The 43,156-nt window shown below is 60.5% G+C and carries 30 protein-coding genes, 1 tRNA gene and 2 pseudogenes; 19 read left to right on the forward strand and 14 right to left on the reverse strand.

The features are described 5' to 3' along the window. Positions 1-1,143 precede the first annotated feature (1,143 nt). A complete protein-coding gene (locus tag FJ398_05065; protein MBM3837327.1) occupies positions 1,144-2,355 on the reverse strand; it encodes a hypothetical protein in 1,212 nt (403 codons plus the stop codon). A gap of 46 nt (positions 2,356-2,401) precedes the next feature. After that, positions 2,402-2,767: a hypothetical protein gene (locus FJ398_05070; GenBank protein MBM3837328.1), complete on the reverse strand. Its 366-nt coding sequence runs from the start codon at positions 2,765-2,767 to the stop codon at positions 2,402-2,404. Positions 2,768-2,876: 109 nt separating this feature from the next. On the opposite strand from FJ398_05070, the gene FJ398_05075 reads away from it, so the two are divergent. Next, on the forward strand, positions 2,877-3,110 hold the full coding sequence (locus FJ398_05075; GenBank protein MBM3837329.1) for a hypothetical protein: 234 nt from the start codon (positions 2,877-2,879) through the stop codon (positions 3,108-3,110). A gap of 146 nt (positions 3,111-3,256) precedes the next feature. On the opposite strand, the gene FJ398_05080 is transcribed toward FJ398_05075, so the two are convergent. Then, the gene (locus FJ398_05080; protein ID MBM3837330.1) at positions 3,257-4,354 is read right to left on the reverse strand and encodes an immunoglobulin domain-containing protein; all 1,098 of its coding nucleotides are present in this window, start codon (positions 4,352-4,354) and stop codon (positions 3,257-3,259) included. A 410-nt stretch (positions 4,355-4,764) separates the two neighbouring features. On the opposite strand from FJ398_05080, the pseudogene FJ398_05085 reads away from it, so the two are divergent. The 3 genes and pseudogenes from FJ398_05085 (at position 4,765) to FJ398_05095 (ending at position 9,569) form a co-directional block, all read left to right on the forward strand. After that, positions 4,765-6,000 (forward strand): annotated as a pseudogene (locus FJ398_05085) (hypothetical protein). 84 nt (positions 6,001-6,084) lie between these two features. Next, positions 6,085-9,021: a methionine synthase gene (gene metH, locus FJ398_05090; GenBank protein MBM3837331.1), complete on the forward strand. Its 2,937-nt coding sequence runs from the start codon at positions 6,085-6,087 to the stop codon at positions 9,019-9,021. Positions 9,022-9,481: 460 nt separating this feature from the next. Beyond that, positions 9,482-9,569 (forward strand) — tRNA-Leu (locus FJ398_05095). A gap of 28 nt (positions 9,570-9,597) precedes the next feature. Here the strand turns inward: FJ398_05095 and FJ398_05100 are convergent. From FJ398_05100 to FJ398_05110, 3 genes are read right to left on the reverse strand one after another with little or no spacing between them, the layout of a single operon-like run. After that, the gene (locus tag FJ398_05100; GenBank protein ID MBM3837332.1) at positions 9,598-11,088 is read right to left on the reverse strand and encodes a DUF1501 domain-containing protein; all 1,491 of its coding nucleotides are present in this window, start codon (positions 11,086-11,088) and stop codon (positions 9,598-9,600) included. Positions 11,089-11,094: 6 nt separating this feature from the next. Beyond that, entirely contained in the window at positions 11,095-14,034 is a 2,940-nt protein-coding gene (locus FJ398_05105) for a DUF1553 domain-containing protein (protein MBM3837333.1), read from the reverse strand. Positions 14,035-14,055: 21 nt separating this feature from the next. Beyond that, entirely contained in the window at positions 14,056-15,447 is a 1,392-nt protein-coding gene (locus FJ398_05110; protein MBM3837334.1) for a hypothetical protein, read from the reverse strand. Positions 15,448-15,565: 118 nt separating this feature from the next. Between FJ398_05110 and amrA the strand changes: the two genes are divergently transcribed. Then, a complete protein-coding gene (amrA, locus tag FJ398_05115) occupies positions 15,566-16,291 on the forward strand; it encodes an AmmeMemoRadiSam system protein A (GenBank protein MBM3837335.1) in 726 nt (241 codons plus the stop codon). On the opposite strand, the gene FJ398_05120 is transcribed toward amrA, so the two are convergent. Both FJ398_05120 and FJ398_05125 read right to left on the reverse strand, forming a co-directional pair. Continuing rightward, positions 16,288-16,917, reverse strand: coding sequence for a sel1 repeat family protein (locus FJ398_05120; protein ID MBM3837336.1), 630 nt, complete (start codon positions 16,915-16,917; stop codon positions 16,288-16,290). The two genes, amrA and FJ398_05120, sit on opposite strands and share 4 nt — an antisense overlap. Positions 16,918-17,682: 765 nt before the next feature. Further along, complete coding sequence (locus tag FJ398_05125; GenBank protein ID MBM3837337.1) at positions 17,683-19,416, reverse strand: glycosyltransferase; 1,734 nt, start codon at positions 19,414-19,416, stop codon at positions 17,683-17,685. A 104-nt stretch (positions 19,417-19,520) separates the two neighbouring features. On the opposite strand from FJ398_05125, the gene FJ398_05130 reads away from it, so the two are divergent. From FJ398_05130 to tkt, 4 genes and pseudogenes are all read left to right on the forward strand, one after another. Beyond that, the gene (locus FJ398_05130; protein MBM3837338.1) at positions 19,521-20,993 is read left to right on the forward strand and encodes a nicotinate phosphoribosyltransferase; all 1,473 of its coding nucleotides are present in this window, start codon (positions 19,521-19,523) and stop codon (positions 20,991-20,993) included. Positions 20,994-21,027: 34 nt separating this feature from the next. Then, positions 21,028-21,648 (forward strand): bifunctional nicotinamidase/pyrazinamidase, encoded by a 621-nt coding sequence (pncA, locus tag FJ398_05135; GenBank protein ID MBM3837339.1) that lies wholly within the window; start codon positions 21,028-21,030, stop codon positions 21,646-21,648. Positions 21,649-21,834: 186 nt separating this feature from the next. Continuing rightward, positions 21,835-22,355: pseudogene (locus tag FJ398_05140) on the forward strand (NUDIX hydrolase). 122 nt (positions 22,356-22,477) lie between these two features. Further along, on the forward strand, positions 22,478-24,538 hold the full coding sequence (gene tkt / locus FJ398_05145; GenBank protein ID MBM3837340.1) for a transketolase: 2,061 nt from the start codon (positions 22,478-22,480) through the stop codon (positions 24,536-24,538). Between the two features lie 262 nt (positions 24,539-24,800). On the opposite strand, the gene FJ398_05150 is transcribed toward tkt, so the two are convergent. Further along, positions 24,801-25,775 (reverse strand): glycosyltransferase family 9 protein, encoded by a 975-nt coding sequence (locus tag FJ398_05150; protein MBM3837341.1) that lies wholly within the window; start codon positions 25,773-25,775, stop codon positions 24,801-24,803. 235 nt (positions 25,776-26,010) lie between these two features. Here FJ398_05150 and FJ398_05155 point away from each other — a divergent pair, with 235 nt between their 5' ends. After that, positions 26,011-29,085, forward strand: coding sequence for a c-type cytochrome (locus tag FJ398_05155; GenBank protein MBM3837342.1), 3,075 nt, complete (start codon positions 26,011-26,013; stop codon positions 29,083-29,085). A gap of 149 nt (positions 29,086-29,234) precedes the next feature. On the opposite strand, the gene FJ398_05160 is transcribed toward FJ398_05155, so the two are convergent. From FJ398_05160 to FJ398_05170, 3 genes are read right to left on the reverse strand one after another with little or no spacing between them, the layout of a single operon-like run. Continuing rightward, on the reverse strand, positions 29,235-29,774 hold the full coding sequence (locus FJ398_05160; GenBank protein ID MBM3837343.1) for an STAS domain-containing protein: 540 nt from the start codon (positions 29,772-29,774) through the stop codon (positions 29,235-29,237). 9 nt (positions 29,775-29,783) lie between these two features. Further along, on the reverse strand, positions 29,784-30,935 hold the full coding sequence (gene holA / locus FJ398_05165) for a DNA polymerase III subunit delta (GenBank protein ID MBM3837344.1): 1,152 nt from the start codon (positions 30,933-30,935) through the stop codon (positions 29,784-29,786). 3 nt (positions 30,936-30,938) lie between these two features. Then, the gene (locus tag FJ398_05170; GenBank protein MBM3837345.1) at positions 30,939-31,391 is read right to left on the reverse strand and encodes a bifunctional nuclease family protein; all 453 of its coding nucleotides are present in this window, start codon (positions 31,389-31,391) and stop codon (positions 30,939-30,941) included. A 227-nt stretch (positions 31,392-31,618) separates the two neighbouring features. Between FJ398_05170 and FJ398_05175 the strand changes: the two genes are divergently transcribed. The 3 genes from FJ398_05175 to FJ398_05185 all read left to right on the forward strand — a co-directional run bounded on the left by FJ398_05175 (position 31,619) and on the right by FJ398_05185 (position 35,178). Further along, entirely contained in the window at positions 31,619-32,113 is a 495-nt protein-coding gene (locus FJ398_05175) for an adenylyltransferase/cytidyltransferase family protein (GenBank protein MBM3837346.1), read from the forward strand. A gap of 91 nt (positions 32,114-32,204) precedes the next feature. Then, positions 32,205-33,938 (forward strand): beta-lactamase family protein, encoded by a 1,734-nt coding sequence (locus tag FJ398_05180; GenBank protein ID MBM3837347.1) that lies wholly within the window; start codon positions 32,205-32,207, stop codon positions 33,936-33,938. A 7-nt stretch (positions 33,939-33,945) separates the two neighbouring features. After that, positions 33,946-35,178, forward strand: coding sequence for a DUF819 family protein (locus tag FJ398_05185; protein ID MBM3837348.1), 1,233 nt, complete (start codon positions 33,946-33,948; stop codon positions 35,176-35,178). 299 nt (positions 35,179-35,477) lie between these two features. Here the strand turns inward: FJ398_05185 and glk are convergent, their stop codons facing one another. Further along, positions 35,478-36,470 (reverse strand): glucokinase, encoded by a 993-nt coding sequence (gene glk / locus FJ398_05190; GenBank protein MBM3837349.1) that lies wholly within the window; start codon positions 36,468-36,470, stop codon positions 35,478-35,480. A 113-nt stretch (positions 36,471-36,583) separates the two neighbouring features. Here glk and FJ398_05195 point away from each other — a divergent pair, with 113 nt between their 5' ends. Continuing rightward, the gene (locus FJ398_05195; protein MBM3837350.1) at positions 36,584-37,975 is read left to right on the forward strand and encodes a Gfo/Idh/MocA family oxidoreductase; all 1,392 of its coding nucleotides are present in this window, start codon (positions 36,584-36,586) and stop codon (positions 37,973-37,975) included. Between the two features lie 4 nt (positions 37,976-37,979). Here FJ398_05195 and FJ398_05200 read toward each other — a convergent pair whose 3' ends face one another. Continuing rightward, the gene (locus tag FJ398_05200) at positions 37,980-38,159 is read right to left on the reverse strand and encodes a hypothetical protein (protein ID MBM3837351.1); all 180 of its coding nucleotides are present in this window, start codon (positions 38,157-38,159) and stop codon (positions 37,980-37,982) included. Between the two features lie 24 nt (positions 38,160-38,183). Between FJ398_05200 and FJ398_05205 the strand changes: the two genes are divergently transcribed. The 5 genes from FJ398_05205 to FJ398_05225 all read left to right on the forward strand — a co-directional run. Further along, positions 38,184-39,023, forward strand: a complete 840-nt coding sequence (locus FJ398_05205; GenBank protein ID MBM3837352.1) for a hypothetical protein — start codon at positions 38,184-38,186, stop codon at positions 39,021-39,023. A gap of 38 nt (positions 39,024-39,061) precedes the next feature. After that, the gene (locus FJ398_05210) at positions 39,062-39,961 is read left to right on the forward strand and encodes a homocysteine S-methyltransferase family protein (GenBank protein ID MBM3837353.1); all 900 of its coding nucleotides are present in this window, start codon (positions 39,062-39,064) and stop codon (positions 39,959-39,961) included. Positions 39,962-40,156: 195 nt separating this feature from the next. Then, a complete protein-coding gene (locus tag FJ398_05215) occupies positions 40,157-41,521 on the forward strand; it encodes a Gfo/Idh/MocA family oxidoreductase (GenBank protein MBM3837354.1) in 1,365 nt (454 codons plus the stop codon). Positions 41,522-41,789: 268 nt separating this feature from the next. Next, positions 41,790-42,785 (forward strand): DUF1080 domain-containing protein, encoded by a 996-nt coding sequence (locus FJ398_05220; GenBank protein MBM3837355.1) that lies wholly within the window; start codon positions 41,790-41,792, stop codon positions 42,783-42,785. Between the two features lie 34 nt (positions 42,786-42,819). Further along, positions 42,820-43,156: acetylesterase (locus tag FJ398_05225; protein MBM3837356.1), on the forward strand; the 337-nt coding region annotated here is incomplete at its 3' end.

Raw genomic sequence — 43,156 nt, forward strand, 5'->3', positions numbered from 1 at the left:
CGGCGCAACCCGAAGGGCGGCAGTTCTTTTTCGCCAGACTTCGTTGCTTGCTCCTTACAGATCCACTTCGGGATATGCTCGTCGCTCGCGCCTCGTCTGGCCGAAAAATCCCTTGCCGCGAACGTGAGCGTATTTATGAAATGGACCCCTAAGGGTCTGTGCAAAAATAACTTCCAGTTTTGCCGGTTTGTCGGATTGAGTTCCGCTATTCGCGTCGCGGAAGGCAGCCGCCAAACATGGAATGGACCGATTGGAAGGGGAAGTTTGCTTCCCGACCGAACCAAAACCCCGAGTGCTGAGGGCGCTATTGATCCTTGGTTGGCGCCCGCTGCTCGGGCGAGGAGCCCCACTGCCAAGAGCCGTGCTCAATGGCCTGTGAGTTCGCCCCTAGTCCCTGTGACCCGCCGATGCGATCTTTGTCCGGCACCCCCGTGCCGAACCCTGCTTCCGAGATCGCCCGGTTTTGCCCCGCCCGCTCCTCGCCCTGAGCTTCGTGCAGTCCTTCCAGTTCCACGAATACCGGCCGACTCACCATGCTCCCATGATGTGGGGCGAATCAGTTGCCTTCTATGGGGCGCTAACCCGATTTCAAGCGGGGTGAATATCTCCAAGTGGATGAGGTTTTCCCTGATGGTTTCGTGTCCGCGCGTTGCTTGCATCTGCAGACGACTCGTGGAGATGGCTGTCCGCGCTCCTTCGGTTACGGTTTCGCTGCGCTGGGGCATATCGCAGATTTGGAATCTGCGGCACGCAGGTCAATCCGCTGCGGCCGGGTGAGTTTGTCGCGCAGCCGACTACAAGTCGGCGATACGGCAGATTGAAAATCTGCGCTACGCACACCGGCAACTTGTGGATGCACCGGTCCGCGCTCAACCCGTCTTTTTTGACTTGCCGGTGTTTCGCGCGCCATCCCTTTTTCGAAACGTCGTCGTGTCCTTGGCTCCCGCTCCACTCTCGCCCAGCGATTCCGCATGGTGGGATAGATTCCTGGTTAAAGTGCGGACTTCAATTTTTTGGCGGGCGCTGGCTTCCGCTGGGCCGGGGTCCGCTCTCCGAGGGTTGACGTCGCTCCGCCCCAGGGCGAGCGTTGGGCGCAGCCCTTGAACTGGAGCTTCCGTGTTGGAAATTTTTTGGGTTCAGCCGCTAAAGAACGGCGCGACCTCTCCGCATAGAAGTGAACGATAGATTTGTTTGCGCAATTCCTGCAACGTGACCTTCCCCAGCCGGAGCAGCTTGCCATGCAATATGGCATAGGCGTGAAAGAGCGTGAAGGCGATGATTTTGATCCAGAGCAGGACTTGGAGAGAGACCGGGTGATGGTGAGCGCAATGGGTCAGCCGCCAGGCCTGGGTCAGTTCGTTTGAAAGCATTGTTTTCAATTTTCCAACGCAGGTGGCCCCAATCCCGGATGACCGAGCCGGCGTAACCATCCAGGTCGCCGGCCACGATCCAGATCCAGTTCTGTTCTTTTTCCTTGAGGACCCATTGGTCGCCGATGCGCTCGCGTTGCTTCCAGCTTTCCCGCACGCGCACCACGCGCACCGGCTCCGTGTACGTCTCGGTGAAGGTCATCTGACGCAGGTCCCAAATCTCCACTTGGCGTCCGTCGCGCTCGACGGTTTCGTCCGGGGACCGGCCGTTGGTCAGAGCCAGGGCCTCCTGGTAAATGTCGTAGCGGTCCTGCTTCAGGACGGCGATCACCGGCCAGCCCATCTCCACCACCGCCTTGAGAAACGGTCCGTTGGTGTACCAGGCGTCCACCAACACGACATCGAAAAAGCGCGGACCGTGGCTTTCCCGCAGGCGCGCCAGCAGGCGCAAAGCCGCCGCACACTCTTCTTCACCCTGGCGCATCGGTTCCACATCCAAAATCACACTCAGCTTGGGACCGCTCAACTGGGCATACACCTGTTTGTGATAATACTGAATGTGTTGGACCGGCTGCCCCTGGGCATCTTTGCTCGTGATCTGGCGCGTTAAACAATCTTCGCAACAACGATGATCGCTGCAGAATTGCTCGTTGGCATCCAGACTGATGACCAGCAATCCGTTGACTTTGTTTTCTGCAAAGGCTTTCCCGCGTTTGAGCTTGCGATTGATCCAAGCGGCTCCCCGCCGCAATTTGCCGGGATCCATCCGCTCGCTCACATAATCCAGGGCGTCGTCACTGATGCGCTCTGGATACCCCACCCATTGCTGCCACTGCGGCAGTTGGGTTTCCGCTTGAAGCTGGAGCAGGCTGGGGATTTGGGCCACCTCGCCCAGCAGCAGAGTTAAGGAAATGGCGCGCCCCGGAATTTCCGGGTGGAGCCGGGAATCGGTGAAGGCTCCGGCCAGGAAATTGAGATGGAACATCTTTTGGGCATAGCGCACGAAGCGCGGCAATTCGCCGAAATCGGTTTTAGGATTCAGGCAGAAGCCTTTCCCCGCGCCGGAGCAGTTCGGCGTTGATCTGGGATAACTCCTCCAAGCCTTCCCAGAGTTGCTGGTAAGCGGTGACCCCGTGCTGGGCGGACCCTTGTTGGGCGGGTGTTTTGAGCAGAAACTTCAGGACATGGCCTTGAGCCAAACCGGAAGCCAGGTAGTAAAAGGGGCCGTGTTTTTGGCCTTGGGCGCACACGCAGTTGGATTTGCCACACGTGGTGAACCGTTGGACATAAGAAGCGCGCAGGAAATCGGCGGGCACGTCCAGGCCGCGCCAAAGCGCGGCTTTGCGCTGGCGCAGCGCCAGCGTGGAGGTGCGGCGGAAATTGAATATCTTAGCCATTTACTAGGCGAAGATAGCCGCGCCGAACCGTTTTGGCAAGAAAAAGAGAATACTCCGAGGCGACCCGCCCACGCTTGCAGGAGAGAGGAACGGCAGTTAGCATTGCGTCATGAACGCGACGGACATTTCACAGGCCCTCAGCCAGCGGCCATTCAAGCCTTTTCGCCTGACCTTGAGCAGCGGCCGCGAAATCCCCGTCCTGAATCATGATGCGATCTTGTTCAATGAGCCAAGAACCACGCTGCTGGTGGTCGAGGGAGAACGATTCCACGTCGTGGACCTCGAACACATCGTCGCGTTGACCTTTGGCGGCCGGCCCACGGCGGAACAATTGGCGAGTTGAAGAGCGTTCTTGAGGTCCATTCGCAGCAAGCCTTCTCAGTAATTATAACAACGGTGGAGCGACGCTCCTGTGGAGCTTTGCTTCGATGGCATTGGCTCGGCAGGAGCCCCCGCCCACCTTGACTGGAACGCTCTGGCTTTTCCTCTTCACGGCGCGTGAACGCGCGAGAGAGAAAACGCGCCCAGCGTGATGCCGCTAAAACTGTACGTCCCGGCGAATTGATGGGTGGTGGAATTCAACGTGCCTGCAATCAGGATCAGACTCGGCGCGGTGGTCCCAGGAATCGTGTACGAGACAACCGCCGAGAAAGCGTTGGAGGCGTCGATTTTTCCGAACGTGCCGCCGGAGATAATCGGCGAGGACAAGAAAGTAAAAGCCGTGCCGTCGTCCGCGAGAATGAAACTGGCATCGCCGGAGAGAAGCCCGCTAAAAACGCCTGCGTAATAGCCCGCGTTGTCTTGTTGGAGTCCGCTCGTGGACTTCAGCGCCCCGCTGAAAGTCCCGGTCGAGGCGTTCGTGCCTACAAGTGTCCCGCTCACGGTATCCGTCAGGAACGTGCCGCTGATTGACGCGCCCGGCGCGAGACGATTGGAAAAACTGCCGTCCATCGCGACCCACACGTTGGTCAGGAACACGCTTTGGGTTTGCCCCGGATTGTACGCCAGAATCACCCCGAGCCGATTGGAAGTCACGAGTCCGGCGAACCCGCCGTTGGTTTGTCCGGGGAACGTGCCCATGTAGATGCCGCGTGGCGGACCCGCCGACGCCGCGAACGTCAGCGTCGCAACGGCGCTGGTCACCGCGCCCGCGCGATTGGAGACCAACACGGCATAATCGCCGGCCGCCGTCAGAGCGAGATTGGTCAGTTCCAGCAAAGCCGAGTTTTGGCCAGGCAAGTTGGTATTGCTTCGGCGCCATTGATACGCGATAGGCGCGGTGCCGGCAGCCGCGACCGTGAAAGCCGCCTTGCCGCCCAGTGCGGCGCTCTGGCCCTGCGGTTGCGTGACAATATTCGGCGCCGGGAAGCGCAGCCGATAGAACGCGGACCCGGCGCTGGTGGAATCGCTGACGCTGGTTGCAGTGGTGGCCGCACCAAAATCCTGCCAAAGACCCAAAGCCACGTTCGTGGACTTTTGTGGCTGCACGAGATCCAGCCCGCTCGCCCACGAAACGGCCACTTGCTGATTGGCAGGCTTAATCGAGAGGGAGACAGTTTGGGCGAGCGCATTGCTAAGAAAACACAAGGTCAGGATGCCAAGCGAGCCCGCGACCAAGTATGACTGAAGACCGGCTGCGCGGCAACTCAGCCCTACCAGGTTCAACGCGAAGCTTCCTTGGTCTGATGACCATGCTCACCCGCCATGAACCCGGCAGGGCGAGTCCGTCCCGACGAGCCGATCGACGTGCCGGGAACAGGTCCGACTCGGCTCGTTGGGGACAGGCTCGCCCTACCATCAGGTTGATGGGAAGCAATCTCGCCACGCTTAGTCGTGCCATTCGGGGAATCCGCGCTTCCACACCAATCTCGGCAGGCGTTTTCGTCATAAGGAATTCATCGATTCAATAATTCGCAATTCCTTGTTGGCTTGAGATTTCTCATGCGGTCATATCAACCGATCAAGATTCGTTGATTTTTAATTTGAATTCCCCGGCCATGCCGCGTAAGTTCGCTCCGTTTTTGGCCCCGCGGCCGGAAACGGAGTTGAGATTAGGGCCGACAACTGAACTGCATTCAGTGGATCGAAACGAACAACTGGAACGTCTCGTCAGCGAGCGCATCGTCGTCATCGATGGCGCGATGGGCACGACGATTCAGGAGCGGAAGCTCTCGGAGTCCGACTATCGAGGGCAACACTTCAGGAACCCGGCCAAAGACCTGAAGGGTTGCCACGACGTCTTGAACCTCACCCAGCCTCGTGTGGTTGAGGAAATCCATCGGCAATACCTCGAAGCGGGCGCGGATATCATCGAGACCAACACGTTCAATTCGCAGGCCATTTCCCTGGCGGATTATCATCTGGAGGCCCAGGCCTACGACCTCGCGCGAGCCGGGGCGGAATGCGCGCGCCGCGCCGCCGACAACGTCATGCGCGAACCACGCGGACGCGTCTGCTGGGTCGCGGGCGCCATCGGTCCCACGACCAAGACGGCTTCAATCTCGACCGATGTCAATAATCCCGGTGCGCGCGGGACGAACTACGACGAATTGGCCGCCGCTTACTATGACCAGGCGCGCGGCTTGATTGACGGCGGCGCGGACCTGCTGCTGGTCGAGACGATCTTCGACACGCTGAACGCAAAGGCGGCGTTCTTCGGGATTCTGAAGCTGTTCGAGGAACGGGGAATTGAGCCCTTTCCATTCGGCGGGCAGGGACGGCCAAGCCAACTCGCCGATCACGCGATGCCGGGCGTCTTAACCCAATCGCCAATCGCCAATCGCCAATCCGCAATCCCCTTGATGGCTTCGGTGACTTTCATTCAAGCGGGCAGCAACCGGGGCGTCACCGGCCAGACCGTGGAGGCATTTTGGACATCGGTGTCGCACGTGCCGCTTTTCAGCATCGGCATGAATTGTGCCCTTGGCCCCAAAGAGATGAGGCCGCTCATCGAGGAACTGGCGCGCATCGCGCCGATTTACACCAGCGCGCACCCGAACGCCGGGCTGCCCAATCCGCTTTTGCCCACCGGGTTTCCAGAGACGCCTGAAACGTTGTCGCCCCAGTTGCGCGAATGGGCTGAGAACGGCTGGCTCAACTTTGTCGGCGGCTGTTGCGGAACAACGCCGGCGCACATCCGCGCTCTCGCCGAAGCGGTTCGCGGGATTCGCCCGCGCACTCCCGCGCCAGCGGAACACTGTCTGCGCTTGAGCGGTCTCGACGCGCTGACGATTCCGGGAAATTCGGCTGCCCGGCGTCGCGCGGGCTTCCAGCCTGCGCAGTCAGTTTCCGGCTCCCAGGCAGGGTTGGCGAAGACGATGAGCAAAATCGAACAGGAGAAACCAGAGGCAACAGAGGCCCAAACTCCGTTCTCTCCGTTGCCTCATGCTAACAGAAGTGACCGGGTACTCGGTGAGTGCATTACTCAATCCCCGAGGGGCGAACAAACATCCGGGGCAGGCGAGATGCCTGCCCTACCTTCGAACGTTTCCATTAATTTCATCAACATTGGCGAGCGCACCAACGTCGCGGGCTCGCCGAAGTTCGCCCAGTTGGTCAAGGCCGGCGACTTCGAGGCCGCGCTCAGCATTGCCCGCCAGCAAGTCGAGAACGGCGCGCAGATCATCGACGTTTGCATGGATGAAGGCATGATCGACGGCGCCGCCGCGATGACGCATTTCTTGAATTTGATTTCCGGAGAGCCGGACATCGCGCGCGTGCCCATCATGATCGACTCCTCCAAATGGTCCGTGATCGAAGCCGGCCTGAAATGCGTCCAGGGCAAAGGCATCGTCAACTCGATCAGCCTTAAGGAGGGCGAAGCGAAGTTCGTCGAGCAAGCCAAGCTCGTCCGGCGCTACGGTGCGGCGGTGGTGGTGATGGCGTTTGACGAAAAGGGCCAGGCCGATTCGTTGCCGCGCCGGACGGAAGTTTGCGCGCGCGCTTACAAAATTCTCACGGAGCAAGTCGGTTTTCCGCCGGAGGACATCATTTTCGATCCGAACATTCTCACGGTCGGCACGGGCATGGAGGAGCACGCGAATTACGCCGTCGATTTCATTGAGGCGACGCGTTGGATCAAACAGAATCTGCCGTTCGCCAAAGTCAGCGGCGGCGTGAGCAACATTTCCTTCAGCTTCCGCGGCAACAACACGGTCCGGGAAGCGATGCACTCCGCCTTTCTCTATCACGCGGTCAAGGCCGGGCTCGACATGGGCATCGTCAATGCGGGCCAGCTTGCCGTGTACGACGAAGTCCCGAAGGACTTGCTGGAATTGGTCGAGGACGTCTTGCTCAACCGGCGGCCGGACGCGACCGAACGCCTCATCAAATTCGCCGAATCGGTCAAGCAGAAGGACAAAACCGAAGCCGTCGAGGACGCCTGGCGGCAAGGGTCCGTTGAAGAGCGGCTCGCGCACGCGCTCGTCAAAGGCATCGTGGATTTCATCGAAGCGGACGTGGAGGAAGCTCGCCAGAAATACGGCAAACCTCTCGCCGTCATCGAAGGCCCGCTCATGGATGGGATGAACGTGGTGGGCGATCTGTTCGGGGTCGGCAAGATGTTCTTGCCGCAAGTCGTGAAGTCCGCCCGGGTCATGAAGAAGGCCGTCGCGTATTTGCAGCCTTTCATGGAAGCGGAGAAAGCGCGCACGGGAGCGAAACACCAGGGCAAAATCCTGCTCGCCACCGTGAAGGGTGACGTCCACGACATCGGCAAGAACATTGTCGGCGTCGTGCTCCGTTGCAACAACTACGAGGTTCTTGATCTGGGCGTGATGGCGCCGTGCGAAAAGATTCTTCGGACGGCCATTGAGGAAAAAGTCGATCTCGTCGGCCTGAGCGGCTTGATCACGCCGTCCCTGGATGAAATGGTGCACGTGGCCAGCGAGATGGACCGGCAGGGATTCAAGTTGCCGCTCCTGATCGGCGGGGCCACGACCAGCAAAGCGCACACGGCGGTGAAAATCGCTCCGGCGTATCGGCAGCCCGTCATTCACGTTTTGGACGCCTCCCGCGCCGTGCCCGTGGCCGGTTCCCTCCTGAGCCTTGACCAGCGTCCGAAGTTCGCCGAATCCGTCCGGCTGGAATACGAGAAAGTCCGAGCGCAGCACGGCGCTCAACAAGCAAAACTGCTCTCCCTCGAAGAAGCGCGCGCGCGCGCGCCGCAGTTGGATTGGTTGAACTATCAACCGGCCAGGCCGGAGTTCATTGGAACCGTTACGCTGGGTTCGGATCTGAAATCGCCAGTCGCCGATCGCCGATCGCCCATCGCGCTCGCCTCCACCTGCAAATCCCAAATCTCAAATCTCAACTTTGAAATCTCTCTTGCCGATCTTGTTCCATTCATCGACTGGTCCCCGTTCTTCCACACGTGGGAACTGCGCGGGCGTTACCCGGCCATACTAAATCATCCCAGGCACGGCGAAGAAGCGCGCAAACTTTTCGCGGAGGCGCAGGCGTTGCTGGAGAAGATCGTTTCCGAACGATGGCTGAGCGCGCGCGGCGTTTATGGCTTTTTCCCGGCCAGCCGCGTCGGCGACGACGTCGAGCTTTACCGGGACGAATCGCGAAACCAGATTCTCACGACGTTCCACTTCCTGCGCCAGCAGATCGAGAAGCCCGACCGGCAGCCAAGCTATTGCCTGGCCAACTTTGTCGCTCCAAAAAATCCGCAATCGATAGATTTCCTCGGTGCGTTCGCGGTCAGCGCCGGCTTCGGCGTGGAGGAACTGGTGAAGCAGTTCAAAGCCGAGCACGACGACTACAACGCCATCATGACTGAGGCCCTGGCGGATCGACTGGCGGAGGCGTTTGCCGAGTATCTCCACGCGCGAGTCCGCAAGCAATGGGGCTATGGGCGAGACGAGAACCTTACGACCGAACAGCTCATCGAGGAGCAGTATCGCGGAATTCGTCCGGCGGCAGGCTATCCGGCGTGTCCGGACCACACGGAGAAACGGCTGCTGTGGGAATTGCTCGACGTCGAGCGGCGCGCCGGCATCAAGCTGACCGAAAGCTGCGCCATGTGGCCGGCCAGCAGCGTGAGCGGGCTCTATTTCTCGCATCCGGACTCAAAGTATTTCGCCGTGGGCAAACTCGGACGCGACCAGTTGCTCGATTATCACCGGCGGAAGGGAATGAGTTTGCAGGAAGTGGAGAAGTGGCTGGGGCCTTACTTGAATTATGATCCGGCCAGAAGCGCGCCGGCCAGCGCGGATTCCGTCGGATGCGCTTGCGGAACGCGGCACAGCTAAAAGTATCTCTGCCTTGCGCTCTGTCCACGAAATAGTTTCATGAAACCGGAGGTTGACGGAGGTTGACGATTGGAAGAGGAAAGGCTGCAAGCGCCGCGGCCTCTGCGTGGCCCAGTTACCCCGATGAGCCGTGATTGGAAGCAGACGGACCGCCGCGCTTGAAGCCCCCGTGCTCTTTACCACGGAGTTCGCGGATTTCACGGATGTAGAAGCGGCGGATTCGTGCAAATCCGTGCCCCCAATCCCAGAGACCGTTGGGAACGTTGCGCCGGGCGTTGTGTTTACAGAGGCCACGAATGGGGTGCTTGCGGTTATCGAGGACCTTGGTGTAGGAATGGCGTTGCTTGACTGGCTTTGCGATAGATTGCAGCGCGTCTCTTAAGGCAAAAGTGTCACAAATACTGTCACAAAGTCATTTCGGATTCCTGAACTACACGTAAGTAATTGCAGGTGCGAGAACGCCGGTGTGGCGAAATGGCAGACGCACAGGACTTAAAATCCTGGGACCGTAAAAAGTCGTGCGGGTTCAAGTCCCGCCACCGGCACCATACGCGTGGTCAGTGATCAGTAGTCAGTTCAGGAGAGAATCGCCTCGACGACGCGCGCGTCCGTGACTCCTGTCAATCGATCCTTGAGGCCGTTGCGCTCGAAGAAGAGCTCCTCGTGGTTCATCCCCAGCAGATGGAGGATCGTCGCGTGCCAGTCAGGGACGCTCACGCGGTTCTCCACCGCGGCCAGGCCCAACTCGTCCGTCGCACCGAACACTGTTCCGCCTTTGATCCCCGCACCCGCCATCCACGTCGTGAAGGCGTTCTTGTTGTGATCGCGCCCGGCGTTCTGCTCGCTCTTGTCATCGGGTAATTGCGCGATCGGCAGGCGGCCAAACTCGCCGCCCCACAGCACCAGAGTGCTCTCCAATAGCCCGCGCTGTTTCAAATCCCGCAACAAGGCCGCGACCGGCTGGTCCGTCCGTTCGGAAGCGGACTTCAGCCCAGCCGCAATCCCGGTGTGATGGTCCCAGATCTGGCCGTTGATAAAAATTTGCACGAATCGGACGCCGCGCTCGACCAACCGCCGCGCGATCAAACAGCGACGGCCATAGGAATCGGTCGGTTGCCGGCCGACTCCGTAGAGCTGCAACGTGCCGGAGCTTTCCTTGGAGAGATCCAGCGCCTCGTCGGCGGCCAACTGCATTCGCGCCGCCAGTTCGTAACTGGCGATGCGGGCCGCGAGTCTCGGTTGGAAGGGCCGCGCGCTTTCGTGGGTTCGGTCCAGCCGCGCCAAGAAATCGCGCGCGAATTGCGAGACCGCAGGCGCGTCTTGCTTGGCCGGATGCAAATTCAGAATCGGCGCTCCGGTCGGCCGGAAGGGTGTTCCCTGGAAAATCGGTGGCAAAAAACCGGCGTTCCAATTCTCCACCCCGTTCACGGGCAATCCCGCCGGATCGGCCAACACCACATAGGCGGGAAGGTTCTGATTCTCAGTGCCCAATCCATAAATCACCCAGGAACCCAGGCACGGATACCCCGCACGCATTTGGCCGCTGTGGATCAGATACAAGGCCGGCTCGTGGGTGATGTTGGTCGTGAACATCGAGCGAATCACAGCCAGATTATCGGCCTGCTTCGCCAGGTGCGGGAGCAGTTCGCTCAGCCACATCCCGGATTTGCCGTGCTGCGCGAACTTAAACGGGCTGCGCAAAATCGAACCTGCCGCGTTCACGTTCTCCACCTCGCCCGCGATCTTGTCGAAGTAGGATTCTCCATGATGCTTGTCGAGCATCGGCTTGGGGTCGAACAGATCAACTTGGCTCGGGCCGCCGTTCATGAAGAGCTGAATGACCGCTTTGGCTTTCGCGGCGAAATGCGGCGCGCGCGGCTTGAGATCATAGGTGGGTCCGACGCCGGGCATCGGCTCGCGCGGCTCCGCGGCGAACGCGGCGAAGCGCGCTCCAAACTCATTCCGGAACAAATAGGCGAGCGCGGTTCCACATAAGCCGCCGGTCATGCGTTCAAACCAGCCGCGGCGGGTGAGTGAGCAATCGTCTCTGGAGTTGCTTGAGTCCATAGGCATTTAGTCGATGTGGAGAAACTCAGCCGCATTCATCAGCGTGTGACAAAAAATCGCCAATGCTTGTTGTTCGGGCGGTCGCTCGGTATCGCTGGCCAACGATGAACCGGCGTTCTCGCGCTTCCTTTGATCCTGGTCAACCGCCAAAAGGCGCCGCACAAACTCGACGCCCGCCTCGCGCTCGGCCAGCGACGGTCGCCTGGAATACGCGATCAGGTAGGCCCGCTCGATCTGCCGCGCCAATTCCGGTCCTGCCTCGCGAACGACACGGTCGGCAAAGCGCATCGCCAAATCGCGCACCACACTCTCATTCAGCAAGTGCAGCGATTGCGACGCGACGATCGATTCGCTGCGTTCGAGGCAGTTGGGATTCATCAGGGGCAGATCGAACACTTCCAGCACCGTCGGGATATCCTTGCGGAGTTGCTGCCCGTAAATGCTCCGGCGCCAGCCGTCGGCCGTTTTGCCGGGAACAACCACTCCGTCACCGCGCGAGTGGACAGGAACCGGAGGCCCAAAACCAGCTTCACCCAGGCAACCCGCGACAAAGACCAGGCTATCCCAGACGGCCTCGGCTTCGAGACGCCGCAGAGGCATGCGCGAAAGCAATGTGTTTTCCGGGTCGCCCGCGAGTTGCCTGCGGGAAATCACGGAGCTCTGTCGATACGCGCGCGAGGTGAGGATTAACCGGTGCAAGGGTTTCATGCGCCAACCCAGGCGCACGAATTCGTTGGCCAACCAGTCGAGCAATTCCGGATGCGTCGGGGGCGAGCCGGTCTTGCCGAAGTTGCCCGCGCTTTTGACGAGTCCTTGCCCGAAGTGTTGCTGCCAGATGCGATTCGCCATCACTCGACTCGTCAGCGGATGCTGTGGATTCGCCAGCCAACGGGCCAAGGCCAACCGGCGTCCAGTTTTCTTAGCGCCCGGCCAGGGCGTCTGGATCTCGAACGGCGTTCGCCCATCGGTCAACACGGCTGGCACGCCCGCTTTCACCAACGCTCCGGCGCGATCCGGCTCCCCGCGGCGATACAGGTACGTGGGCGACGGTTCGCCTCGATCCCAGAGCGCGGCGAGGCGCGGCTCCGGCGATTTCTTGCTCGCCAATGCGGCGAGTTGATCGACGCGCTTCTTGAAATCCGGATCGAACTTCTTCAGCTCGTTCTGATCGGGCGTGAGCTTTTTCTCGTAGCGCTCGGCCAATTGAGTTTGAGCCGGCGTGCGGTCCGCAACCGGTGTCTCCAGCATCTTCTCAACTTCCTGGCGGAGCGGCGCTGCGAGTTCGGCCAATTGCGCGGCGCGGAACTTTCTTCTCACTCGGTTTTCCTCGTCACGCAGATCGGAGGTTTGGGCGTCGATCTCGCGCTGGATTTTTTCGTTGTGTTCGCGCCAGGCTTTTCGTTCCTCCGGCAGGACAAACGGGAGCGAACGTTCGCCCAGCTTTCCGATGTTCACCGCGCCGCCGAAGGCCCGCTGATCCGGCTTGAGCCAGTCGTATTCGTCGTACGCGCCTTTGAAGAGATCGATCAAGCGATAGTAATCGCGCTGCGGGATCGGATCGAACTTGTGATCGTGGCAGCGCGCGCATTTCAGCGTCAATCCGAGCACACCGGAACCGAACACGTCCATGGCGTCGGAAATAACCTCCAGCCGGTCCGGCACAAAGCCGGTGATGTTCGCCCAGGTCGGGTCAGGCCCCATGCGCAAAAATCCGGTCGCGACCAAATTGTCGTAGAGCTCCTGAGTCAGGACCGGCGCGCCTTCGTAATCGGCCAGTTCATCCCCGGCGATTTGTTCGAGCAGGAAACGGTCGTATGGTTTGTCCGCGTTAAAAGATTGGATGACGTAATCGCGGTAGCGGTAAGCGAAACGCCTCGGCAAATGTTGTTCGCGCCGGCCTTCCACATCCGAGTAGCCGGCCACGTCCAGCCAGTGACGTCCCCAGCGCTCGCCGTAGCGCGGCGACGCAAGCAAGCGGTCGATCAGCTTTTCGTAGGCGGCGGGATCGGTGTCGGAAAGAAACGTTTGCGTCTCCTCCGGCGTGGGCGGCAATCCGGTCAAATCGTAATAGACGCGCCGCAGCAAAACGCTCTTTGCGGCTTCGGCGGCGAAGCTCAGGCCTTCGGCTTCGAGCTTGCTCAAGACGAAAGAGTCGATCGGATTGCGAACCAGCTCGGGCTGACGCACGGGCGGTTGGACGACTGGCTTCACTGGACGGAACGACCAGAACTGGCGATCGGCGTCACGGACCAACGGGTCCTCCGGCGTGCCGGCGCGGTCGGGTTCATCGGGCGCTTCGCGCGCTCCGGACGCGATCCATTCCATCAGTCGCGCCAGGTCGGACGGCGGGACAGGTTTCACGTTGGCTTCCACCAGGCGTTTGCCGGGAGGACATTCGCCCGATTGGATGCGCTGGATGACGCGGCTTGCGCTCGGATCGTTCGGAACGATCGCGGGACCGGAGTTGCCTCCTTGAAGCATGGACGCCTTCGTGCGCAGGTCCAGGTTCCCTTCGCGCTGGCGCGTTCCGTGACAGGGCGAACAATGCCTCAGCAAGATCGGGACAATGTCGTGTTGGGTCAGGGCGGACGTGCGCTTGCCGGAAGGGCCGGTTTGTTCGACGGCCTGTGTTCGATTCTCCGCGAATAAGTTGAGCAGCCCACACATGAACCCAATCAACACGGACACCAAAGCCCGGATTCTTCCGCGCATCTGCAGGCTGCCGCCCCCAATCCCAAGGGGATTGCGCCCTGCAGCCCAGGGTTGCGAGGAACGAGCTACCCTAGCTACCCTGGGCTTTGAGGCAGAATCCCCCTGGGATTCTAGAGCGGAGAATTGCCTATGAGGAGCAGAGCGGACTGCCACACCGCAAGAGGCAGGCGCCTGAATTGAGAAGGCATCATTCGTGGTCCGCCCTGAATTCGCGGGGAATAAATCGAAGTTCATGACCACAGCGCGCTTGATTTCTCAGCCCAGCTTAACGGCCGACGCACCCTTCGGCAAAGGGAAGCAGACGATGACGGACTTGCCGTCACGGCACCAGGCGCCGGAAACGAGCTTCAAAGGCCCGCTCACTTCTCGCAACGGCTTCAGCCCTCCGTCCACGTGCAGCGCAGGCACAAGGTTTTCAGCAGCGTTGAAGCGCACCGTGAAATCCGGACACGCAAACGGCGCGCGCAACTGAATGGCGCCGCCGATGCGCTCCACGCGCGTCAATTCCTTCGCCGCCCAGTACCGCGCGACTTCGCTGAGTTTCATCCACAAGAGATTGTCGAAGCGGGCGTGCAAACGGCGCACGACTTCTTGAAAGACTTTGAAGCCGAGCTCCTGGCCGTTCCAATAAATGCCCGTCCAATGCGCGAGCATCAGAGCCGGTTCGCCACGCTGAATGACTTCGACCATCCGGCCGCGCTGAAGATCCTCCGTGATGAATCGATCCGTCCCTGCGGGAGGCGTGCAATCCCAGCCACCTGTCCAGTCGCCGGTGCATCCGAGCACGTGCACGACGCAACGCGGGTCGCTCGTCTCCAGGCCGCTCGCGTATTCGACGCGGGGCGCGACGCTTTGCTCGCCGCGATCGAACAAGTCGCGGAAGTAATGCGGAATCGCCGCGCCGAACACGTCGCGCACGGATTGCAGCGTGGCCTGGGCGAGTTGCGGACGGGCGCGAGTTCCAAAGCCGCCCGGCGTCGTGATGCCTTCGCATGGCAAACCGACGTTTTTCAGAATGCGCAACGCGTAAGCCATGTAGTCCGCAATTTCGTCCACGGAGCGCCCCGTGGTCCACTCCCAGTTCTCCATGAATTTGGGCGAAGGATCGGGATACGGATGGCCGGTCTTGGTGTCGATGACGCGCGTGTGCGTGACCATTTCGGGGTGAATGTCCCAGTTCGGCATCATGAGCGTGCGCACCAATTCCAGGCTGGCCTGCAATTCCTGATGCGACCATTCCGGCAAAAGACGATCGAGCCGTCCGACACAGGCCGGATACGGGACGATGCTGTATTTGCCCTTCACGCCGTGCTCGGCGCACCATTCGCCGAACTTGCGGACGAACGCGTCGGGAATCTCCGCCGGCCATTCGCGCCAGTTCTTTTTGTAGGTGGGATTGGCGCCGGCAAACGTGAGGTCGAACTGCGACATGGAAAAGCGGTTCAAGTTCACCAGACACGTCGAATCATCAATGATCAGTCCGACCGGGACGCGGGCGCGCGAGTTCAGCACGGTGATTCCATCTGCGCGAGGCGGGCGCTGTCCAACCGATTGAGCAACGAGAGGCACGGACTGGGCCATTGCCGTCAAAACGCCGAGCGAACGAGCCGTGGTGCCGAGAAACTGGCGTCGGGTGTGTGGCTTCATGCGTTTGACTATAGGCGATTTGCCTGATGGTTGCATTGGCAATTTGCGGTCTTGGCAACCTGCGGACGCAAGACGTTTCATTGCATGCAGTCTCGTCCTACACTAGGCTGCATTAGCTGTGAAAACCTCGGAAGGTTCGGACGCTGGCCCGGGAAGCTGGTCCTGGCTCAAAGGGTGGAAAGCGCGCCTGTTCGGGCGGAGCGACGGGCCCGACAGTTCAGGCGCCTCCGGTCAGCCCGATGTCTCCGCCGCGGCGGCGGCGGGTTCTGCGCTGACGGCAGGATTAAGCCCGGAAGAGCGGCACGTGCTGCTGGACCTGGCCAGGAGATCCCTGCAAGCCGCGGTCAAAGACGAGGTTCTTCCGCAAATCGAGCCTCCCGGCGCCTCCGCCAAATTGCTTGAACCCACCGGATGCTTTGTCACGTTGCGCAACAAGGGCAAACTGCGCGGATGTCTGGGACAGATCTTCCCGCGGTCCGCGCTTTACAAAGCCGTCATGCACAACGCGCGGTCAGCCGCCAGGAGCGACCCGCGCTTCGCGCACGTGGAGCTCGACGAGCTGGAGCAGATCGAAATCGAGATCAGCATTCTCGCCGAACCGCAGCCGTTGAGTTTCCACTCCCCGGAGGAGTTGCTGGACCAGCTCCATCCTCTGGCCGACGGGGTGGTGCTGCAGATCGGCGATCGAACGGCGACCTTTCTCCCGCAGGTGTGGGCAAACATCCCGGATCGAGTCACCTTCATGAATTCGCTCGCGAGAAAAGCAGACTGCGACGAGGACGCCTGGCGCAGACCCGGCGTGAGCGTCTCTGTCTATCGGGCGGAATCATTTAAGGAAGATTAGGAATCCGATTTCCTCCGGGTTGGTTTAACCGCGCTGACGCGCTTTCTGGTCAAGAATTCCGAGACCTGCCGCTCGGCCTCCTCCCGTTGTTCGCGCGACAATTTCCCGAGTACGACTTCTTGTGTTTTCTTGGCGCCTTCATTGCCATGGGCGGCCGCCAGACTTACCCATTTGAACGCCTCGAGGTAGTCCTGCCGCACGCCGCGCCCCAGCGCGTAGAGCATGCCGACGTTCGCTTGCGCCTGCGTGTGGCCTTGCTCCGCGGCTTTGAGAAACCACCTGAGCGCTTCCGCGTAATCTTGCGGCGCCGTGCGCCCGAAATAATAATCCTCGCCGGTATCGTATTGGGCGGAGGCGCTGCCTTGTTCGGCCTGGCGCAGACTTTCGTGAAAGCTCGCCGTTTCGTAATTCTCAACCGTCTGCTTCACCTGCGCCGCAACCGTCTGCGCCTTCTGAATCCCGGCGCGAATCGATTTGGCCGAGCCCACCAGCGAAACGAGACGAGCAAGAAAATGCATGACCCGACCAATGTAGAGAACCCAGCGGACAAAGACAACGGCGTTGCACGCCGGGCCGCACTTGCTAGAGTGCTTCCATGCAAACCCTGCAGGAAAGGACAAACCCATGAAAAGAACAGTTAGCCTCTGGCTGGTGATTGGATCGCTTGGCCTGGTTTTGGCGACGGCGTCGTACGCCGCGGAAACCGCCGACAAGAAACCGACTCCAGTCGCGCCCGCGAAGGAAAAAAAGCCCAACAGTTCTCATTTCGGGGAAAGTTGAGCGCGTTGGACAGAGCCGCGATGACGATTGCGGTGGAAGGCAAGAGCAAGCCCCGGATCATCCATATCACCTCCCACACGCGAACCGCCAAGGCGGGTAAGCCCGCGACTTTGAAATGATGCGGTGATCGGCGAGGAGGTGGCGGGCCAAGTCATTAAGAATGCGGCAGGGGAAGAGGAAGCTGTTTTGTTGCGCCTTGGGGAAAAACCCTCGGCCAAGCCCGGCGAGAAGAAAGCCAAAAAGCCGGAGGGTGAAAAGAAACCGTGAGGGCGACCTGTGCCTTGCCTGGCTAACTCCACCGCGCGCTAAAACAGGGTTCCGGGAATTCAGGGACGAACGGAAGGCCGTGGAATGCGTCCCTACGCTTCGTTGCGGCTCGGCCGCGATGGGCTTACTGATCAGACCGTGGGATAGAATACACTTTGCCAGGAGGGATTTTGGCCAGCGACGAAGCGGCTGGCCAAAAGACCCCTGGCCCTGCGGGTTGCGCCGCATTTGGGATCTGGCTTCGTTGCTCCTCAGTCGAAGATCCACCAGGGATATTCTCCTTCGTCGCGCCTCGCCGGAGCCCAAATGCGACGCAACAAAGTGTATTTTATCCCACGGTCTGATCAGTAGGAAGGAGGACGCAGCGCCTTCTCGAGCAACGCCAGTTCGTGAGAGGCGATGGCCGCGCCAAAGGAATCGCCCAGGGCATTCAGCAGTCCAACCAGTCTCCTTCGTACCGCGAGATCCCAGGGCTGACGTTCCAGGGCTTCTTGATAGGCCGCGCACGCCAGCGCTGTCTGGCCGATTTGCTCCAGCGCTCGCCCCAGCCCTGCATAGGCATATTCCAGTTCACGGCGTGCCGCGATCGCACGCGCGTACAAGTCTTTGGCCTCCTCCGCTCGACCGAGACCGAGCAAGGCGTCGCCCAGCCGCCGGGCGCATTGCCAGCGCAGCAAAACCGTCAATTCGTAGGACAGCCGCACGGGATCGGACGCGCAGGTTGAGACGAGCCTCTCCCACTCGACCCTGAAAATATTGAAATCCGTTTTGTTCTCCTGGGAGGAATCCACGAAGAAGCAACAGCCTTCCCGAAAAACCATCTGCTCCGGATTGGAAGAGAGTAAGTCGAGGGCTCTGCGGAGCGCCTCCACGCCGGTTTCGCGCAGGCCGAATTCGAGTCGAGCAAAGCCAAGATTCGCCCAGCCCAACAAATGACCGGGGCAAAGCTCGACCAGTTTCAGCCAGTGGCGCTCGGCATAGGCGTTGAAGACGCGCGTTCGCTCCGCTGAATCCGGGATTTTCGCGGCGGCGATGGCTTCGGCCACGGCCACCGCATTCCAATGCTCCGGCTCGGTCGGGTCGGCTTTGACCGCCTTGACGAGTTCGTCGTGTCCCAGATGAACTTTTGGGCCGGCGCACGCGAGCCAACGTCCGTAAAGATAGAATCGCTCCGCCTCTTTGAGATGCGGCCAACGCCGCGGGCGCCCGCGAAGTTTGCCCCAATCCAACGATTCTAGATGAGTGACCAAGCTCGCCACGTGCGCTTTGAATGTCTCCGATTGAATGCGCCTCCAGCCTGCTTCGGCGATTCGCGCGCGCAACGGTTCATTCTCGAGGTAATGATGCAGGAGTTCCTCGATGTTGTCCTCCCGATACAACACGCACTCGCGGCCCTCGATCAAAAAATCGCGGACCTCCAGGTTGCTCGCTTCCATGAAAAGCAGCGCGCCGCATGCGGGCGTTTCGTAGCCGCGCAAATTCATTTCGCGGCGCACGGAGTAATTCACCACGATCCGACTTTGCCTCAGCAGTTCCGCGTACTCGTTTCCCCAAATGCCGGTGCGGATGGCGACGCGATACCGGTCGCCCAGCTTTCCGATTCGAGCCAGAATTTGCGCGCGCGCGCGATGGATGTCGTGATTATGATTGCCTACAAAGGCTATGTCGCAGAGGTGCGTGCGATCGGGCACGCGGTAAAAAACCTCCGGATAAAGGCCGTATCCAGGCCAGTAGCTCGCGTGGGAGATCCCGATCGAGCGCAGTCGCTCCAGTCCGAGTTTGTCCGTGACGAGGTAATCACAGCGGTCGAGCGCCTCGCGGAACGCGCTGAAGTAAAGGCTCCAATCGTTCAGAATCGCGACCAGCGGCGCCGGACAATCGTGATGGATCGGCCAGGGGTTCGAGTCCGGATATCGCCACACCACTGCGTCCGGGTAGAAGCCTCCCGGCAAGCGCTGGAAGATGTCATTCCAGGTCTCCCCAATCTGATACGGCAGACCGCTTTCGCCGAACTCGACGACTTGGTGCGGCGGATCGATGGGAGCATAAATCGGCAGAGGTCCCCAAAGAAGTTTCACTGGCGCTACCGACTACCGGCGAGCCGGGGCAATGTCAACGCCGCGCTCCATTCGAATTTCGGATTTCAAATTCACCCCGGCTGATTTTAGAGTCCTCGCGATCTATGTCCGTTCGCCATCCGCCTTCCGCCCTTCTGACCGATCTGTATCAACTGACCATGGCGTATGCCTATTGGAAATCGGGCACGCACACGAAGGAAGCAGTCTTTCATCTGTTCTTCCGGAAGAATCCCTTCCAGTCCGGGTTCAGCATCAACTGCGGATTGCAGGACGTGGTCGATTACCTGAGGGCTTTCCGCTTCGACCGGAGCGACCTGGATTATCTGGCCGGTTTGTCCGGGAGCGATGGGAAGCCCTTGTTCGATGCCGGTTTTCTGCAGTACCTGAACGAGCTTCGCCTGAGCGTGGACCTGGATGGGATTCCCGAAGGCACGATCGTTTTTCCGAACGAGCCGCTCTTGCGGATTCAGGGGCCGATCATCGAAGGCCAGCTTCTGGAAACTGCGTTGCTGAACATCGTCAACTTCCAAACCTTGATCGCCACGAAAGCCGCGCGCATCTGTGTCGCCACCAAAGGCGATCCGGTGCTGGAGTTCGGACTGCGCCGCGCCCAGGGCATCGATGGCGCGCTCGCGGCGAGCCGCGCGGCTTACATCGGCGGCTGTGCGGCGACGTCGAACGTGTTGGCCGGAAGACTTTTCGGCATCCCGGTCCGGGGGACGCACGCGCACAGTTGGGTGATGTCCTTCGACGACGAGTTGGAAGCGTTTCAAGCGTATGCGCGGGCCATGCCGAACAACTGCATCTTTCTCGTGGACACCTACGACACGCTGGCCGGCGTGCGAAAGGCAATTGAGGCCGGCCAGTGGTTGCGCAGTGAAGGCCACGAAATGATCGGCATCCGGCTCGATTCGGGCGACCTGGCGTATCTGAGTATCGAAGCGAGAAGCATGCTCGATGAGGCGGGCTTCCCGAAGGCGGCGATTGTCGCGAGCAACGATCTGGACGAGCAAACCATCGTCAGCTTGCGTGATCAAGGCGCGGCCATCAACGTCTGGGGCGTCGGCACGCGGCTCGTGACTGGTTACGATCAACCGGCCATGGGCGGCGTCTATAAACTCGCCGCCATCCGTCAACCCGGCGGTTCATGGAAGTACAAAGTCAAATTGTCCGAGCAAGCCGTCAAAGTATCCAATCCAGGCATCCAGCAAGTGCGCCGATTTCAGCAAGACGGCGAATTCCTGGGCGACGTGATTTATGATGTTGAGCTGGGCCTGAGTGACGGCTCCGTGATCATCGATCCGTTGGACGCGACGCGGCGCAAGCGAATTCCGTCCAGCGCGACCGCGCACGACCTGCTCGTGCCAATCTTTAGGAAGGGGAAGGAAGTGTGCGAGCTGCCGCCGATTCAGGCAGTCCGCGAACGAGCGCAACAGCAACTCGCGGGCTTCCACTCCGGAATCAAGCGCTTCCTGAATCCGCACGAGTATCCCGTGGGCCTCGAACCGCGCTTGCTGGATTTGCGGACCAGGTTGATTCTCGAAGCCCGCGGCCATACTGACCAGACCGTGGGATAGGATGTAGTCTGTTGCTGGCGGTTCCCAGTAAATCATGAAAACGCTCATTCTCGTGGACATCCAAAACGATTTTGTTCCAGGCGGCGCCTTGCCTGTGCCGGAGGGCGCCGCCATCGTGCCGCTGGTGAATCGCCTCCAGGAGCACTTCGATCTGATCGTCGCCACTCAAGACTGGCACCCGCCTGATCACGGGAGCTTCGCCGCCAATCATCCCGGACGGAAACCCGGCGAGGTCGTTGACTTGCACGGTCTGCCTCAAATCCTGTGGCCAGTCCATTGCGTGCAGAACACGCGCGGCGCGGAGTTCGTTCCGGGATTGAATGCGGGCCGCGCAGCCAAAATATTCGTCAAGGGCACGGACCCTCGAATCGACAGTTACAGCGGTTTTTTTGACAATGGCCATCGCAAAGCCACGGGGCTGGGTGATTATTTGAAGCAACGCGGCGCCAGCGAAGCTTATGTCGCCGGCCTGGCCACAGACTACTGTGTGAAATTCACCGCGCTCGACGCTCAACAACTTGGTTTCAAGACTTCCTTGATCGAAGACGCCTGCCGTGGGGTGAATCTCAAACCAGAGGATGTCGCCCGCGCCGTTGCGGCAATGAAACAGGCGGGGGTGAGAATCGTAAACAGCCGCCACATTTTGAATCCTTGAGGACAATGTCCGTTGGGGAGCGCACGCGCCTCGCGTGCCGTGGTCGGCGCCCTCGCCGACCACACTCACGCGTCCGCTGTAAGCCTTCGCCTCTTGGCGGTCGTGCACGCCAGTTCAGACCGGCGAGGCGCCGGTCGGATCACGCGAGGCGCGTGTGCTCCGCACCATTCGAATGCACATATGGATATGCTTACTGATCGCGTCACTCTGTTCGAAGGAAAACACTTGCGCCTGGTGCGCGTGGGCCGCTGGGAATACGCGGAGCGAACCAAGGCCAACGGCGCGGTCATGATCCTGGCCGTCACGACGGACGACAAATTGATTTTGATCGAACAATTCCGATTGCCCCTGGGCAAACCGGTGATCGAGTTGCCGGCCGGCCTCGCCGGGGACATTCTCGGCCAGGAAACCGAAGCCATGGCGACGGCGGCGCAGCGCGAGTTGCGGGAGGAAACCGGCTACGAGGCTCGCGAGTTTGTCCATCTTGTGACCGGGCCGCCTTCCTCTGGCCTGTCCTCCGAGGTGGTGTCGCTGTATCGCGCGCTCGACGTGTCGCGCCCGGCGGCGGTGACGAACACGAGGACATCCAGGTCCACGAAATCCCGCTGGCCGACGTTGATGAATGGCTGGCTCGGAAAACCCGCGAAGGAGCGCTCATTGATCCGAAAGTCTATGCCGGACTCTATTTCGCCAGGAAGACACAGTAAGGGTGGGGTGGTTGCACCGTGCATCGCCATTACCCGCTTGCCACGTTTCCATTGCCGGGCATACTCCCGTGCACGTTTCGCGCGATTCGCGCTTTATTCTTACGTTGAAGGACGCCCCGATTATGAAAACTGAGATTATCGATCAACTCTGCATCAACACCATCCGGACCTTGTCCATGGACGCGGTTCAGAAAGCCAATTCCGGCCATCCGGGCACGCCCATGGCGTTGGCGCCGGTCGTGTACTGTCTCTGGCAAGATTTCCTGCGCTTCGATCCTAACGACCCGATCTGGCCGAACCGCGATCGCTTCGTCCTCTCCGTCGGCCACGCCTCCATGCTGGTCTACTCGATCCTGCACCTGTGCGAGGTCAAATCCGTGAACGCGAAGTACGAGACGCTGGGCGAACCTGCCGTCACGCTCGACGACATCAAAAACTTCCGGCAACTCGACAGCAAATGTCCGGGCCACCCCGAATATCGGTGGACTTCCGGCATTGAAACCACCACGGGACCGCTCGGCCAGGGCGTCGCCAACAGCGTAGGTCTGGCCATTGCCGCCCAGTGGCAGGCGAAATATTTCAACCGTCCGGGCTTCGAGATGTTCAACTACGACATCTATGCCCTGTGCGGCGACGGGTGCATGATGGAAGGCGTTTCCAGCGAAGCGGCTTCCCTGGCCGGGCACTTGAAGCTCTCCAACCTCTGCTGGATTTACGACAACAACAAAATCACGATCGAAGGCCACACCGAATGGGCTTTCTCGGAAGACGTGGCCACGCGCTTCCTGGGCTATGGTTGGAACGTCCTCCGCGTCGGCGATGCCAACGACCTGGAGATGCTCGCTCGCGCCCTGAAAAGCTTCAAGAACACCAAAGACCGGCCCACGCTCATCATCGTCGATAGCCACATCGCTTACGGCGCGCCCAACAAACAAGACACGCATGCGGCGCACGGCGAGCCGCTCGGCGAGGAAGAAATCCGTCTGACCAAGAAGAACTATGGCTGGCCCGAAGACGCGAAGTTTTTGGTGCCGGACGCGGTGCGGGCGCATTTCCGGAATGGGATGATCGTGCGCGGTTTCGAGCTTCGTAAGGCGTGGATGGCGCAGTTTAAGAACTATCGAGCGGAGCACCCGCAACTGGCGGATCACCTCTACAAGATGCAGCATCGCCAGCTCCCGGATGGCTGGGACAAGGATTTGCCCGTCTTTCCGCCGGATGCAAAGGGCATCGCCACTCGGGATTCCTCCGGCAAAGTGCTGAATGCCCTGGCGAAGCATGTTCCCTGGCTGCTCGGCGGCTCGGCGGATCTCGCTCCTTCCACCAAAACGCGCCTTACGTTCGACGGCGCAGGAGATTTCACTTCAGAGAATTACCAGGGCCGCAATTTTCACTTTGGCGTGCGCGAGCACTCCATGTCCTCGATCCTGAACGGCCTGGCGCTTTCCAAGGTCCGGGCTTATGGCTCCGGCTTTCTGATTTTCAGCGATTACGCGCGGCCGGCGATTCGGCTGGCGGCGTTGATGGAGATCCCGGTTCTCTTTATTTTCACGCACGACTCCATTGGTGTGGGCGAGGACGGTCCGACGCATCAGCCAATCGAGCAACTGGCTTCGCTGCGCGCGATCCCCGGTCTGATTACCTTGCGCCCGGCCGACGCGAACGAAGTGACCGAAGCCTGGCGGTTCCTCGCCAAACTGCGGCACGAACCCGTGGCGCTGATTCTGAGTCGGCAGGCGCTGCCCACAGTGGACCGCGTCAAATACGGCGCGGCTTCCGGCCTGGAGAAGGGGGCTTATGTCCTGGCGGACGCGCCGAACGGCAAACCGGACGTCTTGTTGCTCGCGAGCGGCAGCGAAGTATCGCTGTGCGTCCAGGCTCACGATCTGCTCGCCAAGGAAGGAATTCAGTCGCGCGTCGTCAGCATGCCGTCATGGGAACTGTTCGAACATCAGACCCAGGAATACCGCGACAGCGTGATCCCGCCGAGCGTCGTCGCGCGCGTCTCCGTCGAGCAAGCTTCGACTTTTGGCTGGGAGCGTTACGTCGGTCGCCGCGGGCACATGATCGGCATGAAGACTTTCGGGGCTTCGGCTCCGTTGAAGGAATTGCAGAAGAAATTCGGCTTCACCGCCGAAAACGTCGTCGCCGCAGCCAAAGCCCAGATCGCCAAAGCGAAATAGGATCAGTCGCGGAAAAGTAATATCAGGCCCAGCGATCCCGCGGCTTTGTTTCGGGGCTGTGGAATTGATCTGACCCTCGTTTCCCCTCACCCGGCCCTCTCCCTTGGAGAGAGGGAGAATCGATGCCTAGTGTTTGGCAGGCAGGAGGCTTTGGATTGTCCCAGGATGACAACAGCGCCTCCCTCTCCTTGGGGAGAGGGCCAGGTGAGGGGAACAGCGACGTCGTGCCACCATCGGGCCAGTTCTGTGCCTGGAGTTTACGCTAGACCGCCAGCCAGCGCTCAAGTTCTGCCATCACCAACTTGACCGGAAGTTCATTCAAGCGGCCGCCGTTCTGAACAATTCTCACGCGTTCCCCGCGAGGGATCCAGACTGCCGGGTTGGTGTGCGCCCATAAAACCAGAGTCGGCACACCCAGCGCGGCCGCGAGGTGCGAGATGCCGGAGTCGTGGCCGACAAAGGCGTGGCAATCGCGTAATCGGAACGCGAGATCAACCAGCGGCAGGTTCTGCGCGACCTCGAATCGTCCGCCTGGCAAGCCCGCCGACAAACGAGTCAAACGATCGCCCTCGGCCTCGCCGCCCACGAGCCAGAAGTGGACGTCAGGCAAAGCGGCCAGCCTTGAGATGAACTCCGCCCATTTTTCTTCCGGCCAATTCTTGCGTTCGCTGCCGCTGCCCGGATGCAGAGCAAGAACGCGGGGCCCGGGCCCAGCGCAAGTTTGAAGCGCGTGCCGTGGCCGGGTGGAATCCTGGACTGCGTTGAGTTGCAGATTCGGAACCGAGTGCGGATTGAAGATTCCCAGCCTTTCGAGCGGTTGCAGAAAAATCTCCGTCGCGTGCGCGTTTGAAGTTTCGCTCGGACGATGCGGACCAACGATGAATTGGGCGGACGAGCACTTCGCCACATTCACACGAAAGATCGCGTCCGGATCGAACAGGTAAGAGACGATCAAGCTGAAGCCGGCGAAGTAATCGGCCAACTCCCGATCCAACGGCGTGTGCGGGGCAAAAAAACCGGCCAGAGGCCGGGCTTCGATGGAGCGAACCTTGTCCGCCAGGCCGGTGGCGAGCGCCAGTTGGACGATATGCGGATAGCCAAGAACCTCCAGTGGAGCCAACGGAAAGTGTCGCCGCAAGGCGGCCAGGACCGGCATGGTCAGGATGAAATCGCCGATGGCTCCGCCGCGAATGATCAGGATTTTGCCGAGCGCTTCCATACGATCCGATTCGTCCACGCCGTCATGCGCGAAAAACCCGGCAAAAGCAAGGGCAAGGACTTCCCGGCACCGCTTTCAAGATGGAGCGCGGGCAACCTGCCCGCGAGAAGTTTGGTTCTCAGAAACGCGCGGGCACGGCTGCCCGCGCTCCCTGCGACTTTGAGGCATTACGCTCGTTCCGTTGTGGCGTTCGCCGCGTTGGGTTTTGCTCGCGGGCATTGCCAAGCGACGGGGCTCATATCAGAATGACGCCGTGAACCAATCATCTCCCGGGATCGCGCTTCTTTGTATCGCGTTGGCGATCCACGCCACTGAATCAGCTTACCCTCAGGCGCCCAACGCGGGCAGCGCCGACCGTCCACTGCCTCCGGAACAATCCCTGGCCTCCTTTCGCCTCGAACCCGGCCTTGCGGTTGAACTTGTCGCCGCCGAACCGATCGTCGTCGATCCCGTCGCGCTTTGCTTCGATGAGAAGGGCCGAATGTTCGTCGCGGAGAATCGCGGGTATCCGACCGGGCCGGGGGATGGCTACGCCCCGGCCGGCACGATCGCTTTGCTCGAAGACGCGAACGGGGACGGTCGTTTCGAGAAGCGGACGACTTTCGCTTCCGGTCTGACTTTTCCAAATGGCGTGCTGCCCTGGAAAGGCGGCCTGTTCGTCACGTGCGCGCCCGACGTGCTCTATTTGAAGGACACGGACGGCGATGGCCGCGCGGACGAGCGGCGCGTGGTGTTCAAGGGATTTGCCACCAACCAGAGCACGCAACTGCGCGTATGCTATCCGACTTTGGGACCGGACAATTGGATTTACCTCAGCACCGGGTTGAGCGGCGGGAAGGTCACGTCGCCCATTTACACGAATCACCCGCCGGTCGATGTCGAGCGCAACGATTTCCGGTTCCGGCCAGACACGGATCAATTCGAGGCCGCGGACGGCAAAGGGCAGTTCGGGATGACGTTCGACGACTTCGGCCACCGCTTCACGTGCATGAACCGCGTCCACATTCAGCATGTCGTGCTGCCGTCGCGCTATCTAAAACTCAATCCGAACCTGGCGTTTTCGGAGACCATGCAGAACGTGCCGGAAGCCATGATCAACGATCTGCTGAAAGGGGAGAACCGCGCCGCGCGCATTTATCCGATCAGCGCCAACATCACCACCGCCGATTCGCACGCAGGGACATTTACGGCGGCGTGCGGCGTTTTGATTTATCGCGGGACGGCGTTGCCAGAGGAATATCGAGGCCAACCCTTCGCGTGCGATCCCACCGGCAACCTGGTGCACTGGGACAAGCTCATTCCCGCGGGAGCGACGTTCGCCGCCCGGCGCGCGCGGAATGACATCGAGTTCCTCGCGTCCACGGACAATTGGTTTCGTCCGGTCTTCCTCGCGAACGGTCCGGACGGCGCGCTTTACATTTGCGACATGTACCGGAAGACCATCGAACATCCGGAGTATTTGCCGGATGAAATCCGGAAGAAGACCGACTTCGACAGCGGCAAAGGGATGGGGAGGATTTATCGTGTGGCGGGGGCGAAGCGGCCCGGCGCCGGAGGGAGAGTTGTCAGTGGTCAGTTGTCAGTGGTCGGTAAGAATCGGAACATGGATTTCGGAAAAGCCGACGTGGAAGAGCTTTGCGCGATGTTGAGTCATCCGAGCGGGTGGCAGCGCGACGCGGCGCAGCGGTTGCTCATCGAACGGCAGGACCGCAGCGCTGTGCCGATCCTCGAGTCCATTGTGGCCGGCCGCCGCACGCCGATTCTTGGCTCGCCTGCGGGCCGGTTTCACGCGCTGCGCACGATCGAAGGGCTCGGCTCGGTCCACGACCTGACTCTTGAGTGTGCCCTGAGCGATCCGTTGCCCGGCGTGCGTGAGGCCGCGCTTCAAATCGTCGAGCCCCGTCTTCGCGGGGGACCGGACGCCTCGAAGTGGTTGGAACGTGTCGCGGCCATGGCGCCGGATCCGGATCCCCGCGTGCGTTTTCAATGTGCGCTGAGTTTGGGGGAAGCCGAGCTGAGTTTGGACCGACAAATGACCAATCGGTCCCTGCGTTTCAAGGAAAAGGCGGCGCTCATTGAAGCCCTGGCTTCCCTGGCGCTTCAGGACGCACGCGATCGATGGGCGCGCGCGGCCCTGCTCACTTCGGCGCACCGGTATGGCCAGGATTTGCTGGATGCTCTGATTCGTGAACCCCTTCCAAGCGTGGGAAATCTGCCAGAGTTCTTCGCCGAATTGGGCCGAACGCTGGCAGTTGATCTTCCTGGCTTCGGCCCTGGCGGGATGCTCGAAACGACCCAAATCGGCTTTGACAGCCGGGCCGGATTTCTCGCGGGCTGCGCGGACGGTTTGCGAAATCGCGCGCCAGTGAGAGGGAGCTTTACCCCCTTGGAGCTTTGGCTCAGCGGAACGTCGGATGGAAAGTACGGAGAGCTGCTCAGGAATCTATTCGAGGAAGCCCAATCCATCCTCGCCAGGACATCCGAGCCGGCTGGCCGCCGCCTGCGCGCCATCGCCCTCCTGGCGCATGCCGACGCGAAGCAAGCCAGCGCTGCTCTCTTGCCGCTCCTGGAGTCGCAGCAACCGTCCGAAGTTCAAACCGCCGCCGTCCGCGCCCTGGTTCAACCGCACCATTCCGGAGCCGCCGCGGAATTGCTCGCTTCGTCGCGGTGGCGAAGTTTCACGCCGGCGGTTCGGAGCGCCGTATTGTCCGCGCTGTTGACGCGCCAGGAATTCTTGCCGGACGTGCTGGCGGCGATCGAGGCGGAGTTGCTGTCCCCTTCGGTTCTGAACAACGCCCAGCGCAATCGGTTTCTGAATCACAAAGATCCGGCCTTCCGAAAGCGCGCGGAGGCGGTCTTCAAATCCGCGCAGAGCGGGGATCGCATGAAGGCCTTTGAAGAAAACAAATCCGTTTTGAGCCTGAGGGCCAACGCGCGAAACGGAAGCGCTGTTTTCAAGCAACATTGCGCGTCGTGCCATCGCCTGGACCGCGAGGGAATTCCCGTCGGGCCCGATCTCTTCGGCATCCGCAATCAGCCCAAGGAAGCGATCCTGCTCCACGTGCTCGTGCCCGATTACGAGATCGTGCCCGGGTTCGCCGGTTACGTGGTGGAGACGAAAGATGGCCGCATCCTCTCCGGATTGATTCTCTCCGAAACGCCGACGAGCATCACATTGCGTCAAGCGCAGGGCATCGAGGAAAACATCCTGCGCGGGCAAATCGCCGGCCTCGCCGCGAGCAATTCATCACTGATGCCGGCTGGTTTGGAGAAGGCGATGTCGCGCCAGGATCTGGCCGATTTGATCGCCTATCTGAAAGGCGAGTGAGGCTAGTGCGCGTTTGAAAATGCCTTTTGGGTGGGAACAAGCCACTGGCCTGTTGCGGCAGGCTACCCGCCTGCCGGAATGTTCGGCGGCAAGTTGCCGCCGAACACGGGCTGGTAGCCCGTTCCACCCATTTTCAAAACAGGCTGTTATTAGCCCGAACCCCCAGCTTCCTCTTTGAGCTTCTTGAGATCCTCCGCCAGGAATTGGGCGACGTCCTTGAACTTGGGGACATTTTCCGGGTTCACGGCCATAAGCAGTTGATGCGCTTCCAGGCACGTCCGGGTGATTTCTTCCTTGCTGGCCGGAACATGCGTCGGCGCTGACGGTTCGAGTGCTGCTTCCGCGGGATTGGCGCCGCGCAGCATCGCGAAGAGGTGGGCGACGCCGAGATTCTCCAGCAATTCGGCGACGCGCTGATTGGGGTTGAGCAGTTGCAGGCACGTCGCGCTGCCTTCGGGCGGCGTGCCCGCGGAGTGGAGAACCGCGCCCACCAGCACGCCGAGAAACGTGCTGTCCATCGTCGCGCACTCGCCCAGGTCGAGGACGAAATTCCTGAAACCATTCCCCTGCAGCTTGGCCAGCAGAATCTTGAAATGGACGCTCAACGCGACATTGGCGCGCCCGATCACCTTCACGAACCCCACTTCGTTGGCCACGGCGACCAGCAGGTTGGAGGGTGATGGATTCATGGTTTGCCGTCAAGAGGGAGCCGCCGTGGGCGTTGCGGGGCGCTTGACGATCTGAACCAGCGCTTCCTGCAACACCAACGCTTCGTCCAGGCCGCTCAGCACGAGCCGTTGGTTGCAGCGCAGCAGCAGTTCCATGGCGCGGACCAATTCTGCCGCGGTGTAATTGCGGGCGTGATCCAGCGCCTTGAACAACACATAAGGGTTCATGGCCAGAGGATTGAACTTTTTCTCCTCGGGCAGCGTGGCTGCCGGCACTCGCTCCAATTGCGCCTTGAAACGCGTATAGTCCGATTCGGCCTTGAGCCACCCTTCCCGCAGCATTTCTTTGAGGAAAAGCATGACGCGAACTTTGGAGATCAAGCCGTAAAGCAAACCGATTTCCGATTTCTGGCTGTCCGTTCTCATACTCCAGAGTTCCTCGTCCAACACCCGGAGCACGCGCGCTAAATCACGGGCGCCCAGCGCGTCTCCCAGCGCAAACGCGCGGCTCTGTTTGTTCCGGGACACGATGGCTTCGACATCTTCCACGCTGACAACGGGACGGTCGCTGGCATAAAGCGCGGCTTTTTCCGTTTCGCTATTCAACTGGCGCGCGTTGGGTCCCACCAGCACCACCAGGCGCGAAACGGCTTCGGGGGAAATCTGCTTCTTCAAAGTTCGCATCTGCCGGCGCACCAGATTTTCGGCTTCCGTGGCCCAGTTTCGGTCTTCGACGGTCCAGGCGGCGAAGGCCTCGACGGTGGCGATCTTTTCGAGTGTTTTGTAGAACGTCTTGCGTTTATCGATCTTGCCCGCGGAGATCAACAGCCGGACGCCGTTCCAGGAAAAAGTTTTCAACTCCTGGGCCAGGGCGCTCAACGATTCCGTTACGGCCTGCGCGCTGGCGGCTCGCTCGTCCCCCAGGAAATTGCAGTTTTGGAACCAGACGACTTTGCCGCGGCCGAAGAAGGGGAGGGTTTGCAGCGCTTCGCGGAGTTTCGCCAGTGCGTTCAGGGCTTCGCCGCTGTTCGAGACGCTGGCGTCGATGATTTCATGGTCGAGCCCCGGACAGTTGGCGCACCACTGCTGGTAGAGGGCGCGGGCGCGCTGTTTGACGGAGAATTCATCTTCGCCCCAGACGAGGGCGACGGGCGGGTCCGGGCTAGCGGCGTCCGAAGGCATCACTCAAGCCATTTCGCCTCCGTTTTCGTTGATCCGTTCGAGGATTTCGGACATGTCTTCGACTTGCTCGAAAAGCGGGGCGGCGACGTAAATCGGCCGTTTTTGGGCCGCGGCAATAGCCAGGCAATCGCTGGGCCGGGCATCGATTTCCACGATTTTGCGGCCCAGTTCATTTTGCTGCTGGAGGATCAAGCGGGCGTAGTAAGTGGAGTTCTTCAACTCGGTGATGACGACGCGTTCGACCGTGATGTTGAAGCCTTTCAAAATGTTCGTGATGAGATCGTGCGTCAGCGGCCGCTCCTTCGGGGTGTCGCGCAAGAACATGCCAATGATCGCTCCCATGTTGTGCTCGACCTGGATCACGAAAACCTTCTGCTCGTTTCCGACGAAGATGGCGCACCCGCTGTTGGCGGGCAGAATCCCTCGGATCGCGATAGGCACAACGTCTCTGTTCATGGTCACAGCATAGGACCTGGAAGCGAAAAGACAAGTCCCTGTGTAGGGCCCGATGGTCGCATGCAAAACAACACAGGAAATTCTGCCAGCTCGAACGCGTCTCGCATGTAGTCCCGGCTTTAGCCGGTTTCACACGCGGACCGCCGACAGGCGGAACTACATACAGTTCAAAAGGAGAAATTGCTGGAGGAAATAACATTTGCCACGCGAGAGACTCCCCGCCAAAGATGCGTCTTGTGCCGTCGCGCGAGAAAATCATTCCCATTGAAAAACTACCTGCCTGGCGCGCGGCGATTCGCTCCGCGGGGAAAAAACTGGTCGTGACCAACGGTTGCTTCGACCTCCTTCACGTCGGCCATGTAACCTACCTGGAAACGGCGCGGCATCACGGCGACCTGCTCTTGGTGGGACTGAACAGCGACGCGGCAGTGCGCGCGCTCAAGGGACCGGAACGCCCCGTCAATGCGGAGCAAGACCGCGCCGCCGTGCTTGCGGCTCTGGCTGCGGTCGATGCCGTGTGCATCTTCCACGAGGTCCGCGCCACGGAATTTCTCACACTCGCGGCGCCGGACGTCTATGCCAAAGGCGGCGATTATGCTTTGGAAACATTGAATCCCGACGAACGAACCGTCGTGGAGAACGGAGGCGGCCGGATCGTAATCATTCCGCTCGTCCCGGGAAAATCGACGACGGCCCTTCTGGAAAAAGTCTCACGCGGCTAATTGGCAAGGGCGTCTGGAGAATCGTCTTAATCGCACCCCCTCAAAGGCGCGCGCCTTGCATTCACTGCGGGCCTTCGGCACTCTTTGGCGCATGCGAAATCCCACCTTCGCCTCGTCTAGGTTCCGTTCCCCAGCCTCCTCCCTGGCGCTAATTGCGGGTTGCTTCCTCCCTGAGCTGGCTTTCGCCGCCACCGCTGCCAGAACGGACTACTCTCAGGCCATTGTCTCTTTGGAATCCGCGATCGCGGATGAATTGACTCAGGACTCTATTAGCGGCGTCTCGGTAGCGCTCGTGGACGATCAGCGCATCGTGTACGCGAGAGGATTCGGGTTCGCCGACAAATCGCGCCGCATTCCCTCCAGCGCGGACACGGTGTATCGCGCCGGTTCCATCTCCAAACTGTTCACGGCGCTGGCCGCGATGCAGCTTGCGGAGCAGGGCCGGCTCAATATTGATCAGCCGGTCACGAATTACGATCCGGGGTTTCGCATCGTCGTTCCGTTCGACGACGCAAAACCAATCACGTTGCGCCAATTGATGTGCCATCGCTCCGGCTTGATCCGGGAGGTGCCGGTCGGCAGTTACTTCGACTCCTCCGAACCCGGCGCAGAGAAGACGGTTGCGAGCCTGGCGTCCTGTGTCCTGGTTTATCCGCCCGGGACCAAGACGAAATACTCGAACAGCGGTGTCACGGTCGTTGGCCACATTGTGGAAAAGGTCGCGCGCATACCTTTCGAGGCTTATCAGCAGAAGCATATTCTCGAACCGCTGGGGATGAACCACTCCGGCTGGCGGCTTGATGCGCAACTCAGATTCAAGCTGGCGACCGGTTACCTGCCCGTCGCCGACGGCAAGGGCGGCTTCGATGAAATTCGCGCGCCGCAATTCGAGTTTGGGATTCTGCCTGCCGGGAATCTCTACACGACCTGCGAGGATCTTGGACGTTTCTTGATGTGCCTTTTCGCCGAGGGACGCATCGGTGGTCGAGCTGTGATCAAACCGGAGACCCTGGCGCAGATGTTCACGCCGCAGTTGGCGAAAACCACCAACGGCTTCGGGCTGGGTTTCAGCGTCGGGAATTTCCGCCAGCACAAGACCGTGAGCCACATGGGCGCCGTCTATGGCTTCACTTCCGCCCTCACGGCGATCCCGCATCACAAAGTCGGGGTGGTGGTTTTGTGCAACGATGACATCGTCGTCGGTCCGGTGCGCAAACTTAACAACACCGCGCTGGGGCTGATGCTCGAAGCCAAGATCGGCGAAACAATGCCGGCACCCGCATCCCCTCTGAAGCTGCCGGCAGCCGAGCTGAATGCCTTCACCGGCGATTACGAATCGGAAAGTTTCTGGGCGAAAATCGAAATGTCCGGTTCAGCTCTGCAAGCGAACATCTCGAATCAGCGGATGGTGTTGACCGCGACGGAACCGCTCCGGTTCGAGGGCCATGGCCGCCTGGCGCATCAGTCCCCGTTTGTTTTTCAAAAGGACGCCGCGGGCCGCGCCGAAAGTTTCACCGCGCTCGGGCAAAGTTTTCGGCGCGTCGATTCGAAAGCGACCCAAGAGATTCCCGGCGCTTGGAGGAAGTATCTGGGCAGCTACGGACCGAGTTTCATCCCGCTGATTATCTCCGCCCGGCACGGCCACCTCTACGCCATGACCGAAAACGAATTTGATTATCGCCTCACGCCGCTCAACCCCACTGTCTTCAAGATGCCTCCGGGCCTCTACCTCGACGAGCAGCTCGTCTTTCAACTCGACGCGATGAGCCGCGTCCACAGCGCCGTCCTCGCCAACATGCCGCTCCGCCGGCGCGGAAGCCGGTAAGTAAACTTTGAACCGGACGGTGTTGGACATTCGCTTCCCCTCCCACGTCTCCATGGCGCCATTGATCGCTCCCGAAAACGCCTGGCCGCTCTGGGCGGTCATGATCGTCGGCGTGGCCATCTGCATTTATCTGGAGCAAACCCGCAAATGGGCCGCCAAAACCAGCGGACCAATCCTGGCGTTGATCGGCGGCATGCTGCTGTCGAACGGGAAGATCCTGCCCATCGCGGCGCCGTCTTATGATCTCGTCGAGGATTATCTGGTGCCGGTGGCGATTCCGTTGCTGCTCTTTCGCGCCAACCTCGTCAAGATCGTCCGCGAAACGGGGTCCATGTTCCTTTGCTTCCACGTCGCGAGCCTCGGCACGGTTCTCGGCGCATTCCTTGCGGCTTTGCTGTTTCGCGGTTCCTTTCCGCGTGTCCCCGAGGTCACAGGCGTGATGACGGGGAGCTACATCGGCGGGGGAGTGAATTTCGTCGCCATCAAAAACAGCTACAACGTCAGCGCCGATCTGACGAATCCTCTGCTGGTAGCCGACAACTTTATCATGGCGGGGATGTTCGCGGTTCTGTTCGTGATCTCCGCCAGCCGGTTCTTTCTCTCGCGCTTTGCACACCCGCACACGCACGACAGCAACAGCGATCGCGTCCAGGAACTGGCCGCGCGCTACTGGCAACGCAAGGAGATCGCCTTGCTGGACATCGCCAAAGCGCTGGCCATCGCGTTCGCGGTCGCGGCGGTGTCGATGCTTCTGACTCGCGCGATCAAGTCCCGGATCGAATCCAAGATTATCCAGTCCATCTTCGGAAATCCCTACGTGCTGGTCACGTTCTTCATCGTCGTCGTGACGACGGTCTTTCATCGGTCCATGGAACGGATTCAGGGTTCGGAAGAACTGGGCATGTATCTGCTCTACCTTTTTTTCTTCGTCATCGGGCTGCGCGCGGACCTCTGGCAAGTCGTGCTGAACGTGCCGGTCCTCTTCGGGTTTTGCACGGTCATCGCCGTGACCAACCTGCTCGTGACGCTTGCCGTAGGAAAGCTCCTTCGCTTGAATCTGGAAGAATTGCTCCTGAGCGTAAACGCCACACTTGGCGGCGCCCCCTCGGCGGCGGCGATGGCGATTTCCAAAGGCTGGTCGAATCTGGTGTTGCCCGGACTGCTCGCCGGCATCTGGGGCTATGTGATTGGCACGTTCGTCGGCATCGTGATCGCCGAGGCGCTTCTCCGGATGCTCTGACGTGCGCACCTTTCGATGGCGAGTCCGCCAGCAAAGGTTCCCATGGCCTGGTTTTGGAACGAAGGCGAACTTGTGGTGTCAAAGCGCTCTGACAGGAATGATTTTTGCCCGGGAGCAATTTGCGATCGGGCGAGCCATATTCCCCGCGAGCTTCAAAAACCGATGAATGCCTGGACGCCCCTGGAGGTTTTGAGCGTTGCGGATGAACCGAATCTCGTGCGCCGGCTCGAAGTGGAATTGCCCGTCGGAGTTGCGGGGAGTCTGTTTCTTCGGGTCCAGCACCCGTGAGGTGCAATCACTCAGTACCGGCTCATGCGGATGCCGAAAAAGGCGACACGAGCGGCGCCCAGCAAAGCGGTCTTGTCGTTGATGATCACGTGCACGGGCACGGCCTTCAACAGCGCGGTCATTCGCCCCTTGGACCAGAATGACTCCAGAAACGCCGGCTCTTTCAAGGTGGGAAGGATTTTCGGCGCAATGCCGCCGCCGATGAAGATGCCGCCGGTGGCGAGCACTTTGAGGGCGAGATTGCCAGCCTCGGCGCCGTAAATGGAAACGAAAATGTTGTGGGCCAGTTCGCAGATGGGCGCCCGGTGTTCCAAAGCGGCTTTCGTGATGACCGCGCCCGCGTCGTGCTGCTGCATTTCTTCGCGCAGCCAGGCGGGTTCCTCCGCGCGCTTGGTCTCGGCCAGAAACCGGTAGATGTTGATCAAACCCGGCCCCGAGAGCACGCGCTCGTAACTGACGTGCCCAAGCTTCTTGATGAGATAAGACAAGAGATCAACTTCGATCTCGTTGCGCGGCGCGAAATCGACGTGCCCGCCTTCCGACGCGAACGGCTGATAGTATTCGCCAACCCAGTGCAGGCCGGCTTCGCCGAGGCCGGTGCCGGCAGAAATCAGACCGGCATTTCCGTTGGCGTCGGGTTCGCCCGCGTTGAGCAAAACCAAATCTTCCTTCGCCAGCACGGAAATGCCATGGGCGTTCGCTTCGAGATCATTGATCAACTCGACGCGGTGCAAGCCGAGGACTTCGCCCAGCTTCTTCGAATCGGCGATCCACGGGAGGTTGGGCGTCTCGCAAAGGCCGTCTTTGATCGGCCCGGCGATGCCGATGCAAGCGGCGGTGATGGGGAGCGAGTTTTTGGTCAAGAATTCCTCGACGATGTCTTCAAGCCGCGGATATTGACGGCTTGGAAAGATTTGAATGCTGACCAATTTGGGGCGGTTGCGCACCAGTTCGAAGAGGCCCAGCCGCGTGTTCGTTCCTCCAATGTCGCCTGCCAGAATCATGCGCGCATCCTCCACGAAAATTGTCTTTGCGCAAGCACTTGTTGGGCAGCGCTACGGGAAGGAATGTTCGGTTGAATAAAGGCCTGCGCGTCAGCATCCTTACTTTATCAGCTATGAATACTCCTTTAACACACCCCACTTCTCGTCGTGAATTTCTGAAAACTACCGGCAAACTGGCCACCGCTTCAGCCTTGGCTGGCGTTGCGCTTCCTCATGTCCACGCCGCCGAGGACAACACCATTCAACTGGCCCTGATCGGCTGCGGCGGGCGCGGTTCGGGCGCAGCCGAAAATGCGCTCAAGACTTCCAAGCAAGGCCCGATCAAGCTGGTCGCCATGGCGGATGTGTTCGAGGCCAGGCTGAACAGCAGTTTCAACAATCTGAACAAGAAATACTCCAGCCAGATGGATGTGCCTGAGGAACGGAAATTCATCGGGCTCGATGCGTTCGAGAAAGCGATGGATTCGCTCAAACCGAATGACGTGGCGATCTTCGCTACGCCCCCGGCGTTCCGTTGGGTGCATTTCACTTACGCGGTCAAGAAAGGCCTCAACGTCTTCATGGAAAAACCGGTCACAGTCGATGGCCCCACGTCACGCCGCATGTTCAAGTTGGGCGAAGAATCCATGGCGAAGAACATGAAGGTCGGCGTCGGCCTGATGATCCGCCATTGCAAGGGCCGCCAGGAATTGTGGCAGCGGATTCAGGATGGCCAGATCGGGGACATCATTGCGATGCGCGCTTATCGCATGTCCGGTGCATCGGCTTTGGCTCGAAAGAACAATGGGCCGCTCAGCGAGTTGTATTATCAAATCCAGAGGTTCCACGCATTTCTGTGGGCCAGCGGCGGGGCGTTCAGCGATTATTACATCCACCAGATCGACGAATGTTCCTGGATGAAGAACGCCTGGCCGGTGAAGGCGCACGCGCTCGGTGGCCGGCATTATCGCGGCGAGTCCTTGGATCAGAATCTCGACAGTTATGCCGTCGAATACACGTATCCCGACGGAACAAAGTTGTTCTATGACGGGCGAAACATGAGCGGGTGCAAGGCCGAGTTCGCGAGTTACGTGCATGGGAGCAAAGGATCCGCGATTGTTTCGACGAACAGCCACACGCCCGGACGCGTCCGCATCTTCAAAGATCAGAATGCGAACGCGCGAGACTACACCAGCGAGAACGTCGCCTGGGCTTTCTCGCGGCCACCGGCGCCGGAGCCGAGTCCCTACGATCTCGAATGGGAAGACCTGGTGGATGCGATCCGGAACAACCGGCCCTACAACGAGGTCAAACGCGGCGTGGAAGCCAGCCTGGTCACCAGCATGGGCCGGATGGCAGCGCACACAGGGCAAGAGGTCACTTACGAAGAGATCCTCAACTCCGAACACGAGTTCGCGCCGGATGCGGATAAACTGACGAAGGATTCTCCCGCGCCCGTGCAATTGGGCGCAGACGGGAAGTATCCTGTTCCCAAACCGGGCATTAAGAGGAACCGAGAATACTAGAGGATTAGGATTTGGAGATTTGCACGGCCCGCGACGCAACTCCGCCGCTACGCCCGCATTCGGGAGTGACGACGTTCGGTGGCAGTGTCCAGATGCGCCCAAGGGGCAAGGCGAAGCGATTGCTTTCTTCCAGCGTGAGTGCTTCAATCTGAAAGTCCTCGGCCACTTGAGCCGGAGGCAACATGTTTCTGGGCGAGGTTTGCAGCGTATGTCACGTTTCCTCTCGGCAACCACAATCCTCGGGCCTTGCCTTCTGGCGTCCGCGCTGGCCGGCGGGGTGGCGACATCGCAAACGGCGGATCGCGAAGCGCCGGCGCACAACGTGGACGGCTCCGTTGTCCAGGACTGGCTCGTCCTGGGACCCTTTCCCTCCCAAGGCATGGAAACCGACTTCCTCGCGAGCCTCGGAGGCGAAGCGAACCTCCGGCCCAAGGAAGGCGAGTCCGTCACGACCGCCGATGGGAGGCGGCTGTCCTGGACTCGACTGCGATCGAAGAGCGCCTGGGTCAATCTGGGGCAGATCTTCGGCATTCAGAATCGGTCTGTCGCCTATGCTTATTGCCAACTGGAGAGCGACCAATCCAGGGAGACCACTTTTCGGTTTCTGAACAACTCCCCGGCTTCCATCTGGTTGGACGGAACCAAACTTACACCAACGCCAACAGACGCGCCGGCACGCTTCGGTGTTCCTCCCGTTTTGCCAATCAAACTCCGCGAAGGCCGAAACTCCTGTCTGGTCAAACTCAAGAATGAGGCGGTGGATTGGCAATTCCTCTTTCAACCTCTGCCAGGAGAGCAAGCCACGGTGGAATTCAAAGTCACTGATCCCGATGAGAAGGCCGTGGCGGACGCTCTGATCCAGTTTTACGAGCAGGGCGAGGTGATGTGGCGCGTGACCACCGACGCCTCCGGCCAGGCGGAGGCCTGTCGTTATCCATTGGCCAAGTCCCTGACGTCCTTCTCAGCTGCTGCGCTTTTGGCGCTTCCTGGCAGCGTCTCCGCCATTTCCCGCAGACGCGAAGCACGACTGGAACCTCGGCGCGAATGAGGGTGTGCGGGTAAGTGCCCCGCCGGAATGGGCAACCCATGAAGGGTGAACTTCTCTTACTGGATGGTGCGACCGGCACGGAATTGAACCGGCACGGAGTGGACACCGGCTTGCCGTTGTGGTCGGCGAATGCGCTCACCACTGACACCGGGTTGAATACGTTGCGCCAGATACATCTGGACTACCTGAACGCGGGCGCGGACATCCTCACCGCCAACACCTTTCGCACCCATCGCCGGGTGCTGGCGGGCAAAGGACACGACGCGCGCGAATTGACCCTGCGCGCGGTGGCGACCGCCCAAGAGGCGGTCGCCGAATTTGGCCAACCTGCACGAGTGGCCGGCTCGGTGGCTCCACTGGAAGATTGTTATCGCCCCGACCTGGTGCCGCCCGATGACGAATGCCGCGCCGAGCACTCCGAGCGCATCCAGCATCTCGTGGATGCGGGCGTTGACCTGCTGTTGATCGAGACGATGAATTCAATCCGGGAAGCCGTCATCGCGGCCAAACTGGCGACAGCCACCGGCCTGCCTGCCTGGGTTAGTTTTGTGTGCGGCCGCGAAGGCCGAATCCTGTCGGGCGAATCCGTGGCAATTGCCGCGGAAATGTTGATGCCGCTGGGCGTGAATGCCCTGGGCGTAAACTGCGGTCCGGCTCACACTCTGGCCAAACCACTGGCCGAGTTGCAGGCTGTCTGCGGCCCCGATTTTCCGCTCATTGCCTATGGCAACATTGGCTACGCCGACGAGAAGGACGGCTGGATCAACACGGACGCCGTAAACCCGGATGGTTACTTGCGATGTGCTCAAACCTGGCCGGCGCAGATTGTGGGCGGCTGTTGCGGCACCAGGCCGGAGCATATTCGCAAGCTAAGAGATTGTAGAAGCCTGGGCGAAGCGGTGGCAGAATTCCGACAACTCAATAGGCCTGATTTATGACGACTCGTCTCTTCACGCTCTACTGCTCCACCCACACCCTGCGTTCGCAGACGGAGAGCTTCGTCCCGCGCGTCTATGCGCCGGGCCGATACACCGTCAAAGAGGGCCAGAACAAACCGGATATGGTCGTGGCCTAGGGCCTCAAGGTGTCGTAACATTGCAACCTGACTCCAGAACGCTGTTCAGCCCCAATTTATGAAACGCAGAACCTTCCTGAAAACTGTCGCCGGTGTCGCGGCCGGCCTGGCACCCGTGCCCTTCGCCATCGCCAAGCCCGGCAAGTCCGCGAATGGCAAACTCAATATTGCCTTCATCGGCTCCGGCGGGTGGATCGCGCAGCAGCCGTACCAGCAGGGTTGCTCGCAGGAGAACCTGGTCGCCTTCTGCGACGTGGACCGTGCGCAGTGCGCGGAGAACATGAAGAACTGGCGCGCCAACCAGCCGTTCTTCGACGACTTCCGCGTGATGCTCGACAAGATGCACCGGGAGATTGACGCGGTGGTGGTTTCGACGCCGGACCACACGCACTTCGCCGCCACGCAGATGGCGATGGAGCGCGGGATTCACGTGTACACGCAGAAGCCGCTGGCGCATAACATCTGGCAGTGCCGCACGCTGGCCCGCTCGAAGGAGCGCTACAAAGTCATCACGCAGATGGGCAATCAGGGCCACGCCGACGAGGGCATCCGCAACTCGGTCGAGGCGGTGCGCGCCGGAGTGATTGGTGAAGTCTCTCAGGTGTTCTGCCGCAACAGCGGGCCGCAGATGGGCGGAGAGCACTTCGGCAATCCCGCCACGATGCCGCCGCCTTCCTCGCCGGTGCCGGACGGACTGGCGTGGGACCTCTGGCTTGGGCCGGCGGCGCAGCGGGATTTTTGTCGCGATTATCTGCCGCTGAAGTGGCGCGCGTTTTACGACTTCGGTTGCGGGATGCTCGGCGACTTCGGCTGCCACACGCTGGACACGCCGGTGTGGGCGCTCGATCTCGATCCGCCCACGGCGGTCGAGTGTTTGCGGCGCGAGAAATCGCTGGAGGGCGTGATTCCCAGCGCGAGCCATGTCCGATTTCACTTTCCCGCCAAGGGTGCGCGCGGGCCGGTGAGGCTCGATTGGTTCGACGGACCGCAGGATTGGAAGAAGGTTGGGCGCATTGATGCTTTTGGCGCGGAGGACGCCTCCCACCTCGATCGCGCCTGCTGGTTGGTCGGCACCAAGGGCCTGCTCGGCTGCGGCACGCACGCCGGGGCACCGCTCATTCTGCCCGATGACGTCCGCGAGGCGTGGAAGAAGAGTCCGCCGCCGAAGACGATTCCGCGCGTGTCGGGCGGGCCGTTTCGCGAGTGGTTGCGGGCCATCAAAGGCGAGGGGCCGGAGCCGGGATCGAATTTCAAAGTCTCGGCGAATCTCACCGAGATCATTTTGCTGGGCGTGCTGGCACAGCGATTCAACACGCGTATCGAGTGGAACGCGAAGGCCGGGCGCATCACCAACCGCCCGGAGCTGAACGCCTTCGTCAAGGAACCCGCTCGCGAAGGCTGGCGCTTCGGCGAAACGCTTTGACGCCGGGAACAAAAGACAACTCATGCCACACCTGATACCAACTGCTGATGTTGTTCGGTGGCATCGTCTGCGCTCCTTTTTCATGAACCGGACAACCGACAGAAAGGCAGGGGCGGAAAAAGGGACATTTTTTCCTGCCCTCTTCTTTCTGTCAGCCAGCATGGATTCCAGGGTGCAAAGCGCGAACAGTCTCGGGGTGAGGAAGAACGCCACATTTAATTTCACCGATGAACAACAAGAGTTGGTCTGAATCTCAAACCATTATCCCATGAAAACATCATTCGCCTACTGCCTTAGCTGCGTCTTGAGCGTCATCACCTTCGCGGCGGCGGCCGCTGAACCGCGCGTTCCCAACAAGGTGTGGACCGATCCCGCGACCGCATCGCGTGAAGACACGGACTTCACCATCCAGGGCGAGTACGCCGGTGACGGGATGGGAATGCAGGTGGTCGCGCTCGGCGCGGGCAAGTTCGACGGCTACCTGCTCGAAGGCGGCCTGCCCGGCGCCGGCTGGGAGCCGGGAAAAGCGCGGCGCGTTCTCAAGGGTGGCCGGGAGGCGGACACCGTCGCCTTGAAGGACGAGGTCGGGAAATTCACCGCCGCAATCGCGAACGGCCGGCTTGTCTTGAGCGAGACGGGCGGCACGAAGAAGGAACTGAAACGCACCGAGCGTAGCAGTCCGACATTGGGCGCGAAGCCACCACAAGACGCGGTGGTGCTCTTCGACGGATCGAATGCGGACGAATGGGAGAAGGGCAAAGTGGACAACGGCCTTTTGCAGGCGACGGACTGCACGAGCAAGCGGCGCTTCACGGATTACACGCTGCATCTCGAATTCCGCGCGCCCTACATGCCCGCCGCGCGCGGCCAGGGTCGCGGCAACAGCGGCGTGTATCACAGCGGCCGCTGGGAGACGCAGATCCTCGACTCGTTCGGCCTCGAAGGCCGCGACAATGAATGCGGCGGCATCTACTCCGTCTCCAAGCCGCGCCTGAACATGTGCCTGCCGCCGCTCGCCTGGCAGACCTACGACGTCGAGTTCATCGCGGCGAAATTCGATGAGGCCGGCAAACGCACCGCCTGGCCGCGCATCACCGTCAAACTCAACGGCGTGGTGGTCCACGAGAACCTCGAACTCCCGAAGGACTTCACCACCGCCGCCCCGTTCTCGCGTCCGCTCACGGCACCTGACGGGCCGGTGTTCCTGCAAAACCACGGGAACCCCGTCGTCTTCCGCAACATCTGGATCAAGCCGGGCCAATAATTTGCAGGACCAATTCCCAATGAAGACTCGCACCATGATCAACAAATCCCTCGCACTTGTCTGCGCCGCGTGCTTCGGCCTCGGCTTCGCTTCGTCCGCGCTCGGCGCGAGCGGCGGCAAAACGCTGACCATGCCGGATTTCACTAAAGGCGATGCCATTCCCGCGGATGCCAAGCACGACTGGAACCTCAGCCCCACCGGGGCGCGCGGCTGGATGTTTTGCGACAAGATGGTGACCTCCGATGCGCGGCAGGTGAAGATCACCACCGTGGACAAAGGCTCGCCGGCGGACGGCGTGCTGGCGGTGGGCGACGTGTTGCTCGGCGCGGGTGGAAGGGCGTTTTCATTCGACCCGCGCACGGAGTTGGGAC

The sequence above is a fragment of the Verrucomicrobiota bacterium genome (assembly GCA_016871535.1).
In the GTDB taxonomy this organism is placed as follows: Bacteria; Verrucomicrobiota; Verrucomicrobiia; order Limisphaerales; family SIBE01; genus VHCZ01.

What these genes read in the sequence shown, in the direction of transcription:
- FJ398_05065 (MBM3837327.1), bottom strand. Translation starts at nt 2,355, where the DNA reads ATGTTCCATCTCAATTTCCTGGCCGGAGCCTTCACCGATTCCCGGCTC.
- FJ398_05070 (MBM3837328.1), bottom strand. Translation starts at nt 2,767, where the DNA reads ATGGCTAAGATATTCAATTTCCGCCGCACCTCCACGCTGGCGCTGCGC.
- FJ398_05075 (MBM3837329.1), top strand. Translation starts at nt 2,877, where the DNA reads ATGAACGCGACGGACATTTCACAGGCCCTCAGCCAGCGGCCATTCAAG.
- metH (MBM3837331.1), top strand. Translation starts at nt 6,085, where the DNA reads ATGAGCAAAATCGAACAGGAGAAACCAGAGGCAACAGAGGCCCAAACT.
- FJ398_05100 (MBM3837332.1), bottom strand. Translation starts at nt 11,088, where the DNA reads ATGGACTCAAGCAACTCCAGAGACGATTGCTCACTCACCCGCCGCGGC.
- FJ398_05105 (MBM3837333.1), bottom strand. Translation starts at nt 14,034, where the DNA reads ATGAACTTCGATTTATTCCCCGCGAATTCAGGGCGGACCACGAATGAT.
- FJ398_05110 (MBM3837334.1), bottom strand. Translation starts at nt 15,447, where the DNA reads ATGAAGCCACACACCCGACGCCAGTTTCTCGGCACCACGGCTCGTTCG.
- FJ398_05120 (MBM3837336.1), bottom strand. Translation starts at nt 16,917, where the DNA reads ATGGGTTTGTCCTTTCCTGCAGGGTTTGCATGGAAGCACTCTAGCAAG.
- FJ398_05130 (MBM3837338.1), top strand. Translation starts at nt 19,521, where the DNA reads ATGTCCGTTCGCCATCCGCCTTCCGCCCTTCTGACCGATCTGTATCAA.
- pncA (MBM3837339.1), top strand. Translation starts at nt 21,028, where the DNA reads ATGAAAACGCTCATTCTCGTGGACATCCAAAACGATTTTGTTCCAGGC.
- tkt (MBM3837340.1), top strand. Translation starts at nt 22,478, where the DNA reads ATGAAAACTGAGATTATCGATCAACTCTGCATCAACACCATCCGGACC.
- FJ398_05160 (MBM3837343.1), bottom strand. Translation starts at nt 29,774, where the DNA reads ATGAATCCATCACCCTCCAACCTGCTGGTCGCCGTGGCCAACGAAGTG.
- holA (MBM3837344.1), bottom strand. Translation starts at nt 30,935, where the DNA reads ATGCCTTCGGACGCCGCTAGCCCGGACCCGCCCGTCGCCCTCGTCTGG.
- FJ398_05170 (MBM3837345.1), bottom strand. Translation starts at nt 31,391, where the DNA reads ATGAACAGAGACGTTGTGCCTATCGCGATCCGAGGGATTCTGCCCGCC.
- FJ398_05175 (MBM3837346.1), top strand. Translation starts at nt 31,619, where the DNA reads ATGCGTCTTGTGCCGTCGCGCGAGAAAATCATTCCCATTGAAAAACTA.
- FJ398_05180 (MBM3837347.1), top strand. Translation starts at nt 32,205, where the DNA reads ATGCGAAATCCCACCTTCGCCTCGTCTAGGTTCCGTTCCCCAGCCTCC.
- glk (MBM3837349.1), bottom strand. Translation starts at nt 36,470, where the DNA reads ATGATTCTGGCAGGCGACATTGGAGGAACGAACACGCGGCTGGGCCTC.
- FJ398_05195 (MBM3837350.1), top strand. Translation starts at nt 36,584, where the DNA reads ATGAATACTCCTTTAACACACCCCACTTCTCGTCGTGAATTTCTGAAA.
- FJ398_05200 (MBM3837351.1), bottom strand. Translation starts at nt 38,159, where the DNA reads ATGTTGCCTCCGGCTCAAGTGGCCGAGGACTTTCAGATTGAAGCACTC.
- FJ398_05205 (MBM3837352.1), top strand. Translation starts at nt 38,184, where the DNA reads ATGTCACGTTTCCTCTCGGCAACCACAATCCTCGGGCCTTGCCTTCTG.
- FJ398_05210 (MBM3837353.1), top strand. Translation starts at nt 39,062, where the DNA reads ATGAAGGGTGAACTTCTCTTACTGGATGGTGCGACCGGCACGGAATTG.
- FJ398_05215 (MBM3837354.1), top strand. Translation starts at nt 40,157, where the DNA reads ATGAAACGCAGAACCTTCCTGAAAACTGTCGCCGGTGTCGCGGCCGGC.
- FJ398_05220 (MBM3837355.1), top strand. Translation starts at nt 41,790, where the DNA reads ATGAAAACATCATTCGCCTACTGCCTTAGCTGCGTCTTGAGCGTCATC.